Here is a 57,671-nt window from a genome sequence, read left to right as displayed (position 1 = left end):
TGAGCCGAATATTAAACTCATTCAGGCTCCTGCATGGAGACGAAGAGCTAGGTCGATTGTTCATGATGTATCTAGCTTTTCAACAGTTTTATATAACTTTGGATTTACGGATCTTGCTTGTCTATATGACTGCGTCAGCGGTTGGAAGAGAGTGCTTCAAAATTACCAGCCTCAGGTAGTTGTTTGTGAATTTGCGCCAGGGCTACAAGTCGCGGCTTATGGCTTGGGTATTGATACTGTTGCTGTTGGGAGCAGCTTTGCTGAACCTGACCCCAACCGCTATGGACTCAAAATTACAGGCGAAGCTGAAAAGCCTGAGGACATCGATCTTCATATGGCGGTGCAAGACAATATTAATCGGGTCTTATCCCGCTTAAAAATGGCGACGCTGGAGTCTCTGGATGAACTCTTCAGAGTAAAGGGAACGTTGCTAACAACCTTGCCAGAACTTGATGTTTACCAGAGAAGGGTGGATGGAGATTATCTTGGTCCTTTATCCATGACGCTTGGTGAATCTGAAATCTGCTGGACTGAGCATGATAAACCCAAAGTTCTGGCTTACGTTAAGCCAGACTCTATGTTCTTCGAAGCTTTGATGCTAATGCTGTCGCGTTCGGGATGTAACGTGATCGCTTACGTCCCTAAGTCTGATAAAAGAGTCGCCGCCTCTGAATATGTCAGTGACACTATGAAAGTCTTTTCAAGCCCAGTGGATGTAGTCTCGTTGATAGAGGGTGCGGACATAGTCGTCCATCATGGCGGGAATGGGCTTTTGTGCCAAACCTTATTAAAAGGTAAGCCTCAGCTACTTGCGCCAAATCACCAGGAACAGCATTTAAATGCGTCTAAGCTTCAGGACCTGGGAGCAGGCTTGGTTGTGGAAAATGCTGATCTTGAGGAATGTGAGGAGTCTTTTAAACGGCTTCTGGATGAGGTGTCCTATTCTGAGTGCGCACAAGGAATAGCGTCTCGTTATAGTTTTATAACTCAGGACTGGCAGCGGGAAAAAGTACGCTCAGTATTTTTTCAAAACTAAGCGCTGATAAGCGCCGTTATTTGCATCAAAAAAGCCCGCAACAGCGGGCTTCCAATTCAAGTCATTAACTTTGGACTTTGCCTTTCGGCAGTCCGATGACAATTGATATCAGCGCCATGAGTCCCAGTAGCCAGCAATATTGGATGTTGCCGATCAGTTCTACTGGAGAGACTTTGGCCAGGGACGAGGCCAGCAGGGCCTGTGCGCCGTAGGGGATAACGCCTTGGACGACGCAGGAGAAAATGTCCATCAGGCTGGCGCTGCGGCGTGGGTCGACCTGATAGCGGTCGGCGATATCTTTCGCCAGGCTGCCGGACAGAAGAATCGCGACGGTGTTATTGGCGGTGCAGACATTGGTCAGGGCGACGGTAGCGCTGATGCTCAATTCGCCCGCGCGGCTGGTGTGCTGCTTGGCGCCGCCCAGTCTGCTGATACGGTCGATGGTTTTCGCCAGCCAGTCCAGGCCGCCTTGAGACTTCATCATGGCGCCCAGGCCGCCGATCAGCAGCGATAGGATCAGAATTTCCTGCATGCCTGTGTAGCCGGCATAGATGTCCTTGGACCAGGACGCTACGCTGTAGTCAGGCTGCATGAACAAGCCAATTCCACCCGCCAGCACAATGCCGCTGAACAGCACCAGCATGACATTGACGCCCAATACCGCCAGCGCCAGCACCGCGACATAGGGCAGGATGCGGATCAATTCATAGTCCTTAGGCGCTTCCACTACGGCGTTACTGCTCTGGAAGTACAACCAGATTAAGGTCAGCACCGCCGCTGGCGCTGCGATCATGAAGTTCAGTTTGAACTTGTCGCGCATTTCGCAGCCTTGGGTGCGAGTGGCGGCGATGGTGGTGTCGGAAATAATAGACAGGTTGTCGCCGAACATAGCGCCCCCCACTACTGTGCCGATAGTCAGCAGCATGGGGAGTTCCGTTGCGTCAGCGACGCCCACCGCGATAGGGGCGATAGCGGCGATGGTGCCCATGGAGGTGCCCATGGCGGTAGCGACGAAAGCGGTGATGATGAACAGTCCTGGCAATACCAGAGAAGGCGGTATCACGCTGAGTCCGAAATTAACGGTAGCATCCACGCCGCCTACGGCTTTGGCGACGCTGGCGAAACCGCCCGCCAGCAGATAAATCAGAACCATGGTGATGATTGTGTTGTCGCCGACGCCCTTGATAAAGGTTTCTATGCGCTCATTCAAGGTTCCGCGCGCCATCATTACCGCTAATAGAATAGCGGGCAGGATCGCGACTGGCGCGGAGATTTGATAAAAGGCGTACTCAACGCCCTCTGACTGATACCAGAGGCCGCTGCCGACAAACAGCGCCAGAAACAGCGCCAGCGGAAGCAAAGCTAAGGGAGATGCTTGGGACATATTACTTCTGTATTCCACGAATGATTAAGAGCCACCCCGTTCGGTACAGATACAGGGCGCTGACTATAAAAAGGCGAAAGATTATAGGTAACGGAAAATTAATCTCTAATAATTTATCGTGATCGGGAGCTCTGTTTCGGTTATAAGCTATGCCGTTTTAAGGTCATAAAGAAATATTTGACGCAAAAACAGATCCTTATATTTCCTGTCCTGGCCAAGCGTTCAGACGTCGCCTTGAGCGCGTCATAAGTTTTTCGTAGAGTCAACGAACTGTCAGCTTTTCCGGGCGTCGGGTTTTCTGTACATCCTTGGAAGTAGGGAAGCGCTGGCTGCTCACTGCAGTACTTTATGCAACTTCAGTCAAGGAATGATTGTTATGAGATTAGCTTTGTTGTTGATGACGGTAGTAGTATTGACAGGACTTCAAGGGGCGCGCGCTTTAGCGCAAGATGTCGCTTACCGACCGCAACGATTTATTATTCACTATGCTGGCGATACCGCGACGCCTCCATCCTCTTTCTCCTTCTCTTTAATTTCTCCCGCTGCGCGCAGCGCTTTGCAAAGCATCGATTATCTACGCCCTCTCGCTGTTGGCTCTCGCCGCTTATATCAGGCAAAACGCCGGCTGACTCAGACTGAGCTGGCGCAGTTGAAACAAGATTTACTCAGTGACGCCAGCGTTCTTGATGTGGAGGAAGACATATTGCTGCATAAGACGCTTGCGCCTAATGACCCGCGTTATGTCGAGCAATGGGGATATTTTGACGAAGTCGCGGGCATCAATGCGCCCGCTGCATGGAGCGTGGCGACCGGTTCAGGCGTCGTGGCGGCGGTGCTGGATACGGGAATCGTCGCCCACTCGGATATGGACGCGAATGTCGTCACCGGATATGACTTTATCAGCGACCCAGTTGTCGCCAATGATGGCGATGGGCGTGACGCTGACGCCAGTGATCCCGGGGATTGGGTGGCGCAAAACGAATGTTACGACGGAGCGGAGGCGGAAGACTCCAGTTGGCATGGGTCGCATGTGGCTGGGACAATCGCCGCCGTCACTAACAACCAAATTGGAGTTGCAGGAGTGGCGTTTAACGCCCGTATTTTGCCAGTTCGTGTGCTGGGCAAATGCGGAGGTTATCTGTCGGATATTGCGGACGCTCTGGTCTGGGCTGCGGGCGTGCCGGTGGATGGCGCGCCTGAGAATCTGCACCCCGCCAAGGTCATTAATATGAGCCTGACAGGGGAAGGGCGTTGTGGCGGGACCATGCAGTCAGCCATCAACATGGTGCGTCAGCGCAATGTCACGGTGGTTGTCGCCGCTGGTAACGCTAATGCGGATGTTCGCCACTTTCTACCGGCCAACTGCAAAGGCGTTATAGCGGTTGCTGCAAATAACAAGGCGGGCGCACGCGCCTGGTACTCCAATTTCGGTCGCAAAGTCGACGTCTCTGCGCCGGGTGGTGAAACTGATGTGCTCGGTAACGGGGTGTTGTCTATATGGAATACCGGCCTGACCGTGCCGGGGGAGGAGTCCTATCAGTTCTATCAAGGCACCAGTATGGCGACGCCCCATGTGGCGGGGATAGCGGCTCTCCTGTATGAAGCTGACCCAGGAGCGACGCCGGGACGGATCGAAAGCGCTATAAAACTGGGAGCGAGACCCTTGCCCGGGGATTGTGATGGTGGATGCGGCGCAGGCATCGCTGACGCAGCGCGGGCGCTGGCGGCGCTGAATGGCGATCTGCCGCTGCCGGAGCGGGGCGTGTTAAGGCTGGAGAATCTGCGAGGAGGTGAGAATGAATGGGACTACTATCGCTTTGAGGTACCGCGCGGCGCTATCGAAATGGTGGTCAGGAGCTTTGGTGGGACGGGGGATGTGGACCTCTATGTCGCCGACGATGTGCGTCCCACGCCGAATAAATATGACTGCCGCCCTTTTGTAGACGGCAATGAAGAGCAATGTGTGTTTCCCAATCCCGAACCCGGCGTATGGTTTATCGGGTTGCGCGGACGCCACAGTTATCGCGGCGTCAGCGTTACCGCCAGCTGGCGCAAACCCTAGCTGGCGCTATTTCCATTCAGACTGAATTGACTGATGCTGTCAAAGTGAAGGCCGTACTTGGCCAGATATTGACGTAATCGATGGGAGTCGTTTGTCTGTTTTTTGCGAAGCCGGGATGCATTGTAAATGGTGCGTCCCGCCTCTGCGCCGTCCCGGCAGTTTCTGCACACTTCGATGACGGCTTTCAGTTGCACTTTCTCAATATAATCAACGTGCTCAAGCTGTTCGAGGTCGAGATATTGGGCCAGAAAATCATCCAGAGATAAGCTGCTCGCCATCGCCGGCGATTCCGCGTGCGACCACAGATAACGTAACCGCTGTAGCTCCTCGTCCACATGATCCGTCTTAATCCGTCCTTTGTCCGCCAGGGTCGCCATGCGCACGATGCTGGCGTTGAGGTCGCGGAAATTGGCGGGCCAAAGCGCCTCGGGAGACAATGCGAACTCAAGATAGCGGGCGCGGGCTTCTTTGTTGAACGCCACTCTCTCGCCATGATTGCGCTCAAATCGATCCAGTTCGTACTCGATGTTGGGTTCGACGTCCTGTTTCCTCTCCGCCAGTCCGGGGAGGCGGTAAGTCCATAAATTGATACGCGCAAAGAGGTCCTCTCTGAAGCGACCTTCTTTCACTTCTTTGCGAAGATCTTTATTGGCGCCGGCGATCAGCTGAAAGTCGCTTTTCTCCTCCAGGTCCGCGCCCATGGGCAGAAAGCATTTGTCTTCGATGGCGCGTAACAGCATGGCCTGTTCATCCAAACCCAGCTCGCCGACTTCATCAAGAAACACCATGCCTTTATCCGCACGTTTCAGTAAGCCGTCCCGCTTATCCACTGCCCCGGTGAATGCGCCTTTTTTATGGCCGAACAAGGTGGACATAGCGTTGTCGCCCACCAGCGTGGCGCAGTTGGTCTCCACAAAATCGCCGCTCACCAGATTGCGTTTTTTCTTCAGCTCGTAGATGCGGCGTGCGATATGGGACTTGCCGGCGCCAGTCGGACCGGTGATCAACATGGGCGCGATAGAGCGCTGTGCGACCAGCTCGATTTGCTGAATCATCCGGTTGAACGCCGGGTTGCGAGTCTGAATGCCGGATTTCAGAAAGTCTTCACCTTCAAGATGATCTTTGCGAAAACGCTCTGCAATTGCGTCGTATTTGGAAAGATCCAGGTCGATGATTTGGTGGCGCGGTTCAGTCGAACCTTCCTTCGGTGGCGCTGTTTGCAACAGCTTGCCGGGAAAAAGTCGCGATTCGTGCAACAGGAAGATAACGATCTGCTGAATATGCGAGCCGGTCGTGATGTGGAAAAAATAATTAGCGCTGGGGTCAAACCTGAAGTCGGAAAGAAAGTCTCGCAACTGCAGATAGGTGATCTCCAGTTCCCACGGGGAGGTAAAGCTGACATCGTGGATGGCGACATGCGTTTCCGGGCTGACGACATTGATATCCGCAGAGACTTCTTCGGCAAGCGCCATGTCTTTACCAGCGCTGAGTAAATGCAGCTCATCCACCGGGAAGACCTCGGCGCGTTGAGTGATGGAGACGTTCGGCCGCCAGCGCTCCCAGCGCTTCTCAAACTTACCGCGACGCTTGGACACGACATCCAAAGTCGTGCCGAGAATGGATAGGACGATATTTTTGCTGTTCATCGAAATTTGGGGCGTATCCAAAGCAATATTTTGATATCAAACATGATATTTATTGCTGCGCGTATAAGCTACGTCCAATACTGTATTTTTGCTCGGTAATTCTATAAGCATTTATAAAACAATTGCTTATGATTCTATTTGGTGGGGTGAAAATAAGTTGGCACGCAGCTCGCTATAACAGTTACAGATTCTGGCTGGCAGCCATACCTTCAGAATCCGGCTCGTCTGCGAAAGAGAGCCGCTTTACGCCGCCTTAGCTTAATCGGTTAGAGTACTGGCTTCATAAGCCATAGGTTGTCGGTTCGAGTCCGACAGGCGGCACTATTAATCAGGCAGACAAATAGCTTCCTTCTATTTGTCTGCAACGACAGGGCCTGCACATGTCAGTCCCTGTCTCCCGCGGCTAGCCGCCGCGCTGGCGCATCCATGCGCCTGATGATTAACATGCCAATATTATTGCCAAGTTAATATCAAAAAAGAGGTCGTGGCAGAGCGGTAATGCATCAGTCTGCAAAACTGACGATCGCGGGTTCAAGTCCCGCCGACCTCTCCAATGCATAAATATCCACTTTCCCATTGCGCCAGTCGTCTAATGGTGAGGACGCAAGGTTTTCAACCTTGTAATGTCGGTTCGACTCCGTCCTGGCGCACCAAAACTTCCTCTTATTACTGAATAAGCCTCTTGGCGTTTTAAGTGTGCCCAATTCAGATAGCTCAACTGACATAAATCTTAAGCAGCCCTTTGCGAAAGATCTCTGCTGTTGGTAAGCCTGTTAGGGTTTGAGTCCGAGGTTGGCGGATGTGGGGTGGCGAATGTTGATTGAAGTTTGTCAGTGCTAACCAGCTTCTTGAGGTGTTTTGGATGGTTGCTATCTATGGTCGAAAGAGGAGGGGAAGGCGTCTGGGAGCAGAAACAAAAAAAGCGCCTTAGGCGCTTATTTGTCAGAGTTGAAGTTCAACTCTTTGTTGTCTTTATCCTTAAATTAAATGGTGCCGAGGAGAGGACTTGAACCTCCACGGGGTTGCCCCCACTAGCACCTGAAGCTAGCGTGTCTACCAATTTCACCACCTCGGCACTTCAGGATGGCGCGAACTTTACGCGTCACTTGGATCTTTGTCAACGCTTTTTTTGAGTTGGGTTTTAACTTTTTTTAAAACCGCGCCTAAATTGAAAAAGTTGAATAAAAAGCAAACGTTAAAGTGCTCTGAATGCTCAAATTGTTCTAAATTTATACATGGGGCGGGCGTATCTGCGAATGGTTTTTAAATGCGGGAATTATGTTAATGTGACGGAAAACCAACCATATCGGTCGCAGGTTCCGCTATGTTGATGAATTTTGTAGATTTAAGGTCCTTTTAATGGGAAAAAAGAAAAAGAGTAGTTTGGATCCTTTTGCGGAGCGCGAAGCCGCCCGTTATGAACACCCCACCGCAAGTCGCGAATTTATTCTTACCTTTCTTGAAGAGCGCGGCGCTCCCGCGACCATCGAAGAAATAGCTTCCTCTTTTAATGTAGTGCAGCCTGAGCCCTATGAAGGGTTGCGTCGTCGATTGATCGCCATGAGTCGGGATGGTCAGTTGGTGTGCAATCGTAGAGGCGCCTATGGCTTGCCGAAAAAGATGAATCTGATTCGCGGTCGGGTGCAGGGACATAAAGATGGCTACGGCTTTGTTATTCCTGAAGAGGGCGGTTCGGATTTATACCTGTCATCGCGTCAGATGAAACGGGTCTTTGATGGCGACATTGTGTTGGTGCGGGCAGAAGGCCGCGAATTTAAAGGCAAGCGTGAAGGCGTGATCGTTGAGGTGGTCGAACGGCGAACATTCGAAGCGGTTGGGCGCATATATATGGAGAGTGGAGTCGCCTTCGTTGTTCCAGACAATCCTCGTATTACCCAGGACATCCTGGTGCCAGAGCATGCTCTTAATGGCGCCAAGCACGGACAATATGTGACATTGGAGATTGTGCGTCAGCCCGATGTGCGTGTTAATCCGATGGGGTATGTCAAAGAAGTGCTGGGTGAGCACATGGCGCCGGGTATGGAAATCGATGTCGCTCTGCGCACTTACTCCATTCCATTCCGTTGGCCGGAAGAGGTTGATGCGGAGGCGGCCAAGTTCAAGTCCAAATTGAGTGCGCGTGATAAAGCGCACCGAGTCGATATTCGACATCTGCCTTTAGTGACAATCGATGGCGAGGATGCGCGGGATTTTGATGATGCGGTCTATTGTGAAGCGAAGAAGTCTGGCGGCTGGCGTTTGTATGTGGCGATCGCCGACGTTTCGCATTATGTGAAGCTGCAGACGGCTCTGGATAAAGAGGCCTTTCAGCGCGGGAACTCAGTTTACTTCCCCAATCGGGTGGTTCCCATGTTGCCCGAGGTGCTATCCAATGGACTGTGCTCGCTCAATCCGGATGTCGAGCGTTTGTGTATGGTCTGTGAAATGACCATCAGCCAGAAGGGTAAGCTGAGCGGCTATAAGTTTTATGAAGGGCTGATGCTTTCTAAGGCGCGGCTGACCTACACCAAGGTGGGCGCCTACATCGACGACCCTGAATCTGCCGAGGGTAAAGCTTTTGCGGAAAGATATGCGGATCTGGCGCCGCATATTCGCGAGCTGCATAAGTTGTATATGGCGTTGAGACAGGCTCGGGAAGAGCGCGGAGCCATTGATTTCGAAACCGTTGAAACTCGAATTCTTTTCGATTCGGACCGCAAGATCGACAAGATCGTACCGGTCGTGCGCAATGACGCCCACAAACTCATAGAAGAATGCATGTTGTGCGCTAATGTCGCGACGGCGAAGCTGCTGGAGAAGTATGAAATTCCTTCGTTGTTTCGTGTGCATGAAGGGCCTACGGCGGAGAGGTTGGAGAATCTGCGCGCGTTTCTTGGCGAGTTGAGTTTAAGTCTTGGGGGCGGCTCTAATCCGAAGCCGTCAGACTATCAGGCGCTGACGGAGAGTATCCGCGGCCGGCCGGATAGCGCCACACTGCAGACGGTCATGTTGCGTTCTTTGAGCCAGGCGGTATATCAGCCAGAGAACAAGGGGCACTTTGGTTTGGGGTATGAGGCGTATACGCATTTTACTTCGCCGATTCGCCGCTTTCCGGACTTGCTGGTTCATAGGGCAATCAGAGACCTGATTCGAAGTGAGCGGCCCTGTAAAAATGTGCAGCGGGTGGAGGGCGCGCCAGCCTTGCCAAAAAGCGCACGTTATAATTATGACATTCAAGCGTTACTTGTTCTCGGAGAGCAATGCTCAATGACTGAGCGTCGCGCTGATGAAGCCACGCGCGACGTGATGAGCTGGCTCAAATGCGAGTATCTGACTCAGCATGTGGGTGAGAAGTTTGATGGTATCGTGGCCGCTGTCACCGCGTTCGGGCTTTTTGTCGAGCTTAAAGATTTATATGTTGAAGGGCTTGTCCATGTTTCCTCCCTGAAGAGCGACTACTATCAATTCGACGCGGTGAAGCATCGTCTTGTTGGTGAGCGCACGGGCGTTACGCATCGCCTGGGCGATGAGGTGAGGGTGCAAGTGGTTCGAGTTGGGCTAGAAGATCGTAAGATCGACTTGGAAATGATTGGCGAGCCCAAACGATCGGCCCCAGGTAAAAAGAACAAGCGCAAGGAAATTCTGGCGCAATGGAATGAAGAGTGGAAAAAGGAAAAGAAAGCCGGTGGCGGACAACCTGCGAAAGGCGCCAAGGGAGGTAAGGGTTCCGAGGCGAGTGGTCCTTTGCGTAAGCCGCAAAAAAAAGGACGCCGCAAACGCTCTTAGCAGTATGAAAAAGCTGGCGTAAAGCAAACACTAAACCGGTAGAATGCCGGTTTTTTAACGTACGGAACGAGTTTAACTGTGTCTGAATCAAACATTGTGTTTGGGATGCATGCGGTAAGAGCACTGCTACAGAAGCATCCGGGTAAAATTGATCGTTTACTGCTATCGGAGCAGCGTCATGACCATCGCTTGCAGGAGATAGCTCAGCTGGCTCAAGAGCGCCGGGTGCCCTTTACTCAAGTGGGTAAGTCAGCGCTGGATAAGGCTGCTGATGGCGCGCATCAGGGGGTTGTGGCCTATCTGAAGGCGGACCGAATGAGCAATGAGACCGATTTGGAGGAGTTGCTGGAGAAGTTGGAGGAGCCAGCGCTGTTGCTCGTCCTGGATGGCGTCACTGATCCTCATAACCTTGGAGCTTGTTTGCGCTCCGCCAATGCGGCGGGCGTACACGCCGTCATCGTGCCCAAAGATAAATCCGCTCCGTTGAATGCGGCCGCCAGAAAAGTGGCGTGCGGCGCTGCGGAAGTGACGCCTCTGATTCGCGTCACGAATCTGGCTCGTACCTTAAAGCACATCCAAACTTATGGCGTTTGGCTGGTTGGCGCAGCCGGCGAGGCGGAGCAAAGTCTGTATCAGGCGGACTTCAAGGGTTCGGTCGCCATCGTGATGGGAGCTGAAGATAAAGGGATGCGCCGCCTTACTCGCGAAAACTGCGACAGTCTCGTCAATATTCCCATGCTGGGCGAGGTCAGCAGCCTGAATGTGTCCGTCGCCACAGGCGTATGCCTGTTTGAGGCGGTGCGACAGCGTCAGTTTGGTTAGTTTGTGTTCGTTTACGGGCTTGCAAGTCTTGCTGAACAGGCATAGAATGCTGCCCTCTTAAAACCACCATCAACTCCTTGCCTTACGAAAACGCAACGTAAGGCTGTTAAACCGAAGGGAGCTACAATGCGTCACTACGAAATCGTGATCATGGTTCATCCTGATCAAAGCGAGCAGGTGCCTGCAATGGTTGAGCGTTACACCTCCAGCGTAAACGCTGGCGGCGGTAAAGTTCACCGTCTGGAAGACTGGGGTCGCCGTCACATGGCTTATCCCATCAACAAAATTCACAAAGCGCACTATGTGTTGATGAATATTGAGTGTTCTCAAGAAGTCATCGACGAACTGATGCACAACTTCCGTTTTAACGACGCCATCCTCCGTGACTTGGTTATTCGTCGTAAGGATGCTGTGACCGAAGTGTCGCCCATCAAAGCAGCTGAGTCCCGCGAACAGCGCGCTCCTCGTGGCGAAGATCGTCCCGCCCGCGTCGTTGCTGACGACGTTGACGACTCTGACGACGATACTGACGACGAAGACAGCAACGAAGAATAAGGTATAGGAGGCTATCATGGCTCGTTTCTTTCGCAGAAGAAAGTTCTGCCGTTTTACTGCCGAAGGCGTAAAAGAGATTGATTACAAAGATGTAGAAGTATTGAAAGGCTACATCACTGAAACTGGCAAAATCGTGCCAAGCCGCATCACCGGCACCAAGGCGCGTTACCAGCGTCAGCTCGCCACTGCTATCAAGCGTGCGCGTTACCTGGCTCTGCTGCCTTACACTGATCGCCACGACGACTAAGCGCCTGAAAAATTTCCGCTATTTCCTCATTGTTAGTGAAGTGGCGTAGAACAATCAGGTTCTTAAAGGTTTGCCAATCGGAAGCTAAGAGGCTTCCGATTGTTACAAGATTTGAGGTAAACAAGATGGAAGTTATTCTTCTCGAAAAAGTAGCCAACCTCGGAAACCTTGGCGATAAAGTTAAGGTTCGCGCTGGTTATGGCCGTAACTTTCTGGTGCCTTACGGCAAAGCTGTTCCTGCAACTAAAGCGAATGTAGAGCAGTTCGAAGCTCGTCGCGCAGAGCTTGAAAAAGCGGCTGCCGAGAAGCTGTCCGAAGCTCAGGCTCGTGCAGAAGCTATCAACGGTAAAGAAGTGACCATCGTTGCTAAATCTGGCGACGAAGGTAAGTTGTTCGGCTCTGTTGGTACTAAAGACATTGCTGACGCCGTGACTGCTTTGGGCGTTGAAGTTGAGAAAAGCGAAGTTCGCTTGCCTGAAGGCGCTCTGCGCAACACAGGTGAGTACGAAGTAGACGTACAGATGCACACCGACGTTACTGCTACCGTTAAGGTAATCGTAGTCGGCGAGTAATCTCCGGTCATACAAGAAAAGGCAGTCCGCTCCATGCGCACTGCCTTTTTTTATGCTCTCAAGACTTCACGATAGTCGTGTTGTCCATGCCCGCAAATTAGCGATAATAAGCGCTACTCTTAAAAGCTCTGCAAGTCATTATGAATGAGTCAGTAATACGTAAAGATTCGGCCAAGTCTTCGGAAGGGCAGGGCCCAAGCGCCGCCCTGGTTGGTTCCTCTGTGGTAAAGGCTCCGCCCCATTCGATTGAGGCGGAGCAGTCTGTTCTGGGCGGTCTGATGCTGGATAACGCCAGCTGGGACAAGATTTCCGACATCATTACAGCAAAAGACTTTTATCGTCTGGATCACCGTCTGATATTTGGCTCAATTTCCCGATTGGCGAATCTCGGCAGTCCACTGGACGCCATCACTGTCTCGGAAGAGCTGGATAATCGCAACGAGTTGAACTCTGCGGGTGGGTTGGCCTATCTGAGTGAGCTGGCCAAAAATACTCCTAGCGCCGCCAATATTCGCGCCTATGCGGAAATCATTCGCGAGCGTTCCGTATTGCGTCAGTTGATTACAGTCGCTAATGAAATCGCCGATGAGGCCTACCAGACGGAGGGGCGCACCAGCACAGAGGTGTTGGATGACGCAGAGCGGCGAGTTTTTCAGATAGCGGAATCCCGGCCCAATCAGGGCGGGCCTGAATCGGTTAATCCGATTCTGACTAAGACCCTTAAGAAAATTGATGAGTTGTTCCACTCAGACGGGGCCATTACAGGTGTTACAACTGGATTTCGTGACCTGGATGATCGCACCTCGGGGATGCAGTCTTCAGACCTGATCATCGTTGCCGGCCGTCCTTCCATGGGTAAGACCACATTTGCGATGAACCTGGTTGAGAACGCGCTGATACTGGGGGGTAAGCCCGTCCTGGTATTCAGTATGGAGATGCCTTCCGACTCTATCGTTATGCGTATGCTGTCATCTCTGGGGCGAATTGATCAGACTAAAGTAAGAAGTGGAAAGCTGGATGAGGACGACTGGCCGCGTCTTACATCAGCCGTTAACATGTTGAAAGACAAGCCGTTATACATCGACGATACCGCGGCGTTAAGTCCGACGGAAATGCGCTCCCGGGCGAGAAGGGTGGCGCGGGATCATAATGGTGAAATTGGCTTGATCATGGTGGACTACCTTCAGTTGATGAGGGTGCCGGGAATGACCGAAGGGCGTACGGCCGAAATTTCAGAAATTTCGCGAGGCTTGAAAGCATTGGCGAAGGAGCTGAACTGTCCTGTGGTCGCCTTGTCCCAGCTTAACCGTAGTTTGGAGCAGCGACCCAATAAGCGGCCAGTTAACTCTGACTTGCGGGAATCTGGAGCGATTGAGCAGGACGCTGACTTGATCATGTTCATCTACCGGGATGAGGTCTATCACGAAGACAGCCCGGACAAAGGTATTGCGGAAATTATTATCGGTAAGCAGCGTAACGGCCCTATCGGAACGGTGCGCTTGGCGTTCATGGGTAAATTCACAAGGTTTGAAGATTTGGCTCACGATTATGGCGGGGGAGACTACGAGTAATGCGTCCATCCCGCGCTCTTATTGATCTGGACGCCTTGCGTCACAATATTCGTTTGCTGAATTCCATTGCTAAAAACGCCCGTTGTGCGGCGGTAATTAAAGCTGATGCATACGGCCATGGCGCAGTGGAAATCGCACGCGCCCTGAAAGCGGAGGCTCCCAAGCTGGCGGTGGCCTGTTACGATGAGGCGGTGAGTTTGCGTGAAGCGGGTATTACGACGCCGCTATTAGTGCTGGAAGGATTTTATAGCTCAGAGGAGTTGGCTGACTCTACCCGTTGGCGCGATATAGAGTGGGTTGTGCATGATATGGAGCAATTGGACATGCTGTCCGAAGTGGCTCCTTTGCGTAAAACAGGTCCTGGTTCCGCCCGGATGCAAACCTGGATCAAGTTGAATACAGGTATGAACCGGTTGGGTTTGCCGTTAAATAAACTGGCTGGCGTCGCTGAGATGCTGGGGCAGTTTCCCGGGCTTTCTGTTATTGGGCTGATGACTCACTTCGCATGCGCCGATGAGCTGGATAGTTTGCTGCAACAGGAGCAGTGGCGGGCGTTTCAAGCTGGTATGCAGGCGGCGGGATCGGGTGGCTGGAGTTACTCATCGGCTAATTCGGCCGCTTTGTTGCAGTATCCGGAAACTCACTTGGATTGGGTGCGCCCAGGTATTGCGATGTACGGCGCTTCTCCTATGGCGGATAAGACCGGGGCGGATTTTGGCTTGAAGCCGGTAATGACCTTTGAGTCGCGCTTGATTGCTACTCGGGAGCTGCAAGCTGGAGACTCTATTGGCTATGGCGCCGCCTGGACTGCGAACGGCCCAACAAGAATGGGAGTGGTTGCGGTAGGGTATGGCGATGGATATCCAAGACAAATGCAAAATGGTGCGCCTGTCGCCGTGTGCGGTAAGCGGACAAAGATTATCGGGCGGGTGTCCATGGATATGCTGACGGTGGATATCTCTCACATTCCAGAAGCGCGTATTGGGTCGGAGGTGGAGCTGTGGGGCGGAGCTGTTTCCGCTGATGAGGTTGCAGGATATGCGTCAACAATCTCCTATACTTTATTTACGGGCATGACCTCGCGTGTCCCCAGGGTATACCTTAATCGCTCGGAAGGGGGTTAAAGCGCAGCGTTAAGCTGGATGATGGGGATAGAGTCCGGGGTATCGGGTTTGCGAAAATCCCATCAAGCAGCCAATATTGTTAACATAATATCTTCAGACGGCCCGCATTCTGGGGGCGCTAAAGGCTACGAGACACATTTTAAGGGGGGCATGAGTGATTGTTTGTGTGACGGGAATTGATTCGCCATTAGGTAAGGCTATAGCTCAGCGTTTACAGCAGAGCGGCATAGCAGTGGAGGGCGTTCCCTACGAGCAGTTTCTGATGACCAATGATGCGATCGTGCGAGCAATGAGGGCGATGCCGTCTGCGGATTTCGTGGTTCATGCTGCGGAGATGGCTGACCTGTTCAAGGCGGAGCAGCATCCGGATTTGGCCTATCAGGTTAATGTCTCCGCTTGTGAGGCGGTAGCGGAGGTGGCGGCTTTATGGAAGGCTCCGATTATTCATCTCTCCAGTCATCTTGTTTTCGATGGCGTCAAAAAGAATCCTTATATATCCGCGAACAAAGGACGTCCTCTTTCTGTGTATGGGCGGACAAAACTGCAGAGCGAACAATGGCTTCAGGAAAACTATAGCAAGCATCTGATCTTGAGGGTGGGCTGGTTGCTGGAGGCTGGCGCCCAAGGCTGGCTGCAGACCATGCTTTCCGCGCTGTCTTCAGGGAAGCGCCTAAACGCCAGCACTGATATGCAGCTGACTCCTGTTGCGGTGGATGATGTGGCGAGAGTCGTGGACGCTGTTATCAAGCAGCTGAGTTGTAATATCTCTGTGTGGGGTGTTTACCATTATGCTGGCGCCGAAGCTGTTACCCACTATGAGCTGTTGAAAGCGATTGTGCTGCAGGCGTTTGGACAAGAAGAAATGTTGCAGGCCCTTATCGAGAAAAAGGGCGCGGATGTATTGCCTGGGGTGGCGCTTCCGGCGAATGGCGCGTTAGGGTGCATCAAGCTGCGTAACACCTTTGGCGTCAAGCAGCTTCCCTGGCGTCGTTATCTACCTGCGTTGATTGAGCAATGTCAGCAGCGTGGAGGTGTAAAGCCGGCTGAAAACTGCTTGGAAGAGACCCGTTAACGGGCGTTAAGGGCTGATTCCTTCTGGTGATCCAGGCACTTGGTGTCGTGGCGAAGAATTTTCTGCAGCTCTTCTAATTGCAATATCTGAACTTCCCTTCCTTGGACTTTAATAATGCCATTGTTCTGGAAGCGGGTAATGACCCGGCTGACAGTTTCGACGGCCAAGCCTAAATAGTTGCCTATGTCGCTTCGTGGCATAGGAAGTCTGAAGTTTGTGCCGGACAGTCGGCGACGGCTAAAGCGAGTCGACAGGGACAGTAGAAGCGAGGCAATGCGTTCTTCAGCCGAGTTTTTGCTTAATAGCATAGTGAGCTGCCTGCTCTCCTGAATCTCTTTGCTCATTAATGAGAAAAAGTGGTGTTGCAGGCTGGGGATGTCTGAGGCAAGGTCCTCAAACTTCTCCAGAGGAATTTCGCACACGCTGGTGCGTTCAAGGGCGACGGCGGAGCAGGAATATTTTTCCATGCTAACGCTGTCCAGACCGATAATCTCGCCAGGCAGATAGAAACCAGTGACCTGTTCCTCGCCTTCCTCAGATACGGTGAATGTTTTGATCGCGCCGCTACGAACTGCGAAGCACGAGCGGAATGGGGTGTGTTGCTCAAAGATATATTCGCCGCGATTGAGCATTTTGCCCTGGCGAATGATTTCTTCCAGACGATCAATATCTTCAGCCCCGACCGCGATAGGAATGCAAAGCTTGCTCAAATTACATTCGTGGCAGCCTCTGTGTAAGCTAAAAGGAGAGGAGGTTGCTATATGCTTGCTTTCCATCGGTTGCCTCGTGGCTGGATGAGTGAAACTGCTTAAAGAGGCTTCTAGGATAGCCAATAGCTATTTAAAAGCAAATCCCTACAATGGGAAATTTACAGGGAAAACCTGCGCTCGCCTTTGTTTTTACATAGTTTTCACCTTTTGTTACAACTGGGTTTGAGTGTAACGAATTGCTCTTGCTGGAAGCTCGCTGTTGTCCAGAGCTTTGTAGTAGTCGTCCAACTGTGTGGCGTTGCGCAACTGGTAATGAGGTGTGTAAGAAAATGCGCCCAGCCCAACGCCATGTAGACAGCTGACTCCCTGGCTAATCAAGCCTGTCCAAGGTAGTGCGAAAAAGTCTTGCGTGATAGGAATAAACGATGCGGACTTAATACGCCGCTTGAAATCTTTTAGCGCCGCTTCCAGGCCTGCTGTGCCGGCGGATTCCATTTTATGGCTGGAGAGTAGGATGCCTTGCGGTCTCTCTGTCAGAATTTCCTCAAGGTGCTCGGATAGTGCGGTGACGGTCGCAGGAGTCACTTTCAGGCGCAGATAAACGGCTTTGAAGTCGAATGCTCGAATGGTCTGCAGCCAATCCCTAAGACTCTCAATAGGGAAGGACTGTGCGTATTCACCAGGATCATTGATGCAGACAATGTTAAAGCCCAACCCTTTAATCAGGGCTAGCGCTTCCTCGGAGTCAGGGCGAGCGTCCAGCTCGATAACATGGCGAGCATCGGCGTCGAAGTTTAGTTTGAACTCCCTGCCCAAATAGTACATCACCTGAGTCTGCGCCGCGGGAGTGAGCTGGCGAACCAGATCGCCGAACCAATGCAGGTACTTAACCTGGCTGCCGGCGGGAAGGTTTTGCTTGAGTAGTCTCACTTCTTTCACGATATAGTCGATGTACTTCTGCAAATTAGCATTCATGGATGGGAGTCGGCGGGCGTAATTTTCCGCACTGACAAGTGTATTAAAGCAAGGCGCTTGAACGCTCAATGCGAACCCGCCCTCATAATATCGAGCCAGGGAGCTGTTGCGATAATCCGCTTCATAGGCTCCCTCGTCCAAGGCGCTCCAGTTCTCACTGGAGAACTCTTTGGGGGGGGAGTTGAGCAAATAAACCCAGCTATCATTACCCCCATTTTGTTTCGCTTGTTCGACAACCTTTCCAACTGGCATATTGGGTCTCCAACCAGGTAAGAAAACATCTGCGCGCGTTTGACTCTCATTGTCCGCGATTTAGCGCGCGCGCCTGCTGTCACACTTGTTGGCAAGTGGATCCCCCCTCTCTCCATGGTCAGTGTATCCAGCTCCCGAAAGGGAGTCTTGATATTGATCAAGGGGTGAGCGGGTGACTGTCTGAGAGGGTGTACTTTAGTCGCAATATCCCTCAAACAATGGGTTTCTGGGACGTTGAGGGATAACATTCATTGCAGCTTTGGGCGGGGAGTTGATATCCTTTGCGGGCATTGAAAAAAGGCGGGCAAAAGTGCAGGCATTTCAGCTATTTCGGTCTTTCGTTTTTTACATTGGGTATGCTTGGGGCGTCATCATCACATCTTTGGTTGGGATGCTGGTAGGTCCTTACGTCAATTTTGAAAAGCGTTACTACATCGTCTCCCGGTTTAATGTGTTCGCACTTTGGTGGGCGCGTATTGTCTGCGGTATACGTTATGAGATCGAAGGGCTGGAGAACATTCCAAAGACGAGCTGTGTGGTTGTCAGCAATCATCAGAGCGCTTGGGAGACTTATTTATTGGGCGTCATATTTCGTCCTCAGTGTACTGTACTTAAGCAAGAGTTGATGAAAGTGCCATTTTTTGGTTGGGCGCTAAAGAGATTGAAACCCATCGCCATCGACCGGAGTAAGCCGTCAGCGGCGCTTAAGCAATTGCTTAAGCAGGGAAAGGAGCGTCTGACCTCAGGGTATTGGGTTGTGATTTATCCTGAAGGGACGCGCGTTCGTCCTGGGCAGGTTGGTAAATACAACAAGGGCGGCGCTTTGTTGGCTGTCAGCGCCGGCGTCCCTTTGCTGCCTGTGGCGCACAACGCTGGAGATTGCTGGCCTGCCGGCAGTATTAGTAAGCGTCCAGGTTTGATAAAGGTGAAAGTCGGCGCGCCAATTGAAACCAGCGGCCGAGCTACTGACGAAGTTCACAGGGAAATGGAAGAGTGGATAAGGCGGACTTCAGCCGCCTTAAGCCAGGCGTAAGAACTCTCTATTTGTAGTTTGAGTACACTTTGTCCAAATAGCCTTCAGTACGCATCTTATCGAGCACTTTGTTGAGGTGCTCAATGTTTTCGTCAGGTGTGTCCTTGTTCATCGCCAGATATAAACTGGTGTCTCTTATGGTAAAGATAGGTTTGATGTCGGAAACTCCGGCCAGCTTGGCGTAGTAATAGCCTGATGCGGTGCTGGAGATCCAGAGATCAACTTGTCTTTGCTGCAGTCTCTTTGGGTTGAGGCTGTCATCTTCCAGCTCTGAAGCGTTGAAGCCGTTGTTCTTCAAAAACTGCGCTCTGGAGTCATCCTTGTAGCAGCCAATCAAATAGGGCTTGGCGTCTTCTACAGAGTTTATTTTGATTGTTGTGTCATTCCTTGCGAAGAAGACCCAGTCATTCTTGGCGAGGGGGCCGACCCACTTGAACAGTGGTTTGCGCGCGTCAGTCAATGTAGTGCCGAATACGCCACGAAATTCCTTGCGTTGTGCAAAGTTGTAAGCGTAATTCCAGTTTCTGAGCTTCATGCGGTAGTCGTAACCCGAGCGTTTGAAGAGCTCTTTTACAATGTCTACGTTGATGCCGCTGATAGCGTCAGCTTTGTGTTCGTATTTGTGGTCTTCCTCGCCCATGTTAAAAGGCGGGAAATTTTCCGTGACCAGGTTAAAGGTTTCGCCACGAGCAATGGCGGACAGAAAGAGAACAGAAACCAACAATAGCTTCTTAGCGATCATTAAATCACCTCAAACGGCTGGGCGGATAGTGTTCTGACTAACGAATAGTCTGGCTGCTTATTAAACAGCTGGAGTAGGTGACTTCCGAATAAGTAGTTTTCCGGATAAGTAAAAAGAAACGGGTGGGAAAGTCTCTGCGAAGCCCGTCAAATGGGGCTTCGCAGTCTTTGTAAGACTCTGTTGTCTATCTGTATCTGGCGGTAATTTTGTCTAATTCGCCGCTGGAGCGAATTTTTTCCAGGGCTTCGTTCAGTTTGTTAACGTACTCATCTGGCGTTTCCTTGTTAACCGCTAAGAAGAGCTGTGTCTCTTTAACTGTGAATACAGGCTTGATGTTGGTGACGCCATTCTTCGCAGCATAGTATGGGCCGGATACGGGGCCGGATATCCAGAGGTCGATTTGGCCGTTTTGCAGTCTTTTGGGGTTCAGGGCGTCGTCGTCGAGACTGGAAGTCTCAAAGCCATTGGAAAGAAGCCACTGTTCTCTAACGTCCCCTTTATACGCGCCTATCTTGTACTTCTTGGCGTCTTCAATAGAGTTGATTTTAATGGTGGAGCCTCCCTTGGCGTACAGCACCCATCCGTCTGATGCGATAGGGCCAACCCATTTGAAAAGCGGTTTGCGGGCGTCGGTGAGAGTGGTTCCAAATACTCCTCGGAACTCTTTGCGCTGAGCGTAGTTGTATGCGTAGCTCCAATTACGCAGCTTCATGGTGTAACCGATTTTCGCCTTAGTAAAAATCTGTTTAACAACATCAGTAATCAGACCGGTGATATCCTCGGGTCTGTGTTCATACTCAGCATCATTTACGCTCATGTTGTAGGGAGGGAAGTTCTCGGTAACCAGATTGAAAGTTACCTCTTCCGCATTTGCTGATAAGCAGAGAGTGGCGCATAACGCCAAAAGAAGGGAGCGAAAATAATACATGTCTTAACCTCGAATGTAGCTACCCCATTAAGGATAGTCCGTCTATCCGAAAAATCCACGGTATGCCGAGAATTTTTTTTGTTATTTTGTTGATTTTATTAACAAAAGTACACACTGAAAGTGGATGTGCTTTATTTTTATGCGTTTTGGTCGTTGGGTGCGGGGTGGCGGTGCAGGAAATAGGGGGTAGAAACAAAAAAGCCCGCTTTAAAAGCGGGCTTTCGAAACTTGGTAGCAAGGGGCGGATTTGAACCGCCGACCCCAGCATTATGAGTGCTGTGCTCTAACCAACTGAGCTACCTTGCCGTCTCATTTGAGGCGCGTATTCTGTTGTTTTTTGGTGGGCTTGTCAACCCTAAAAATCATCAGTTTATACGTTAAATCTGAAATGAATTACGTCGCCGTCTTGAACGATGTAATCCTTGCCTTCCAGGCGCCATTTGCCAGCTTCTTTGGCTCCTTGTTCTCCATTGAAGGAGGTGAAGTCGTCATAGCTGACGATTTCCGCCCGAATGAATCCGCGCTCGAAATCGGAGTGGATGACGCCTGCTGCCTGAGGAGCCGTTGCGCCGATCTTAACGGTCCATGCGCGGACTTCTTTTACGCCAGCGGTAAAATAAGTCTGCAGGCCCAGCAGTTTGTAGCCGGCCCGAATGACGCGATCGAGCCCGGGTTCTTCCATGCCCAGGTCGGCCAGGAATTCGGTTTTCTCTTCGTCTTCCAGTTCTGCGATTTCGGATTCCAGCTTGTTGCAGATGGGAACGACGATAGCGCCTTCTTTTTCGGCGATGGCTCGCACCACGTCAAGGTGAGGGTTGTTCTCGAAGCCGTCTTCGGCAACGTTGGCTATGTACATGGTTGGCTTTACGGTAAGCAGGCAAAGCTCTCTGATCGCCAGCATTTCATCCGCGCTGAGATTCAAGGCGCGTACAGGCTTGGCTTCGTTTAGGTGTGGCAGTAATTTTTCCATCACCTCAATTTGCTGTTTGGCGAATTTGTCTCCGCCTTTGGCGATGCGCGAGATCCGCTTGATGCCTTTTTCTACTGTGTCCAGGTCGGCGAGAGCCAGCTCTGTATTGATGACGTCAATATCGGCGGCTGGATCGACTTTATTCGCCACGTGAACCACATTTTCATCAGCAAAGCAGCGCACTACGTGTGCAATAGCGTCAGTCTGTCTGATGTTCGCCAGGAACTGGTTGCCCAAGCCTTCGCCCTTGGAGGCTCCGGCCACTAAGCCTGCGATATCGACAAATTCCATGGTGGTGGGGATGACTTTCTGCGGCTTGACGATTTCCGCCAGCTTTTGCAAACGAGGGTCGGGCATGGCGACGATGCCTGAGTTGGGCTCAATGGTGCAAAAAGGGAAGTTTTCGGCGTCGATGCCCGCTTGGGTGAGTGCGTTGAATAGAGTTGATTTGCCTACGTTAGGGAGTCCGACTATGCCGCAATTAAATCCCATGATATGTCCTCAAAGCTCGGAAATTTAAGTAATTAGGTCTCTATAAAGTCTCGGCGGCCCAGCCTGGGCAGACAATGCAACAAATTTGCTGTCTGGTGTGGAGGGCGGAAAACTAAACCGCAGGCTCAAATTTTGAGGGCTGCGGGTGGTAATCTTGAAACCGGTGCGCTTTAGGCGCGTTAGTGGGCGCAAATTATACGCATTCGGAGAGGCGTGAGCCAGTTGGCAGGGAAGGAAATGCGTCAGGCGCGAAAGCTGTGCAGGCGGTTCATCGCAGTGTCCCACTGGCCGGAAACGATTGCCTCCAGGTGGGAGTCTAGTTGATAAAACGCAGATTCCAGCTTGTCCATATCTTCTTTGTTGATTCTGCCAAGGACATGGCCTGTCACTTTGCTTTTATCTCCGGGATGGCCGATACCCAGTCGCATACGGGGGAATTCTTTATTCCCTCCAAAACAGCGAATGATATCGCGCAGACCGTTGTGTCCCCCGTGTCCGCCGCCAAATTTGAGGCGAAGCGTTCCGGCGTCAATGTCCAGTTCATCGTGCGCCACCAGTATATTTTCCAGTTCGATTTTGTAGAACTGGCTGAGGCTCAGAACGGATTGACCGCTGCGGTTCATGAACGTGGTGGGAAAAAGCAGGTGGATGTCTTCGCCAGCGATGGATATTTTGCAATAGTCGCCGTGAAGTTTTTTGTCCGGTCTTAAGAATTGGCCTTTCTTTCTGGCTAGATGCTCTAACCAGAGAGCCCCGGCGTTATGCCGGGTCTGGGCATAGTCGGGGCCGGGATTTCCCAGCCCGACAATGGCGCGAACAGGCTTCGACATGGAGCCTTATTCAGCCTCAGCTTCGCCTTCAGCTTCGTCAGCCTTGGCGCCTTTCGGCTTGTGTACTGAAACAACAGGCAGGTCGTGGTCTGCGCCTTTTACCAGCTCAGCCAGCTCAACGCCTTCAGGCAGTTTCAGGTCGGAAAGGTGCAGGATTTGCTCAACCTGTACGGAAGTCATGTCAACTTCGATGAACTCAGGCAGGTTGGCAGGCAAACATACTACTTCGACTTCTGTTTGCTGGTGAGAAATGCTGCCGCCGCCTTGACGTACGCCTTCGCACTTGTCTTCGTTGATGAAGTGCAGAGGAACATTTACGTGCAGTTTCTGATCTTTTTGTACGCGCAGGAAGTCAGCGTGCATGATGATCGGCTTGTATGGGTGGCGCTGCAGATCTTTCAGGATGACGGACTCACTAGTTCCTTCAACGTCCAGGGTCAGAATGTGAGAGTAGAACGCTTCATTCTGCAGGGCGTGGCTCAGCTGGTTGTGGCTGACGGAAATAGCTACAGGAGCGGTTTCGCCGCCGTAGATGATTCCAGGAACTTTGCCGTCAATGCGACGTAGGCGGCGGCTCGCACCTTTCCCCTGAACGTCACGCTTTTCAGCGTTTAAGCTAAATTCATTACTCATGATTATTTCCTCAGTTTTAAACCCGGCAGGTCCGCGACCAGACCTGAAAGGCATTGTGGTTACCGGTTGAAATTGCCGGTGTCTTAAACAAACAAAGCTTCCATGAAGGAAGCTTTGTCGCTTTATCCCGATATATGGCGGGACAATTATCCGAACATGGCGCTGATCGACTCTTCGTTGCAAACGCGACGAATCGATTCGGCCAATAGGCCCGCCAAAGAAAGCTGGCGGATTTTATCACATTTCTGGGCTTTGTCACTCAATGGAATTGTGTCGGTGACCACAAGCTCGTCCAGTACGGAGTTTTCGATGTTTTCGATAGCCGGACCGGAGAGTACAGGGTGAGTGATGTAAGCGATAACTTTGCTGGCGCCGTGCTCTTTTAGAGCGTTGGCGGCTTTGCAAAGGGTTCCTGCTGTGTCCACGATGTCGTCGACCAGGATGCAAACTTTATCTTGCACTTCGCCGATAATGTGCATGACCTGAGCTTCGTTGGCGCGTGGGCGACGTTTGTCTATGATCGCCAGATCTGCGTCGTCCAGTCGCTTGGCGAATGCGCGGGCGCGCACAACGCCGCCAACATCTGGGGAAACGACAACGAAGTTTTCAAAATTGCGACGCTCGATATCGTCAAGCATGACCGGAGTGGCGTAGGCGTTGTCCACTGGAATGTGGAAGAAGCCCTGGATCTGGTCTGCGTGAAGATCCACAGTCAGTACGCGATTGATGCCGACGCCGGTAAGTATGTCCGCAACGACTTTTGCGCTGATAGGGACACGGGAAGATCGGGGTCTGCGATCCTGACGAGCATAACCGTAATAAGGAATTACTGCGGTGATTCTACCTGCCGAAGCTCTTCTGAGCGCATCAGCCATAACCACCAGCTCCATCAAATTATCATTGGTGGGCGCACAAGTAGGCTGAATAATGAAAACGTCCCGACCGCGCACGTTTTCATTGATCTCCACCGATACTTCGCCATCGCTGAAGCGGGTGACGGCTGCGGCGCCCATAGGGATATGGAGCGTATCAACGACGTTCTTGGCTAGTTCGGGGTTTGCTTGGCCGGTAAAAACCATTAACTTGGACACGGGACGTACCTTCATAATAGCGTCTAGGCAAATAATGAATTTTTAAAGGAGTGGGTTTGGAAGTTGGCTGGGGTGGTAGGATTCGAACCTACGCATGACGGGATCAAAACCCGCTGCCTTACCGCTTGGCTACACCCCAGTGGAGTCGCATTTCTGCTATCAGTTTTAATGATGACGCCATTTTTTGAGTTCTGACTGAACTGGCGACTCATTAATGCTCTTGGCGACAAAGCCGTGATATTTTGTCGGCATTTGGGAGAGAACATATTCCGCTCGCTTTTTTTCGGAGAAGCTTGCAAAGATGCAGGCCCCTGTTCCGGTTAATCTAGCTGGCGAAAATTGATCTAGCCAATTTATCGCCTCGCGAATCTCTGGGTACATCCTGCAAACTACTGTTTCACAGTCGTTTCGGAGGTTTTCGAGATCTCCCTCAAGAGCGGGCGCTATTGTGCTTTTTGGTGTGTCTCTTGTCAACCACTTATCTGAAAAAATTTTAGCGGTAGAGATATGGAGGTTTGGGTGGATGACTAAATACCATTTTTCCTGAGTGTCGACGGGGTGGAGAATGTCTCCCACACCTTCGGCGAAAGCTGTCGCGCCACGAACGAATACGGGTACGTCCGCCCCGAGTTTTAATCCCAGTTCGGCCAGAGTTTCAGTATCGAGATCTGTATTCCACAATTTATTTAGCGCTAACAATGTCGTCGCAGCGTTGGAGCTGCCGCCGCCGATGCCGCCGCCCATTGGCAGCTTCTTGTCTATATAGATGGAGACTCCGCTAATTTGCTTAACCTTATTTGGGCTTGCGGCCGCCACATGCTCTTTTAGTAGATGGGCGGCTTTGATGATGAGGTTGTCTGCTTCCGGCACGCCGGGGAGATTTGGCTCCAGCGTTATGCTTTGATCATCTCTGGGAGTGAAGCTCAGGCTGTCGCCGTAATCCAGTAATTGAAACAGAGTCTGCAGTTCGTGGTAGCCATCAGGGCGTCTGCCTGTGATGTGTAGAAAAAGATTCAGTTTCGCTGGAGAGCTTAGTGTCAGTGTTTCGTTGTGCATAGGAAGTGTGAGCAGGTTAGAACGGGTGGTTACTGAGTTGGGGTGGTGGCGCTCAGGGGCGCCACTCTGTTATGGCCATTTTGACGCGGGCGTCTTCGCTGGTAAGCGTGATTTTCTCCGGTAGCGAGAGGTCGCCGACCTGGGTGAAGCGGCCATATTCAATCAGCCAGCCATTCTGCTCAATGCTGACCAGTTCGCCATCAACGCTGAATGTCAGTTTGTTGGCCTCGTTCGCGTCAGGCACGCCGCGCACCCAGTAGGGGAGTGATTCAATTGGAATTGACCATCCAAGGGCGCGCTCCAGTAGTTGTTGTGGACGTTCGGAGAATAATGGCTCGTTATCGGGCTGTGAAAGGCGAATGCCTTTGGGGGAGCCTTCTATTTGTGTTGCGCCTAACCCTAATAAAGAAGAAGAAACGTGAATGGCGAAGTGATCGCCCTGTTGGTTCCATTCGTTGATGAGGGCGCTATCCAGGCGGTCTCCTCTACGCACGCTCAGTTTGCCTTGTAGTCGCCAGTGGTCGAACGCCAGCAGGGCGCTTTTGCGTTGTGACCAGTCGCCTGGCGCATTCAGGGTGGTTTCTTTGGGGGGCGTCAGCTGGCATCCGCTTAAAGCGACCAGTGTTGTAAGCAGTGCGGCGAAAAGGCGTCCGCCAGAAAATGTTTTTGACATCTATCGCGTCCGTTTATATGGATGGCTTGTCTGAATTGATTTTCGGGCGGGATTGATGCTCCCGCCCGAAAATGAGTTATGAGGGAGTTAAAGGTCTACGTTCAGACGTTTCAGGGTTTCATTCAGAAGCCGGTGATCGGGTTTTGTGTTCAGCGCTTCACGCCAAATATTTTTGGCATCGTCCTGTTTGCCGAGAGACCAGAGTACTTCGCCTAAATGAGAGGCGACCTCGGGGTCGGGAAACTTGGAGTAGGCTTCCTGGAGGAAGCCGACAGCTTCGCCAGATTTACCTAAACGGAACAGCACCCAACCCATGCTATCAAGTATGGCGGGATTGCCTGGGTCCAACTCCAGCGCCTTGTTGATCAGATTGTACGCCTCTTGGGTGCGGTCAGTGCGGTCGGCAAGGGTATAGCCCAGAGCGTTCAGTGCGACGGCGTTATCGGGATCAAGCGCAATGATGTGGCGCAGATCGTCTTCCATACCTTCCAGCAATCCCATGCGGTCTTTCAGCATGGCTCTGGCGTAAAGCAGCTGCAGGTCTTCAGGGTATTCTTCTACGGCCTGGTCTGAAAGTTTCAACGCGGCGTCGAGGTCGTCCAACTCCAGCATAAGGTTGATTTGCAGTTCCCATAGCTGGCTGGCCTGGGAGGGCAAATTTTCCCGGGCTTCGGTGAATGCGGCTTCCGCTTCGCTTTGGCGGCCTGATCGGATCAGGAGATAGGCGGAGCGCGCAAGGGCGTTGAAGTAATGGCCGCCACGGGTCACATTCTGGTAATGCTGGATAGCGTCTTCGACTCTGTCTTCCTGGTCGGCGATGCGCGCCAGATAAAAATGAGCTTCATTGAGATGCTGCCCTTGCTTGACCAGATCTTCTAAATGCTTGCGGGCTTCCTGTGTATGTTGGTTTTCAAGGGAGACCAGCGCATAAGAGAGCTTGAGGTGCGGCGTATTCGGGAAGCGATTCATCAGCTCCTTATATATAGACTGAGCGGCGTCGAAATTGTGCGCTTCAATTTGTGTGCGAGCGTACAGGGCGCCTACTTGAACTTCATCGGGATGCTTGGCGTACTGCTTTTTCAAATAGGTGAGGGAGACATCAACGCCTTTGACGCTTTTCAGCAGGCGAGCGCGTAAGGCAATCACCGCAGGGTTGTCTGGTGAGGTCTTCAGCAGCGGATCTGTGCTGGCGAGAGCGGCTTCTTCCATGCCATTGATTTCCTGCAGCACGGCGTAGCCATACATTAGTTCGCCGTTCTCCGGGTGACGCTCCAGGATCTTTTTGTACAGATTGAGCAGCTCTTTCTTCTCTTCGTCGGTCAGGTTTTTGGCGTGGACAGCGAGGCGGTCGAACGTTGTCGGTCCTTCAAGCTCCAGCACCTGCTCCATGTGAGACAGCGCTTCTGGATACTGCTTTTGCTTAATGAGCTGGAAGGCGGCCAATTGGTGAGCGTCTACGTTCTCCGGCTCCACTTCGGTCCACAGCAGCGTCATTTCGGTCATGGCCGCGTCATCCTTTATATACTGCGCGGCATTGAGCGCCCGGCGTATAACGCCGATGTCGCGAGTCTCGCGGGCGACTTTCAAATAGTTCTGCAACAACATGTCAACTTGGCCGCGCTGCCCCGCGACTTCGGCGGTAAGCAAGTCCAACAGTGTGGAGCGGCTGAATTGTTGCGGATAGGGAGATTGTTCATCCGGGGCGGGGGCAAGCTCGGAGTCATCGTAGGCTTGGAGCACCGGGATGGGGCGTTGTGTGACGGGGTCCGTCACTTCTTGTGTTTTTTGCAGGCCGGCGATCTGACTGCAACCGGGGAAAACAACACAAACCACCGCGCTGAGCAGCGCTCGATGCAAATATTTCATTGATACTATCTTATTACCGGTCTTATGACGTTTTATCGAGAGGTTTGCTGACAAGCTAGCATATACCTCCTACTTAGCATAGCTCTATTCATTAAAGCTTGTTAACCGCTCGAAGCCTTTATTGGTGAGAGGTAAACCCTTCTCTTTGCAGTTTATTTTGCAATGGTTTTCAACGGGGCTAAGGAAGAGTGGCGGAAGCGGAAAATTCAGGATTGGCCGCCTATAATTTGTTTTAGATTAAAACTTCGTCGCCGTGATTTCGGTATATTTTTTAAGATAAGTCATTGTGCGCAGCGGTCAGCGCGTTAAAATGGTCGCCGGCTTGGGAGATGTCCTGGTTGTTATGGCGCTTTTTGTTATAAGTATTAATCATAAAACCGCCCCGGTTGCGATCCGGGAGAAGGTGGCGTTCGGCCCGGAAAAGATGGCTGATGCATTGGCGCACCTGCGCTGCCGCCCTGATATCGACGAAGTCACTATCCTTTCTACGTGCAATCGCACGGAGTTGTACTGCTCCACGCCGGGAGAGCCGGATGAGATAAGCCTGATAGAGTGGCTTGGGCAGTACCATCAAGTCAGCCTCACCGAACTGAAAGCCTGCTGCAATATATATAATGATGAAGATGCTGCGCAGCATATGATGCGCGTCGCCAGCGGCATTGATTCTATGGTGTTGGGCGAGCCTCAGATTCTTGGGCAAATGAAGGAGGCGCATGCTTCCGGCAGGGCCGCTGGTTCGTTGGGCGGCCCTTTGGATCGCCTGTTTCAGCATGCTTTCGCTGTGGCGAAGCGGGTGCGGACTGAAACCGCGATCGGCGAAAACCCTGTCTCCGTTGCCTATGCTGCGGTGAGTATGGCGTCGCATATTTTTTCTAATATGGGGCAAAATACCGCTCTGTTGATTGGCGCAGGCGAGACAATCGAGCTGGTGGCGCGTCATTTGTATCGCGCTGGGGTGCGTTCACTGATTGTCGCCAATCGTACGCTCTCCCGGGCCAGAGATCTGGCCGCCGAATTTCACGGCAGCGCTATAGGTCTCTCCGACATCCCGGAATATCTGCACCGTGCGGATATCGTTATTGCTTCCACCGCCAGTCCGCTGCCTATTCTTGGCAAGGGAGCGGTGGAGAAGGCGCTCAAGCGGCGCAAGCATAAACCCATGTTTATGGTGGATATCGCGGTTCCCAGAGATATAGAAGAAGAAGTCAGCGAACTCGCCGATGTATACCTCTATACCGTCGACGATCTGCGTCAAGTCATCGAAGACAACATGAAGTCGCGAGAAGGCGCCGCTGAAGAAGCCGAGCGTTTGATTGCGGCAGGCGCTGCGGATTTCATGTATCATCTGCGCGCTCTTGATTCGGTGTCGGTTTTGCGGCGCTTTCGCGATCAGGCGGAAGGCGTCCGCGACGGAGAGCTGCAGAAAGCCATCAGACTGCTTAACCGGGGGGACGACCCCGAATCCGTCCTGCGCATGCTGGCTCATGGACTCACCAATAAGCTGATACACCATCCTACCGTTCAGGTTCGTCGCGCTTCTGCGGAAGGGCGTCAGGAAGTGACTGGCTGGTTGCGGGATCTGTTTCAGCTTCCGGATGAAAAAGTTAAGAACGATTAGCGTCCGTTGAGGCCGGAATCCGGCCAACCTCTATCCCCGTTTCGGTCGACTGCGTAATTTCACTATGGTTATTGGTTTATGAAAGAATCGATTAAGTTAAAGCTCGATCTTTTAAAAGATCGTTATGAGGAAGTAGGGGCGTTGCTCTCCGACCCGGACATCATCAGCGTCCAGGAAAAGTTTAAAGAATTGTCGAAAGAGTACGCGGAGCTGGAGCCGGTGGTGCAGTGCTATCAGGAATACCAGAACGCGTTAAACGCCATTGAAGAGTCCAAGCTGTTGCTTAACGACAGCGATGCGGACATGCGGGAAATGGCGAAAGAAGAACTGGCTGCGGCGGAAGAGTCCAGCGAGCAGTTAGAGAAAGATCTGCAGATTCTGTTGTTGCCCCGCGACCCGCGTGATGGCTCCAACGTGTTTCTTGAAATTCGCGCAGGCACCGGCGGCGATGAGGCGGCTATTTTCGCAGGCGATCTGTTCCGTATGTATTCCCGCTACGCCGAACTGAAAAAGTGGAAAGTGGAGATCGTCAGCGAAAGTCCTGGCGAACATGGCGGCTATAAAGAAGTGATCAGTCGCGTTGCCGGCGATAATGTCTTCAGCTTGCTGAAGTTCGAATCCGGCGCTCATCGCGTGCAGCGAGTTCCAGAGACTGAATCCCAAGGCCGCATTCACACCTCGGCCTGTACGGTGGCGATTCTTCCAGAAGTTGAAGAAGTGGGCGACGTCGACATTAATCCCGCAGATTTGCGTGTAGATACTTACCGCGCCTCCGGGGCGGGTGGTCAGCACGTTAACAAAACCGACTCCGCCATTCGTATCACTCACTTGCCGTCGGGCATTGTTGTGGAATGTCAGGACGAGCGTTCTCAGCACAAAAACCGCGCTAAAGCCATGTCGCTGCTGAAAGCCAAGCTGCTTTCCTCTGCGCAGGAAAAACAAGCGAAGGAACAGGCGCAGACGCGTAAATCTCTGGTGGGCAGCGGCGACCGCTCCGAACGTATCCGCACCTATAATTATCCGCAAGGGCGTATCACAGATCACCGCATCAACCTGACTTTGTACAAACTGGAGGAAGTGGTGCAGGGCGATCTTGATCCGGTAATCCAGCCTCTGCTGCAAGAGTATCAGGCGGAGATGCTGGCCAGCATCAGCGAATAAGCGATAAACCGGGACCGGACTTATGCGCATAGATGAAGCCCTGGCCTGGGCGAAAAGCCGGCTTGAGACAGACAGTCCCAAGCTGGACGCGGAGGTGCTGCTTGCTCATGTATTGGGGAAAGGTCGAACATATCTGATCAGTCATAACGACAGTCTGTTGGATGAACCTGCCTTGCAGGCATATCAGCGGCTTATCGCCGAGCGTGAAACAGGCCGACCGGTGGCTCACCTGATTGGGACGCGGGAGTTTTGGTCGCTGGAGTTTCAAGTCAGTCCCGCCACGTTGATCCCACGACCAGAAACCGAACTGCTGGTTGAGCTAGTCCTCGAAGAAGCCTTGCCCGACGGAGCCAAGCTGTTGGATTTGGGAACTGGGACCGGCGCTATTGCTTGCGCGCTGGCTCATGAACGTCCTGACTGGCGTTTGACCGCGGTGGATTTGAGTCAGGATGCGGTTGAATTGGCGACGGCCAATGTTCAGTCGCTTGGGCTGGCGAACGTACAATGCCTGCGTTCCAATTGGTACGAGGCAATAGAGGACGAGCAGTTCCATGCCATTGTCAGTAACCCTCCCTACATTGATGTTCTGGATGTCCACCTGAAGCAAGGGGATGTGCGCTTTGAACCTGCCTCCGCGCTGGTGGCTGCAGATCATGGATTGGCGGATATACGCGTGATCGCCGCTGGCGGCGAGCGACACTTGCTGGCGGGCGGTTTGCTGGCGGTGGAGCATGGCTACGATCAAGGCGTTGCGGTGCGCGAAATTTTTTCCGATGCCGGTTACGTTGGCGTGCGAACTCACCAAGACTTGGCGGGACATGACCGAATCACCCTGGGGCGCTTGCCTGTATAGCGCTGGCGGGCCAAGGTATGGAGGATGCAATGCGGGATGAAATGAACGATACGCTGCTGATGCGCTACAACCGGCAAATCATGATGCCGGATTTCGATATCGCGGGTCAGGAAGCGTTGCGAAACAGCTCCGCGCTGGTTATCGGGTTGGGCGGCCTTGGATGTCCCGCCGCGATGTATCTGGGCGCAGCCGGTTGCGGACGCATGGTGCTTGCGGATTTCGATGCGGTGGATCTGTCCAACTTGCAGCGCCAGATCGCTCATAGAGAGCAGGACGTTGGCGTCAACAAGGCTGAGTCCGTGCGACGCGCGCTTGCTGATATCAATCCGGATGTCAGAGTAGAGACCATTACTCAGCCTCTGCAGGATGAGTCATTGTCCGCAGCGATTGCGGATGTGGATGTCGTGCTGGATTGTACTGATAACTTCACTACCCGGTCAGCGGTTAACGAGGCTTGCGTACGCCACGGCAAGCCTCTGGTGTCAGGAGCGGCGATTCGTTCCGAAGGACAACTGGCGGTGTTTGATCCACGCAGAGACGATGCTCCCTGTTATCACTGTCTTTACGGCATGTTGTCCGAGCAGCAGCTGACTTGCTCCGAGGCGGGAGTCATTGCGCCTTTGGTGGGCGTCATAGGTAGTCTGCAGGCGCTGGAAGCAGTAAAAATCCTTAGCGGATTTGGCGACGTCTGCGCCGGCAGACTGTTGTTGTTCGACGGAAAAACCATGCAGTGGCGCGAATTTAAGGTGCGTAAAGACCCATCATGCGCTGTGTGCGGGTGAGGCCGAGTCTTTAAGCTCCCGAAACGCCTGCAGCGCCCGTTCGCGGCTAGCTTTCAAATCCACAATCGGAGCAGGGTAACCCAACCGGCTCCTGGCGTCCGCCGGGGGCTGGTGGATGAGTTTGGTCGAAAGCTCGGCCAGCTCGGGCACATAGTGACGAATAAAGTCTCCGTTTGGATCGAACCTTTCACTTTGCGCTACCGGATTGAACATGCGGAAGTAGGGCGCAGCGTCGACGCCGGTGGAGGCGCTCCATTGCCAGCCTCCGTTATTAGCTGCGAGGTGCCCGTCTATCAATTTGCGCATAAAATAGCGCTCGCCCTGGCGCCAATCCAGCAGCAGGTTTTTGCTTAGAAACATGGCGCAGATCATGCGCAGCCGATTGTGCATCCAGCCCGTTTGATTCAACTGCCGCATGGCGGCGTCGACGATGGGGATTCCCGTTTTCCCTTCGCACCATGCCAGAAAGTCTTTTTCAGAATGTCGCCATTGCAGGTTTTCCGTTTCCTCTTTGAACGCTTTCGTCATGCTGATGCGGGGAAAGTCATACAGAATATGAATGTAGAAATCCCGCCAGATCAACTCATTTATCCAGGTGTCTACGCCTTCGCCTGCATTTGGCGATGCATGGCGATGCCGCTGCGCGGCGTGAAAGCATTGCCGACCGGAGAGCACCCCCAGGGCGAGGTAGGGTGACAGCTGGCTGACGCCGTCAATGGCGGGAAAGTCCCGTCGCTCATGATAACGGTCAACCTTTTGCTCCAGAAAGTCGTCCAGCTTCTGCAGGGCTGCGTCTTCACCAGCGGCGTAAGCTTTTGAGGAAACTTTGTCAAAGCCTAAGACGGATTCAGGTATGTCGTCTTTGGTTGAGAGCGTTGACGATGGCTGCTTCTCTGGCGTCGGCCACAGTTCAATATGCTCCGGGCATTGTGAAAACCAGGCGCGTTTATAGGGGGTGAAAACGGCGTAGGGAGTTCCCTGGCCGGTGCGGATGGAGCCTGCGGGAAGAATGCTTTGATCACGAAACTTGAGGGCTTCCAATCCTTCCGCGTTCAATGCCGACTTGACGGCTTTGTCTCTGCGCCTCTCATTGACGCCGAACTCTTCATTAAAGGTTAATGCGCCGCATTGATGCTGTTGCATAAAGGAAATAAGTTTGTCCGGCGCCTCATCAAAGCGGGAAGCGTCTAGAATAAACAGAGGAATGCTCAAGTCGGACAGCTCAGCTTGCAGCGCTTTGAGGTTGCGTAGCATGAAGTCCAGTTTGATATCCGCCATGTCATGGTCGCGCCATTGTTCAGGGCTCATCATGAAGCAGGCGATCAGCTCAGAGTTTTGTTCTTTGGCGCGTTGTGCGGCGGCGTATAATGCCGGGTTGTCGCGGGTGCGCAGGTCGTTGCGGAACCAGTGCAGGGTTCGCGGCATGTGGTCTCCTTCAGGGATTATTTGTTTGCGATTTGCGTATCTCGGGTTATTTTATTTACGCATAAAGTTTATGAATGGACGCCTCGAAAGAAAAATTCCTGGCGCGTAATAATAGTGGAGTGGCTGTGAAGCATGTTGAGTGGATGTGAGAATGACTGAAGGCGCAGTGAACAAGCTTGAAGAGGCGGTGAAAAACGCTCCTCAGAGCAAGCAGGAGCAGTTGGTGGTCGGCTGGCGGGAGTGGTTGGCGCTGCCGGAGTTGGGCATCTCAAGAATCAAGGCGAAGGTGGATACCGGAGCGAGAACTTCCGCGTTGCATGCGTTTGAATTGGAGTCTTATGAATCGCCGACGGGAACCCGTGTACGCTTCGCTATTCACCCGGTTCAGGGGGATAGTGAGAAAGTGATTGAGTGCGACGCAGCGGTCATTGATCAGCGAATGGTGTCGGATTCCGGCGGCCATCGGGAAATGCGTTTTGTGATCAGCACTCTGCTTCAGGTGGGCAGCCATGCCTGGCCCGTGGAGATGACGCTTACCAATCGCGACAGCATGCGCTTTCGTATGTTGCTCGGACGCACCGCTATGGCGGGCCGGATACAAGTGAATCCGGCCGCCTCCTATCTGATGGGCAAAATCAAGAGGTCATAAGTTGGCTTCCGCAAACTCCGCCAGAGCGGATCTGGGCACGCCGCGCAGATGAACATGCGCGCCGTGCTTAAAGCCGCGGAAGCGTTCGGTCATATACGTCAAACCTGAGCTGGGCGCATTCAAGTAAGGGGTGTCGATCTGCGCAAGGTTGCCAAGGCAGACCACCTTACTGCCGTTGCCGGCTCGGGTGATGATGGTTTTTACTTGATGCGGCGTGAGGTTCTGGCACTCGTCGATAACGATCAGACTGTGCTGGAAGCTGCGGCCGCGGATGTAGTTCAGTGATTTGAACTGTATCGGCACTTTCTGCAGGATATACTCCACGCTGGCGGACATGTTTTCATCATCGTGATGCAGCGCCTCCAGGTTATCCGTAATGGCGCCCAGCCAGGGCTCCATTTTTTCCGCCTCGGTGCCGGGCAGAAAGCCGATATCCTCGTCGAGCCCCTGGGTGCTGCGGGTGACGATAATGCGTTTGTAGCGCTTGCTCGCTACCGTCATTTCGATTGCTGCGGCCAGTGCCAGAATGGTCTTGCCCGAGCCGGCGGCGCCGGTCAGATTGACCAGATGAATATCCGGGTCCAGCAACAGTTGCAGCGCTACCGCCTGATAGATATCGCGAGGCGTTAATCCCCAGGCTTCCTGCTGCAGCAGTTTATCGCGAGACAGGTCGCGCACCACCATGTGATCGTCGCGGAACTCGGAAACGCGTCCCACGAACCCTTGCTCGTCAATGATGAAATCATTGCGATTCAGATCCTTCAACTCCGGCAGGCGCGGAATAACGTGCTCGGTGAGTCCGTCTTTCTGTAGCGTCTCTACTTTGTTGATGTTATCCCAGAAGCTGTGGTTGAACTCCTGGTAGCCTTTGGGCAGCAGATCAATATCGTCGATCAACTGGTCGGTGTGATAGTCCTCCGCCTCCACGCCGCAGGCTCTCGCCTTCAGGCGCATGTTGATGTCTTTGCTCACCAGAATGGTGGGGCGGGATTTATGCTTGCTCTGGAGCGTCACCAGGGCGTTGATAATCTTGTTGTCGTTCAGCGTTTCAGGCAACTGCACCTGGTGAGTGCCTTCCAGGTCCATCAGGATGGAAATGGTTCCCAGAGGCTGGCCTTTGGCTACGCGTACGATAGGGACGCCTTTCTCTATTTCCTTAGGCGTGGCGTCCCCCAGTAATTTATCGATCAGGCGAATCGCCTGGCGGCAGTCAGCGGCAATGGATGATTTGCCGGTCTTCAGACGGTCTAACTCCTCCAGCACAGTAATGGGAATAACGACTTGGTGTTCTTCGAAGTTGAGAATGGCGTTTGGATCGTGGATAAGGACGTTGGTGTCAAGCACATAGGTCTTCAATTGCGAACGGGATCGCGCCATGCTTTATTTCCTTTGCCGGTTGATGAGCAGCAACGTGTCTGGGAGTGGTTGGCGCAGGTCGCGCCTGATGGTCGAATGCGAGGATGTGTGAGGAATATGTAGGTTTGAATCAACAACCCACTCCCTGCCATTGATGTCTGGTTATTGTTCGACGTTAAAGGACTTGGTTTCTCTGCGGTAACCGAGCAGTCATTTAACGTCCCTCACTTGCATAATAACCTACGCATGTAATTTTGGAAGTATTTGGAATAATAAAAAACGGATTAGGCTGGTTGCAGGACTCCGCGCCATAGCAAGGTCATGGATTCTCTCAACGCGGGCTCAAATGCTGGAACCAGTGCGTCCAGGTTGCGTTGCGTTAAGACTTCTTTCACCTGAGCGGGAACGCTTTGCATCTGCCACAGTCCCAACAGCAATGCATTGGTGTGAAGCAGCAGGTTGAGACACTGGGTTTCGGTAAGTTGGGGTAAATGACGCCGTAAGCCGACGGCCAGTATTTGGATGCGTCCCATCAATTCCGCTTTAAAGTCGGCGACGCGCTCTGCTTCCACATTGCGTTCTAGAATGGAGCTGGTCATGGAGGCCAGCGGCATAAAATGAGGGTGCTCCTGAACAAACTGGGTCGTTTGATCGATCAGTCCGCCGATCAGGTCTTCGTTAGATTTCTCTCTGTCCTCAGCGACCTCCGCCAGTTCTTGCAGTAGCTGCTGGTATAACGCGCCAAGCAGATCGAGAAAGATTTCTTCTTTGGTTTTGAAGTAAAGGTACACGGTTCCTTTGGCCAGGCCAGCCTGCTGGGCGATGCTGATTACTGACGGCAGCTGTGTGGGCTGCAGTAAGTAAAGCGCGCGAGCGGCTTCCAGTATGCTGAGTCGGCGCGCGGCCTTTTCTTGCTCATCAATAGCGCGGCTGCGCCGGGTTGGGTGTTTCACTGAGACGTTTACCTGCTTAGTACTACATCGTTAAACGATAGACGTCGTTATTCTAGCATTGAAGCACTCTTCAAGTGTTGTGAACTAGGCATGGCTATGGGGGAAGAGTAGAATGTTTCGCGCAACGATAATAATTCCGCCGACCTGAAGAGGATTTTGGACGATGACTCTGGTCGCAAGCGACATCATGACGCCCCACATTAAATCCGTACCCGCCAGCTGGACGATGCAAAAGTTCGGCGCGTTTCTGGCCCAGAATGGCATTTCCGGCAGTCCTGTGGTGAATGACCGCAATGAAGTGGTCGGCATCGCCACGTTGTCCGACATCGCGGATTTCCATCTCAACCATGTCGACACTAATTACGACGCTCAAATGACGCCGGAGGAGCAAAAAGAAGCTCGCCGTCTGCGTCAGTTCATTTTTGAGGAAATGGTGAAAGTGCCGGTGGAGGTGGGCGACATCATGTCTCCCATCCTGCTGTATGTCACTGAAAGCACGCCCTTGTCGGAAGTGGCGGAGCTGATGATGAAAGAGCACCTGCACCGGATTTTCGTCATGCGCGATAAAAAGGTGGTGGGAATCATCACCACCTACGACATGCTGAAAGTGTTGAAAGAAAGCCTGAACGAATAAGGTTATTGCTCGGCTTTGGTTTCCACGGCGACGACATTCCCTGCGTCATCGTAGCGCACGCGGGCATTGCGATAGGGATCGCTATTGGCCAGCTTCTCCAGCGCGCGCATGGACTTGTAGGGGATATCGACAATCAGCGAGTTCACCAGCCAACTGGGGATGGCTCCAGCGGGTTCGGTATGCTGCAGCCAGGTCATGCGCGTCTGCGATTCCCCCTGTGGTTGAAACAGGTAGTGCGTCTCTTGTTGATGCACGCGCACATACTTATCTTTTTCCGGCACTTTACCGTCTACGGCGTACATATCCATGGTCACTGCCTGAGTGGCGGGATCGCGCTGAGTGCTGATTTCCAGCACATAGTCCCGATCCCGCACTGGCCAGGGCAAGTCATTCACGGAATAGGCGTAACGCCTGGTGAAGTTGTCGCGCTCCACTTCCTCTGAGGCGATGCAGCCATGCACCCATTTCATACAGGATGTAGGGTCAGCCATAACCGCGAGAATAGAGCGCAACGGCGTATTCAGCACCGTTTCTGCTTTGAACGCTTTGAAATCGGACCCGGGAAAATCCATGGTGAAGATTTTTACCCCGTCTTTATCGAACTCAAGTCGCCACCGCTCAGAATCCATTGGGATCTCTGCTTGAGTGGAAATCGATGTGAACAATAAAAAGATGCTGAACAGAAAGCCGACGAATATATGTTTTTGGGAAGTGTGTGTCAGGTGTGAGCGCCGCATTGTTATAGTTGTTTCTCCATAAGAAGCCTGAGCGGTGGTGGCCGTTTTCGGGCTGTTATGTTAGCACTTGCGACAGCGTCAAAATGATAAGAAACGCCCATTTACAGGTGGCGACTGAATCGAGTTCAGGGCGCCGGGTGAGGTGCGGGATATGGAAACGATATATATGGAAATGATATATAAAGGAAATAAGCGTATAAACGAAAGGTAAGATGCAAGCCCGCGCGTCAAGCCGAGTGATGCGCGGGCTGAGAACTCATTCGGGGAGGGTGATGTTCAGCTCCAGTACGGCGCAGTCATCATTGCGGTCAATCTGCACCTGGATATCTTCCCGGTTGATTTTGACGTACTTACCGATCACTTCCAGGATTTCCTGTTGCAGTTGCGGCAGGTAATCCGGTTGATTGCGCTGGGATCGTTCGTGGGCAACGATGATCTGCAGACGCTCTTTCGCTACGGAAGCGGTCGCCTGTTTGTTGCTGCGGAAATAATCCCAGAAGCTCATGCCTTACCTCCAAACACGCGCTGGAAGAAGCCTTTTTTCTGTACGTCCAGAAAACGGTGCTCGCGATCTTCACCCAAAAGACGGGCGACAGCGTCCGCATAGGCTTGGCCTGCGTCGCTTTGTTGGTCGTGAATGACGGGAACGCCCTGGTTGGAGGCGGTCAGAACGGATTTGGACTCTGGAATAACGCCCAGCAACGGCACCGCCAGAATTTCTTCTACGTCCTGTACGCTCAGCATTTCACCGTTCTGCACGCGCTCAGGATTGTAGCGAGTCAGCAACAGGTGCTCTTTCACCGGATCTAGGCCCATTTCCGCGCGCCGGGATTTGCTGTGCAGGATGCCCAGAATACGGTCGGAGTCACGCACCGAGGATACTTCCGGGTTGGTGACGACAACGGCTTCGTCGGCGTAATACAACGCCATCATGGCGCCGTGCTCAATGCCCGCCGGGGAGTCGCAGATAATGTATTCAAAGGTTTCGGACAGCTCGTTCAGCACCCGTTCCACCCCTTCCTTCGAGAGGGCTTCTTTATCGCGGGTCTGCGACGCTGGCAGAATGCTCATGTTCTCTGTGTATTTATCTTTGATAAGCGCCTGATTAAGGCTGGCTTCATTGTTGATGACGTTGACGAAGTCATAAACAACACGGCGCTCGCAGTTGAGAATCAGATCGAGGTTGCGCAGGCCTACATCAAAATCAATGACTACCGTTTTATGGCCCAGCTTCGACAAACCTGAAGCAATCGACGCGCTGGTGGTTGTTTTGCCTACACCGCCTTTACCTGAGGTAATTACGATAATTTTGCTCAATTTGGTAACCCTTTCCACTCAATCTCTGTAAGTTGAAAATTATAAAGCTCTTTCCCAAAGCAACCCGTCGATCCTGTTTTGCAGCCGCTACATGGCCTTTATTGTCAGCTTTTCCCCGTCCAGGCATATTTGCGCCGCTTGTTTCCAATGCTCGCCCTGTAAGTCTTCACTGATTTTATACTGCCCCGCTACTGATACAAGCTCAGCCTCCAGGCTCTGGCAGAATATGCGGGCGCTGGCGTTCCCTTGCACTCCAGCCAGCGCGCGTCCACGTAATGGAGCGTAGACGTGAATATTGCCGTCGGCCAGAATTTCTGCGCCGGCGCTGACCGGCGCCAACACGATCAGATCGCCGCCGGGGGCGTACACCTGTTGCCCTGAGCGGACGGGCGTGGTGATGACGCGATTGGCTACACGCTGAGGCTGCGCTTCATCTCGCCCGGTCTCAGTGGCGGCGCTGGGCGCTGGCTCCTGTACAGGCGTTTCCGCCTCTGCGTTTCGGGTTCCTCGGGACGGTTGAAACACCGCCAGCCCGGCAGTCTGTGCGGCGGAAGTCTGTTCCGGCGCATCTGTCCTCACCCCGATCAGGCGAATGCCTTCTTGTTCGCAAAGCGTTTGAATCAAGGAGAAATCGAGAGGAGAGTGGGCTTCAGCCAGTTTTTCGAGTCCAACGACGATAGGCAGGTTATGAAACAGGTTGGGAGCTTGCTTCACCTTTTCCCGTAATTCTTCGGAGAATTTATCCGGTTCGAAATACAACAGCTCCAGGGTGGTTAGGGGAACCATGCTACCCTTGAACTGCAAGCAAGGTGACGAAAATAGGTCGGCAGTCGCCTGCGGCATAATAAAAGTTAATCCCTATCGTTTTTTTGTCGTTGCCGGGATTGTACTTTAATCGTTCGCTCAGGGTCCATGGTATAAACGCGTGCGGAAGCCGATTCCAGCGCGTTCCCGTAGGAGAGATGGTTAATTATTTGTCATATGCCCTCTAGGCTTGTTTTTGTACAGTCTGTTCTCTAGCTCTATAGGCCTATATGGACAAGGCTGTGGCCCCAATGGAAAAGCCGATGGCGGCGCCAACCAGCACGTCGCTGGGATAATGCAGGCCAAGCACTACTCGAGATAATGCGACACAAAGCGTAAAAGGCAGCACGCACAACGCCAGAACGGGACTGATTTCCGCAGTCAGCAGAGTGAAGCATACCGCGTGCAGAGTGTGGCCGCTGGGGAAGCTGTATTTGTCCAGCACTTTGGCGTCGCAAGTAATGTCGTTATGGGTGATGAAGGGACGTTCACGTACGAGCCAAAGCTTGAGTAGCTTATAGATCGCGGTGCAGATGAGGGCGGTGACAATCATGAAGCGCCCGGTTTCCCAGCCTTCAATCATGCATACGACGCCGATCAGGGCGTACCAGAACACTCCGTCGCCGAGGCGACTTACTGTACGGAAAAACGGCGCGAGCCGACGGCGTCTGGCCCAGGCGATGGCGGTGCGGCAGATGCTTTGCTCAAGCTCGTCAGCTCGGCGAAACAGCTCTGAGGCTCTTGGCTGATTCATGTTGTTGCTCCCCTTTGGCTTCTCCGGACAAAAGAATGTGTGCGAAACGATCGACAATCTGACTCCAATCCAACGGTAGTGCGCGACCGCGCGCCGCGGCGCGAAGGCGCTTGAGATGGCTCGGACGCAGCGCCAACGTCAGGGCGTGACGGCAGAACGCGTCGCAGTCCTGTTGTGGCGCCAACATGCCGCTGACTTCGTGCTCCAGGTGTTCACGGGCGGCGGCGTCGTCGAAACTGACGATTCCCAGGCCGCTGGCCATCGCCTCCAGGACGACATTGCCGAAGGTGTCGGTGAGGCTGGGAAACAGAAAAATGTCTGCGCTGGCGTAGTGGCGCGCCAGATCGTCGCCGCGTTTCACGCCCGCCAGAATGATGTCCGGATGTTTGGCGGCGATGCGTTCCCGCAAAGGGCCGCCGCCCACCATCACCATGCGCGCCTTGCTGACCTGTTGTTGGGCGCGTCGGAAGGCGGCGATCGCGAGATGAATATTTTTCTCGCTGGCGAGGCGCCCCACATAAATGAATACAGGGCTTTCCTCGCGCACTCCCCATTCCTCACGCAGATGCTGACAGCGAAGCGAGGGATTGAACTGACTGCAATCCACGCCCCGGCTCCAGACCCGGGTGTTGCGCACTCCCATCTCGGAAACGGCCTCGGCGGTTTGCCGGGTCGGCGTCAGCGTCAGCAGCGTGCGGTGATGAAACCAGGTCAGGTAGCGGGTGATGAGTTTGGTTAACCAGCCGAATCCGTAAAAGGCGCTGTAACTGTGGAAGTTGGTGTGAAAGCCGCTGACCACCGGCACGCCCAACTCGGTAGCCGCGCTCACCGCGCTCCAGCCCAAAGGACCCTGAGTCGCTACATAAACGGCGCTTGGCGTGTCCTGGCGCCAGGCTTTCAATAAGCGCCGGCGGCAGGGCAGGCCGAACTTCAGCTCACCGTATCCAGGAATCGGACGGCCGCGCACCAGAATATGCTCCATGGCGTCAATCAGCTCGCGCCTCTCTCCGAGAGGCTGATTGGGGCGCACCACCTGCACCCGGTATTGGCGGGATAATCCTTCGCTGACGTAGCGCAGCGTATTGGCGACGCCATTGATTTCGGGGAAGAAAGTTTCGGTCACAATGGCTATTTTGGGGCGCGGACGTTCCCGTTCCGCTTCAGCGGCTCGTCCCTGAATGTCCTGCAAGCTGTGCTTTAAAATCATGCATCTCACAAATATGGCTTGGCTAGGACTACCTTCCTCCCGCAAAGTTACAGAAAAACTAATCGGAGATTGCAGATTTGTGACGATTGCCATTTTTGTAGTCGACCGTTATGGTTTGCGGTCAACCGCCATATTTTGCAGGCTGCGGGCCTGTTCGCCGCTAATGTGATTACTCAGAAGGGGATGCCATGCAATACCGTCAGTTAGGAAAAACGGACCTGAACGTCAGCGCCATTTGTCTGGGCACGATGACCTGGGGGCAACAGAATACGGAAGCGGAAGCGCACGAGCAGCTGAATTACTCCGTAGATCAGGGTATTAACTTCATTGATACGGCGGAGATGTATCCGGTGCCGCCTCAGGCGGATACGCAAGGACGCACGGAGGCCTATCTTGGTTCCTGGCTGAAAAAACGCAGTGACCGCAACAAATTGATTATCGCCACGAAGGTTACCGGTCCCGCCGCCTCATTCAGTTATCTGCGCGGCGGGCCGCGATTGACCGTCGCCCATATAAGCGAAGCCATCGACGCCAGCCTTCAACGTTTGCAAACCGACTACGTGGACCTGTATCAGGTGCATTGGCCGGACCGCAACACGAACTTCTTTGGCAAGCTGGGTTATGAGCACAAAGAAGAAGAGGACGCCGTCCCCATTCTTGAAACCCTTGAAGCGCTGGCGGAGCTGGTGAAAAGCGGCAAGGTTCGGCACATCGGACTCTCCAACGAGACGCCCTGGGGGGCGATGAAGTATCTCAGCTATGCTGAATCACTTGGATTGCCCAGAGCGGTGAGCATTCAAAACCCCTACAATTTATTGAATCGCACCTTTGAAGTCGGACTGGCGGAAGTGGCGCACCGCGAGAGCATCGGGCTGTTGGCGTACTCACCGCTGGCCTTTGGCATTCTCAGTGGTAAATATCTGGGCGGTCAGCGTCCCGCCAATGCGCGTATTACGTTATTCAGCCGTTTCAGTCGCTACTTGGGAGCGCAAGCCGAACTGGCGACGCAAACTTACGTGGAAGTAGCGGAAAAGCATGGGCTGGATCCGGCGCAAATGGCGCTGGCGTTCGTGACTTCTCGACCCTTCGTCACCAGCAACATTATTGGCGCCACCAGCATGGATCAGCTGCGTTCTAATATCGACAGCGCTAATCTGACGCTCAGTAACGAGGTGTTGCAGGATCTGGAAGAGGCGCATCAGCGTTACACTTTCCCATGCCCTTAACAGGTATGCTGCGCTCATTCAGGTTGGCGTAACCGCCTGAATGAGCGGGTGAAAATACAATAACAACAGCACAGAGCACTAAAATATGGTCGCGGATGTAAAGGCGGAAGCCCCAGCCTGGTCGGAAAAACTAATGTGGGGCGCTCTTAACGCCCTTGAGCGCTATCTGTTTTCCGAGAACTTCTTCATTGCGAATCTGAGTCCGTATGAGGAGATCTACCGCGACGGCATTATGTCGGTGCGTCACTATCTCCCGCTGGAAGAGGACGAAATTCAGGTCGGCGATGAAACTATCCCTGTCGAAAGAGTGAAGCAACACACGCCGTTGGTGCTGGTTCCGCCCTTGGCGGCGACGTCGATGATTTTCGATATTTTGCCGCAACGCAGCATTGTCCGTTACTTTTTGGCCAAAGGCTTTGACGTTTATCTGATCGATTGGGGTGAAGTGACCGAAGATCATTCTCACCTGTCTCTGGAAACCTATGTAACGCAGTGGATGCCCGATGCGTTGCGGCAAATCCGTCTGCATAGCGGCCGCGAAGACGTCTCCTTTTTCTCCTACTGCATGGGCGGGCTGCTGACGCTTATGTACGCAGCGGCGAGCCAAGATCCTAATATTCGCAATCTGGTGACCGTGGCGAGCCCGGTGGACATGCATCAAAGCGGTATGGCGGGCAGGGKGCTGTCATTGGTCTATCGGCCCGCCAATATTATTTCCCGGGTATTAAATTTCTCTCTGATGGATTTACCTGCGCGTTTTCTGCATATCCCCGGATGGGTGAACTCCTTGGCGTTCAAGCTCACCAACCCAATGGGCAGCCTGATCAGTTCATTGGAGCTGCTGGTGAACCTGTGGGATCGGGAGTTCGTCAAGAATCACACCACCATGAGCCAGTGGTTCAACGATATGGTGGACTACCCAGGGCAGACCATCAAAGAGATGCTGGTGAAGATGGGTCTGCAGAACCAGATGGCGAAGGGGCGCATGAAGATGGGGGCGACGTCTGCGGAGTTCTCCGCTATCAAATGCTCGATTCTGGCGTTTGCAGGCGACGCGGATAAATTGGTCAGCATCAAGGCCGCTCATAAGGTGCTGGACATTGTTTCCACGGAAGACAAGGAGTTCTGTGTCGCTCCCGGCGGCCATGCCGGCGTGTTTGCCGGTGGGAAAGCGCCTCAAAACGTATGGGCGATCAGCGCCGACTGGCTGGCGCAAAGGTCCGGCGAAAAAGCGTCACAGGCGTAAAAAACGTGACAAAGACTACTTTTTGTCATAATTATGGCTAAAATCAGACGAGAGTATGACTTTTGATAACTTAGTCACGCCGCGGGTAAATTTTATACAGTAGTATTAGAACCATAGAAACGAACCCGTAAGTTGTAAGTAGTTTTCCGGAGACCAGCGCCATGATGTTAAGACTATTCGCCCTCCTTCTGGTTCTGAATGTTGCCGGTCAGGTCTCCCGAGTAGATGCTGCAGAGCCCGCTCAAGCAGTATGGCCAGCGGATCAAAACTACACCGCTCAGGGCGCAGTCAGTGAAGGCGGAGCTGGCGATTGCGTACGCCGGGCGCTGGTGATACTGGCGAACCAGTTTCTGAAAGGCGCTGTAGACGTCGAGCCTCAAGGCCATCGCCCTCAAACTTTCGGCCAAGTGCTTTCCCACCCTCAATATAATTTTGACGCCATCGAAGAAGGCGTAAGCGTGTCTGTTTCCTGGAATTTCTGAGTAACTTCTTGCGAGTGGGCGCTCCTGGCTTTGTCAGGGCGCGAATCCGGCGCTAAATCCCTCCGTTAATCCTTGTCATCGCGGACTTCTCAGTAAACTCTCTTTCCTTCCTTATCTGTTTTTTGACCTTTTACAATTTTTTCCTTCGCCTGCGCCTTGTTTGTCCTGCGTAAAATGGCGAATTACACAGCATGGTATAGACTTATTCATTAAGTACGTGCGGAAAACTTTCCCAACATATATCAGGCCGTTATCTGAGATAGCTTGGAATAACCCTGAAACATCTTTCCGCACGCTCCAATTTCTGTCATGTGATCCGGTTTGAGGCTGTGTGATGAATTTATCAAGTATCAGTGTCCGTTTGCCGTTGCTGTTTCTAAGTCTGGCGACGCTTATGTTGATCGGTTTCGGATACTTCGATTACTCGACGACGAAAAGCGAAGTACAGGCGAGACTTGAAAAAAGTGCGAACAACATACTTGGACGGTTGTCGCTGAGCCTGCCGGCTCCGATATGGAACTACGAAACGGAATTCCTGAACCGCAACATCGAATCAGAAATGCAGGACGCCATTGTGGCCGGCATCGTCGTTAGTAACGAAGAAAACAGGTTGGCCGCCCAATATAAGGAAAGTGGCGAAGGCGAAATCCAGAAAGTTGAAGAAGGGGCGGATCTGCCTGACCTGAGTCAGGATATGGTGCTGACCCGTGACCTGATTTACGTGGAAAGCGGCGCAGAGAACAAAGTCGGCAAGGTGGAGCTTTATATCGATCAGACGCCGGTGAAAGTCGCGTTGGACCGGGTCTTTATGAAAACCGTGGTGCAGATTATTGTGCTCGACGCTATTTTGGCGGCGGTCATGATTTTACTGCTGAAAACCACGGTGCTGACGCCTTTGAGCAATGTCACCCACGCTATCAGTGATATCGCGCAGGGTGACGGAGATTTGACGCAACGTCTGAAGTTCAAGCGTAAAGACGAGTTTGCAGCGTTGGGCGAGCAGTTCAACATATTTATAGAAAAGCTACAGGGCATTATCGGGCAGGTGGTGGAGACATCGGATCAACTGCTGCACAGCTTTACCGAGTCCAGCGACAAGGTGGAGGAAATCTCCAGGGAGATGAGTAACCAGCAGCAGCAAATAGATATGGTGGCCACAGCCAGTACGGAAATGTCATCCGCGATCGATGGCGTCGCCAAGAGTGCGGCGCAGGCTTCAGAGGCTACGCAGAAGGCGGATGAAACGGCGCAGCAGGGCGAGAAAGTTGTGCAGCAGGCCATCACGGTTATTCAAAGCCTGGCCAAAGAAGTGGATCATGCGACGGACGTGACCGAGAAACTGGCGATAGAAGGCCAGAATATAGGTACGGTCCTGGACGTTATCAAAAGCGTTTCCGAGCAGACAAACCTGCTGGCGCTTAACGCTGCGATTGAGGCGGCGCGGGCTGGCGAACAGGGAAGGGGCTTCGCTGTAGTGGCGGACGAAGTGCGCACCCTGGCGCAACGTACTCATGAGTCCACCGACGAGATTCAGCAGATCATCGCGCGATTGCAGCACTCCACAGAGGAGGTCAAAGCTGGCATGGGACTGGTGAAAGACCAGGCGCAACATGGCGTCACCCAGGTTCAGGAGGCGGGCAAGTCAATTGAGATCATCGCCGGGGCGGTGGACAAAATTACGGAGATGAGTACGTTCATTGCAGAAGCCGCCCACGAACAGAGTCTGGTGGTATCAGAGATCAACGAAAACGTGGTCAATATCGCCAAAGTGGCGGATGACTCCGTTGTCCGGGCGGGCGAAACCGTCGAAGCGAACAAGAAGTCTTCCGCAGACGCCAAACGTCTGCGCGACCTGGTGCGTCAATTCAAGATTTAATCTTCATAACCGCGCATGGATGCGACATTGCTACGCTAAGCGGCGCAACAGCGCCGCTTTTTTTATGCGCTAGGATTTATCCTATGGTCGGTTTGATTCTCTATTGACGATCGTCAAGTCATTTCCTAGTGTTCATTCACATACTGGGCGCGTGAGTCTCGGCGGCGATCCCTGACGCCATGTAGCGTTCCCAGAGTGACAGTCTTCAACGTCAAGTCTATGGCGGCTGACCGCGGGGTGGGTTGGGTTGCATGCCGCCGTACTGTGGTTGGCGAAAAATAACAAAAGGAACCAGCGATTATGAGTCAAGAACGTCCACGGACCTTCAGGAAGTTGTCCGATTGCGTCGACGCTATTATTGAAAGAGTGGGGAATAAGATCGTGCTTGGCCTGCCGCTTGGTCTGGGTAAGCCTGTTCCTCTGGTGAATGCGATCTACCAGCGGGCCAAAGATGACGCCAGTCTTAGTTTGAAAATCGTCACTGCGTTGTCTCTGGAGAAGCCTGTTGGCCGCAGTAAATTAGAGCGCAACTTCCTGGAGCCTTTCGTCGAACGACAATTCGCCGGCGTCCCGGACCTGGACTACGTGCTTGACCTTCGTAACAACAGTCTGCCTCGTAATGTAGAGGTGGCGGAGTTCTTCTTCAAAGCCGGCAGCTATTTGAACAATGCCCGGCAGCAACAGAATTACATGAGCAGCAACTACACCCATGCTGCTAGAGATCTCATTGCTAACGGCGTTAATGTGGTGCTGCAGATGTTGGCTTATCGCGAAATCGATGGTAAGCCCTACTACAGCTTCAGTTGTAATCCGGATCTGTCCATCGATCTGGAGCCTATGCTGCACGAACTCGCCGCCCAGGGGGCGCCGATCGCCATTGTAGGTATGGTCAATCGTCGTCTGCCTTTCATGCACAATCATGCGGTGCTGGAACCGGAGCGAGTTGATTTCGTAGTGGACAGCCGGGATTTCGATCATCCCTTGTTTGCGACGCCTAACATGGCTATATCCCCCGCCGATCATTTTATTGGTTTCAACGCCAGTACGCTGATTCGTGACGGCGGCACGCTGCAGGTGGGGATCGGATCATTGGGAAGCGCGCTGGTTTACAGCACGATCCTGCGCAGGGAGCAGAATCAGGTATATCGCGAGCTGATGCGAGACCTGGACTTGCGCAACAAGTTCCCTGTCGTTGACGCTATTGGCGGCGATGATCCTTTGTCCCAAGGACTGTATGGATGCAGTGAGATGATGGTCGATGGTTTTATGTATCTCTACAAGGCTGGCATTCTCACTCGTGAAGTCTTTGATGATCTGGTTTTGCAAAAGCTGCTGAATCAGGGGGATATCTCCACCAAGGTGGATTTGCACATCCTTGACGCGCTGGTCGAAGCGGATGTCATTCACGCCAAATTGCGCGCCCGGGATGTGCAGTATTTGATTAAGTACGGCATTTTCAAACCTCAGGTCGAGTTCAAAGGCGGCGCGCTGGTATGGCAAGGAGAACCGATCGAACCGGATTTAAGCTCTCAGGAAGCGCGTACGAAAATCGAAGCGGTCTGCCTGGGCGAGAGTTTGAAAGGCGGGGTCGTCATGCATGGCGGCTTTTTCCTTGGCCCTCAGCGCTTTTATGACATGCTGCATGGACTCAGTGACGAAGAGCATCAAAAGTTTTGCATGACCAGCGTCAACTTCATTAATCATCTCTATGACCATAAGTTTGGCGTACAAGCATTGAAGGTAGCGCAGCGCGCCGAGTCCCGTTTTATCAACTCGGCGATGATGGTGACGCTGAACGGCGCGGTGATCTCGGATGGGCTATGCAACGGGAAAGTGGTGAGCGGCGTTGGCGGGCAATATAACTTTGTCGCCATGGCGCATGAGATCCCGCAGGCGCGCTCCATCATCAAGCTGAAATCCACGCGTAACTCCGGCGGACGCAGTTTCTCCAATATTATTTTCAACTACGGGCATATGACGATCCCCCGTCACTTGCGGGATATCTTCGTGACGGAATACGGCGTCGCCGATGTGCGCGGCAAACCGGATAAAGATGTGTACATCGAGCTGATCAAAGTTGCGGATTCACGCTTTCAGGACGAGTTGCTACAGCAGGCGAAGCGTGCGGGTAAAGTGCCGGCGGACTACATTCTGCCGGAGGCCTATCGCAGCAATACGCCGGAAAAACTCCGCGCATTGCATCAAAAGTATAGCGCCAAGGGCTTGTTTCCCGCTTTTCCGTTCGGGTGTGAGTTTACCGAGGAAGAATTGAAGATAGGCAAAGCGCTGAAAGCATTGAAAGCGAAAACCTCAACCAAATTAGGTTTGGCGCAGGCGCTGTGGCGGGCCATCCATGTGCGGGAGACGCCATTGGAGCTTGCGCCGATACTCAAGCGTATGAAGCTGGATCAGCCTCAGGAAATCAGAGAGCGCATGGAGCAAAAGCTGTTGATTGCGGAAATGGCTGGCTGAAGCGGGAGTTGCGTCTAAACCAGCGCCTCGCCATTAATTAGCGGCTTCACGTAAAACAGGCGAGGCGCTTCGTGATAGAATCCCGCCTTTTTGCGGAACAGAATTATGCGACCGAAAGTTTTTACCGTGGATTACAACCTGAAAAACGCCGAAGGAGAGGTGGTGGACACCTCATTCGGCGGTGAGCCTCTGGTGTTTATGCAAGGCGCGGGGCAGGTGACCCCAGGGTTTGAACAAGGGCTGGCGGAGCATACCGCAGGCGATGTTGTGTCGCTGACGATCCCCCCTGAGCTGGCTTATGGCGTTCTGAAGGAAGAGCTGGTGCAATTAGTGCCGGTCAATCAGTTTGAAGGCGTTGATGAGTTAAAGCCGGGCATGCTGTTTCAAACTGAGTCTGGAGCTGAGCGTAAAGTAATCAAGGTGGTCAGCATCCACGGAGACAAAGTGCTTGTGGACGCCAACCATCCTCTGGCGGGACTAACCCTGTACTTCGAAGTTCACGTCAGATCGGTGCGGGAAGCGACCGATGAGGAAATCAAATCAGGCTACGCCGTCGGCTAACGCCCAGTCAGGTTTGGGGTCGTTGCTCCAGTACATTTGCTGCAACGATGTCTCCACCTGCTGTTGAGCTGTCCTGGCGACGCTTTCCGCAGGCGTATCCATTGCGACTTCCATGACCGGGTGAATCGCCACGTAGACATCTGTCGGCGTGGCTTTCATCAGTCTTACCAAATGCGACACGAATTCGTCGTCACCGATAAAAGGCGCGTAAGCATCTGGCACATTGTCCCGTCTGTAATGCAGGGTAATGGGCTGTATCGGAACTTGCGCCCGAATGGCGGCATTCAATAGGCGGCCATGGAATTTTTTTACCCGCTGGCCATCTGTCGTTGTGCCTTCTGGGAAAATCAGGGTTGTGGCTCCGTCACGCATGCTGGACTCCAGCTCCGTCATCACTTGCCGCGCTTTGCCGCCGCCCCGGGTAATGAATAGGGTGCCGGCCTGCGCCGCCAGCCAGCCAATGAAAGGCCAGCTTCTGACCTCCGCTTTAGACAGAAAGTGTAATGGCTTGATAGCGCCGAGGACCGGAATATCCAGCCAGGAAATATGGTTACTGATCACCATCACCGGCCCGTCATGGAGCTCACCTGAAGCGTGAATGCGCAGGTTCAGCACCCGACATAAACCCGCCAGCCAGAAGCGAGCGATTGGCGCGCGCCGCAACCTGCCGGGCTTGATGGCGTCTATAACCGCCACAATCGCGGCGAGCACCGCGCCCCACATCAGATAAGGGATCAGAATCGAGGCTCTCAGAAACAGGCGAACTGAATTCATGGGGTCCTTCCTCCGGGCGTCAGGCGCAGTGATCAGGCTTGTGGTTCTTTCATGAAATGCTTCGCGTAGCGCGCCGCCAGTGCATCGATGTGCAACAGGATGAACAAATCAGCGCACTGGAAGTCAGGGTCCCAGCATGGATCACCGCCGATCTGGGCGCCCAGGCGCATGTAAGCGCGGATCAACGGGGGAACTGCTGACTTGTTGGGAACCGGGCCGACAGGCTGGGGTAAGGTCCGCTTGGGAATGACCCTGGCGTTTTCCGCTGTGAGGCAGCGCTCCTGTAACTGGCGCGTGATAGACCAGGCTTCCGCCGTGCCCTCTATGACGCTGATGGAGCCGCATCCCAGTAGATAGTCGAATTCATTGTCAATGACGTACTTGGCGATGCCGGACCATAACAGCGCCAGGGTGGCGCCGTTGCGGAAGGCGGGGTGCACGCAGGTGCGGCCGATTTCCAGTTTTCGCCCCGGTAGCTGACAAATAGCGCTAAGGTCGAACTCGCTTTCAGAATAGAAACTGCCCGCCAGTTTTGCCTTGTCATCGGCAAGCAAACGAGTGGTGGCGACCACTTGTCCGCTGATGTTGTCTTTCACCAACAGGTGGTCGCAAAAAGGATCGAAACTATCGCAGTCCAGTCCTGGAACCGGGCTGTGGAGATTGGCGCCGAACTCTTCCGTAAATATCCGGTAGCGCAGTTGCTGCGCCATGATCACCTCTTCACTACGCTGCGCCACGCGAACGAAGAGCTCCGCTTTCTTTGATTCCGCCTTGGCTAAGACGACTCGCTGACCTGATGTGTGCATAGTAATTCTCTTTATAGTGTTTTGGCGGATACTATGGCGATTACGTGACAGGGGGGTGACGTTGCAGTTACTGGTTTATGACAATTGTTTTTAAGTAAGCGTTGGTGTACTTGCTAAGTCACTTGACTGAGAAAGGGGTAATTTTTGTAAGACTGGTTATACTTATGTGGATAAAAGTGCTATTTTTCTATAAGTCACGAATAATTCTAAATTTTATTGGGGGCCATTCAGGAAAGGATGGCGACAGGGGCAGGGACGGGACTCAAAATCTATAATGTGAGAGATACGGATACCGTGGATACTAATGAAGCTTGGCGCATATTGATCGTTGAAGATGATGAACGTTTGGCCGATCTTACCAAAGAGTATCTTGAATCGAATGGCTTGATGGTCTCCGTTGAGCCCAATGGCAGTAAGGCTGTTGAGCGAATTCAGAATGAGCAACCCGATCTGGTCGTATTAGACTTGATGCTGCCGGGCGAAGACGGTCTTTCCATTTGCCGCAAAGTACGGCCGAGTTATAACGGCCCCATTCTGATGCTGACCGCGCGTACAGATGACCTGGACCAGGTGTTGGGCCTGGAAATGGGTGCGGATGATTATATGTGTAAGCCGGTGCGCCCGCGGGTGTTGCTGGCGAGAATCCGCGCGTTGCTGCGCAGGGTGAAGGAGCAGGGCGAAGCGGCCGCAGAATCGCCGGTCGCCGAACAGTCTGGAGACGGTCCGGTGCGTCTGGTGTTCAACAACCTGGTGATCGATCGCTCTATGCGCGAAGCCTGGTTGGAAGACCAAAGTATCGACTTGACCAGTGCGGAATTCGATTTGTTGTGGTTGCTGGCCAGCAGCGCCGGCAGAGTGCTCAGCCGGGAAGAGATTTTTACCGCACTGCGCGGTATTGAATATGATGGACAGGATCGCTCCATCGACGTCAGAGTTTCCCGCATCCGACCCAAGATTGGGGACGATCCGGTGCATCCCAGACGAATCAAAACGGTGCGTAGCAAAGGATATCTCTTCGTCAAAGAAGCCTAACCGGGACAACAGGGCTCACTGTGAATAACGTCTTTCTGCGCGTTTACAGCGGCGTAGCTTTATCGTTGCTTGTATATGCAGTTATAGCATTGGGCCTTTTTCACTCCATAAACGCCGTGCGCTACCTGCAGTACCGAGAGCAACGCGTGGCGCCGCTATTCAACTGGGTCATAGAACAGCCGGAAGAGCGGCTGGAATTCCTCAAATCCATCACCACCGCTGATCTGACATTTGATTTGCTCGCTCCGGCGGAGTTTGAGTTCAGTCGGTTGGAGCGGGAGCGCCTGGCCTACGGGCAAACCATCGTTCTTTCCAATAACGCCGGCATACATGCTTTCGCCCAGGCTGGTCCAGATAAAATGCTGGGCGCCTATTTCGCCGACCTGCCATTGGAAAGCGCTCTGTGGGCAGCGCGTTTGATCTCGCTGCAAACCCGCGCCGTGGCTAAAGAGTCCCGTGAAGATACTCTGCTGGAATTGGGCAAGACCTTTAACCTGTCAGCGAGCCTGGTTCCGCTTAGCGTGATTGCGGAGTGGCCCGCCAATATTCAGGGACGTTTTCTGAAGGAAGGGTGGACTTCGTTGCCGTCTCAGGGTCGTAAAGGCGATGCGCTGGCGGTGTCGTTCGACAAACAATTCATTTTGCAGATTGACCCGGTGCCGACGTTCAATCCCTGGGCCTGGCCGGTGTTGACGACGCTGATTGTCGCCGGGCTGGTATGTATCGGCGCCACACTTTATCTGTTGCTTGAAAAACTGGAGCGCCGCTTGCGTAAGCTGGAAACCGTGGCCAGTCGTATTGCGCGCGGAGAGTTGGACGCCAGGGTGGATGACAACCGCTTTGACGCCGTCGGACGCCTGGGGACGGTATTTAATCGAATGGCGGAGCATATTCAGCGGCTGGTCGCGGTGCAGCGGGAAATGATTCACGCGGTGTCGCACGAATTGCGTACGCCGGTCGCCCGTATTCGTTTTGGCGTGCAGATGATTGAGGACAGCACGGAAGACCAATTCCTGCACAAACAGTTGTCAGGGATTGATTCGGACATACAGGAACTCAACGAGCTAATCGATGAAATCCTCACCTACGCTCGCTTGGAGCAAGGTGGGCCTATCCTGGACTTCCAGGAAGCGAACGTTAAAGACATCGTCAATCAGGTGGTGGGAGAGCAGAGTTCTGTTAAACCAAACCTGGAAATCAGCGCGGACTTCGTACGAGGTTCGGATCGCTGGAAAGTGTCTGAAGTCGAGCCCCGCTACATCCATCGCTCAGTGCAGAATTTGGTGGGCAATGCAACGCGCTATGCTAAATCGAAAGTGGTTGTGCATTGTAACTTCGGCCAGGAAACCTGCCGTATTGATGTTGAAGATGATGGGCCAGGTATTCCTGAGGCGGATTGGGAGCGCGTATTTACGGCCTTCGCAAGGCTCGATGATAGTCGCACCCGTAGCTCCGGCGGATACGGTCTGGGGCTTTCCATTGTTCGACGAATTCTATATTGGCACGGCGGACAAGCCTTTGTCGGCCGCAGCGAAAACCTTGGCGGCGCCAAGTTCAGTCTGGTCTGGCCCCGTAAACAGGGGGCATAAAAAAGCGCAGCTTGAGCTGCGCTTTTAACGTCTATCTCGCTTCCCTTACTTGCTGATCACTTTCAGGTTGTCGATGTACATGCTGGTGGAAGGCTGTGCGCCAATCACATGCAGACGCAGCTGAGAGATGGTCCCGTTCGGAGACAGGTTCAACTCACCGCTGATATTCTGCCATTGTGAGGTGGCGATATCCTGGCCGCCCAGCTTCTTCCAATGACCACCGGAGTTATCAACGTAGTAGACCCACAGTTCTGCCTTATCGGATGAGCGACGGCTGCTGGTCAGATAAACGTCAGCGCTGACCTGATAGGACTTACCGGCTTCCAACAGGCCGTGTGCGTTGAATCCAGGGCCGGAGTACCAGCGGTAGCGATAGTTGCTGAGCAGGCTGTACTTACCGGAAGCGGCTGTGTCGCTCAGGTAAAGTTTGGTTCCGAAGTAGTTGCTCCAGCCGCGAGTCCCATTTTCAAAGCCTTCATTGATGATTTCTTTGCCGCCGGGATTGCTGGTGTCGCCGCCGTTGTCATCGCCATCGTCTCCGTCGCGGTTGAGAGGAGCAATCTTCACTTCGTCAACCAGCATGTCTACGCCAGCGCTAGCGCCGTAAATCAACATGCCTACCTCACGGATGGAGCCTTTGGCGTCCAGCGTAAAGGTGCGTTCATACTTGGACATTTCGCTGTTGGTGAAAGAGGCGCGGGAGAGGTATTGATAGTGCGTGCCGCTGTCGTCGGAAACTTTGAATACGACGCGCATATTCTCGCGACTGCCATTTTCACCCAGGCCGAGTTTGGCGGTTAGTTTATATTCAACGCCAGCCTTCAGTTTGCCGGTCAGCTTCTGGTAAGCGCCAGCGTAGTAGGCTGAGCGATTGGTGATTTCCAGAATATAATCACGGCCGCAGTCTTTCTTGAAGTAAGCCTGTCCCAAGTCGCCAGCGTTGCTGTAGCTGGTCCAGCTGGACAGCTCATTGAAGTCGCCGTCTTCCACCAGGTTGTCGTTCAACTCTGGCTTGCTGCATACGGTGGTGTCGTCGCCGTTATCTCCATTGTCGCCGCCGTCATCTCCACCATTGTCATCGCCGCCGTTGTCGTCTCCGTTATCGTCGCCATCTCCACCGTCATCAATCTTCGTGGGGAAGAAGGCTGCGATCTGATCGCCAATCTTACGCAGGTTTTGCGCCGCATCGGCGCCGTTGCTCTGTCCCGCGCTGACGCCACAAGCCTGGCCTTCACATTTGTTGAGGTCCGGGTTGGACATCATTTGCAGCTGGTTACGAGTGTTGTAGGCCTGTGGATAGGCCATGATGGTGCTGAATGAGCCGTACACGCCGTGGCCGCGGGCCCAGGACCAGATGCCGCCTTGCGAGTTTTGAACGGCAGAGTGGCCAAGACTCATGTTATGGCCGAGTTCGTGGGTGAAAGTGCTGTATCCGCAATCTACGCCGACCAGGCTGAAACCGGCTGAAGCGGCGTTGCTGTAAAGCTGACCTGAGCTGGAGTTACCCGGTGGAACATAACCGATACCGCACACATAGCCGCCATTCATAGGCTCGCGCAGGTTGATCAGGGTTACAAGATCAGCGCCGTACTTCTGGCGCAGTGAGGCGACAGTGTTGTTGCGGCTGAAGGAATCCAGGTTGGAGCTGTTTACATAAACATAGTTTGAATTGATCTTTTCCGCGCCTACAAGGCGCAGACGCATATCAACATTACTGTTCTCGTAGGCCTGGTTGCTGTACTCGATATAGGACGCAATACGGGCGTCGATATCGCGACCATTGGAGGTCTGTGTCGCTTGGTCAATGTACAGAACCAGTACGTCTACGGTGTTCTTCGCATGCGCGGAGCCGGCTCCGACGCTGGCGGCGAACATAAGGGCGGCGGCTTTACTAAAGTTCATTATAGTTTTCCTTTTTTCATTTATATTTTATGAGTTGCTTTGAGGCTGCTCGGGCGTTGGCAGATCCAGAGGTGGAATCGGCACGCCGTCGTCAGTTGGGGTGATCCGGCTGTTTATTTCGCCTTCGTCGGTGAGGGTGACCTGTCCGGTGTCGTTATTAATAACAGCGGAATAAGTGCCGGTGCGGGTGGCGATGACCACATGCGTGTCCATCTCTCCGCGGGTGATGATGACGTTATCTGTCGGGGCTCCGCCGACCAGCGGGCCTTTCCAGACTTCTATGGTGTCTAGCTGATTGTGTGTGGAAGTGATTTCCGCAAGCAGCGACTCATTTCTTTGCGGGATAGGCAGTTCCAACTGCCGTCCCACGCGCAGCTTATCCAGTGCTTCCATATTGGCATGCATCCTTTTGGCGGGGATGCCGTTCACAACAACATCTTCAGCGTCTCCTGGAGCGCTCCACATGGACATGACTTCGTTGGAGTCGTTAGCGTCCAGCTCATCATTTACCGGTTCAGGTGGAGGTCCGTCGGCGGAAAAATCCGCATCAGCCTGCGTCGCCGTGCTGGCGGGCGGCTGTGACGTGGTGGTCTGAGATTGGGCGTCAAGCGGCGCCGGAGAGCTGAGTGCGGCAGCGGGGGCCGCGCCTCCAGGTTGTGCTTCATTGGAAGCGGCTGGCGTGTCGGGGCTTGGCTTGGGACCGTCGGAATAACGAAGTATTCCCACGACCGACGCCAAGGCGACCAGACCGGCTGCGCCCAGGATCAGTGGCTTCTTCATTTGCGTTCCTTTCTGACTGTGTTTGGAATAGAACAGTTAACATTCCGCTCACATTCATCCATAAACGAGCGATCTTACCGGGCGGTCCGAAAATTTAGCCAAATGGCGCCGACGCCTCAATCGTGCAAATGGGCGTTGGACTAATGGCTTACTTTGGCTTGTCTACTTGGTCAGGATTTTTGAGGGCGTAAAAATTTGGGTTTTAGAGTGGGCGGATTTAGGTGATGTAAAAATAAGGAGTTAGGCCTTTTTGCTTACCATTTGTTACATAAGGCGACACTTCTCTAACAGACACGAAGGCGGGAGAAATTCATAATTCGTCTCGTAAGGGATGACTCTTTGAGGTTGTAGTTCTATCGAACTTTCCTTGTTTCATTGTGGGGCTATTTTAGCCCCTCTTTTTTTGCCCCCCTTTCAGACTTCAGACTTCAGACTTCAGACTTCAGACTTCAGACTTCAGACTTCAGACTTCAGACTTCAGACTTCAGACTTCAGACTTCAGACTTCAGACTTCAGACTTCAGACTTCAGACCTTCAGACTTCAGAC

51 protein-coding genes and 6 tRNA genes (1 of these 57 running past the window's edge) are annotated in these 57,671 nt (G+C 53.1%); 28 read left to right on the top strand and 29 right to left on the bottom strand.

Features of this window, described 5'->3' with window-relative positions; genetic code table 11:
- Positions 1–1,036: the 3' portion of a glycosyltransferase gene (locus KP814_RS26585; RefSeq protein ID WP_216739619.1), read on the top strand. The gene continues 158 nt to the left of window position 1, outside the view; the window shows 1,036 of its 1,194 coding nt (coding positions 159–1,194); its start codon lies off the left edge, out of view; it ends in the stop codon at positions 1,034–1,036.
- 64 nt (positions 1,037–1,100) lie between these two features.
- On the opposite strand, the gene KP814_RS26580 is transcribed toward KP814_RS26585, so the two are convergent.
- Complete coding sequence (locus tag KP814_RS26580) at positions 1,101–2,420, bottom strand: Na+/H+ antiporter NhaC family protein (protein ID WP_216739618.1); 1,320 nt, start codon at positions 2,418–2,420, stop codon at positions 1,101–1,103.
- A gap of 376 nt (positions 2,421–2,796) precedes the next feature.
- Between KP814_RS26580 and KP814_RS26575 the strand changes: the two genes are divergently transcribed.
- Entirely contained in the window at positions 2,797–4,482 is a 1,686-nt protein-coding gene (locus tag KP814_RS26575) for a S8 family peptidase (RefSeq protein WP_216739617.1), read from the top strand.
- Here the strand turns inward: KP814_RS26575 and rtcR are convergent.
- Positions 4,479–6,128 carry an RNA repair transcriptional activator RtcR gene (rtcR, locus tag KP814_RS26570; RefSeq protein ID WP_253938652.1) on the bottom strand — a complete coding sequence of 550 codons (1,650 nt, stop codon included), beginning with the start codon at positions 6,126–6,128 and terminating at the stop codon, positions 4,479–4,481. The genes KP814_RS26575 and rtcR overlap by 4 nt on opposite strands.
- Before the next feature lie 247 nt (positions 6,129–6,375).
- Between rtcR and KP814_RS26565 the strand changes: the two genes are divergently transcribed.
- From KP814_RS26565 to KP814_RS26555, 3 genes are all read left to right on the top strand, one after another.
- Positions 6,376–6,449 (top strand) — tRNA-Met (locus KP814_RS26565).
- A 157-nt stretch (positions 6,450–6,606) separates the two neighbouring features.
- Positions 6,607–6,681: transfer RNA gene (locus tag KP814_RS26560), tRNA-Cys, on the top strand.
- 25 nt (positions 6,682–6,706) lie between these two features.
- Positions 6,707–6,781: transfer RNA gene (locus KP814_RS26555), tRNA-Glu, on the top strand.
- A 335-nt stretch (positions 6,782–7,116) separates the two neighbouring features.
- Here KP814_RS26555 and KP814_RS26550 read toward each other — a convergent pair.
- A tRNA-Leu gene (locus KP814_RS26550) sits at positions 7,117–7,203 on the bottom strand.
- 284 nt (positions 7,204–7,487) lie between these two features.
- On the opposite strand from KP814_RS26550, the gene rnr reads away from it, so the two are divergent.
- The 8 genes from rnr to KP814_RS26510 all read left to right on the top strand — a co-directional run bounded on the left by rnr (position 7,488) and on the right by KP814_RS26510 (position 15,877).
- Entirely contained in the window at positions 7,488–9,914 is a 2,427-nt protein-coding gene (gene rnr, locus KP814_RS26545; protein WP_216739616.1) for a ribonuclease R, read from the top strand.
- 105 nt (positions 9,915–10,019) lie between these two features.
- Complete coding sequence (gene rlmB / locus KP814_RS26540; protein ID WP_253938656.1) at positions 10,020–10,736, top strand: 23S rRNA (guanosine(2251)-2'-O)-methyltransferase RlmB; 717 nt, start codon at positions 10,020–10,022, stop codon at positions 10,734–10,736.
- Positions 10,737–10,862: 126 nt separating this feature from the next.
- Entirely contained in the window at positions 10,863–11,291 is a 429-nt protein-coding gene (gene rpsF / locus KP814_RS26535; RefSeq protein WP_216739614.1) for a 30S ribosomal protein S6, read from the top strand.
- A 16-nt stretch (positions 11,292–11,307) separates the two neighbouring features.
- The gene (gene rpsR, locus KP814_RS26530) at positions 11,308–11,538 is read left to right on the top strand and encodes a 30S ribosomal protein S18 (protein WP_011395632.1); all 231 of its coding nucleotides are present in this window, start codon (positions 11,308–11,310) and stop codon (positions 11,536–11,538) included.
- A 125-nt stretch (positions 11,539–11,663) separates the two neighbouring features.
- Positions 11,664–12,110 (top strand): 50S ribosomal protein L9, encoded by a 447-nt coding sequence (gene rplI, locus KP814_RS26525; RefSeq protein WP_127972820.1) that lies wholly within the window; start codon positions 11,664–11,666, stop codon positions 12,108–12,110.
- A 140-nt stretch (positions 12,111–12,250) separates the two neighbouring features.
- Entirely contained in the window at positions 12,251–13,681 is a 1,431-nt protein-coding gene (gene dnaB / locus KP814_RS26520; protein ID WP_253938651.1) for a replicative DNA helicase, read from the top strand.
- Positions 13,681–14,805 carry an alanine racemase gene (gene alr, locus KP814_RS26515; protein WP_216739613.1) on the top strand — a complete coding sequence of 375 codons (1,125 nt, stop codon included), beginning with the start codon at positions 13,681–13,683 and terminating at the stop codon, positions 14,803–14,805. The genes dnaB and alr overlap by 1 nt, the downstream gene beginning before the upstream one ends.
- 166 nt (positions 14,806–14,971) lie before the next feature.
- The gene (locus KP814_RS26510; protein ID WP_371824096.1) at positions 14,972–15,877 is read left to right on the top strand and encodes an NAD(P)-dependent oxidoreductase; all 906 of its coding nucleotides are present in this window, start codon (positions 14,972–14,974) and stop codon (positions 15,875–15,877) included.
- On the opposite strand, the gene fnr is transcribed toward KP814_RS26510, so the two are convergent.
- Together fnr and KP814_RS26500 are read right to left on the bottom strand one after the other, a co-directional pair.
- On the bottom strand, positions 15,874–16,653 hold the full coding sequence (fnr, locus tag KP814_RS26505) for a fumarate/nitrate reduction transcriptional regulator Fnr (RefSeq protein WP_216739611.1): 780 nt from the start codon (positions 16,651–16,653) through the stop codon (positions 15,874–15,876). The genes KP814_RS26510 and fnr overlap by 4 nt on opposite strands.
- Before the next feature lie 144 nt (positions 16,654–16,797).
- Positions 16,798–17,814, bottom strand: a complete 1,017-nt coding sequence (locus KP814_RS26500) for a hypothetical protein (RefSeq protein ID WP_216739610.1) — start codon at positions 17,812–17,814, stop codon at positions 16,798–16,800.
- 310 nt (positions 17,815–18,124) lie between these two features.
- On the opposite strand from KP814_RS26500, the gene KP814_RS26495 reads away from it, so the two are divergent.
- Positions 18,125–18,847: a lysophospholipid acyltransferase family protein gene (locus KP814_RS26495; protein ID WP_371824095.1), complete on the top strand. Its 723-nt coding sequence runs from the start codon at positions 18,125–18,127 to the stop codon at positions 18,845–18,847.
- Positions 18,848–18,854: 7 nt separating this feature from the next.
- Here KP814_RS26495 and KP814_RS26490 read toward each other — a convergent pair whose 3' ends face one another.
- From KP814_RS26490 to KP814_RS26440, 11 genes are all read right to left on the bottom strand, one after another.
- Positions 18,855–19,589: an ABC transporter substrate-binding protein gene (locus KP814_RS26490; RefSeq protein WP_127972815.1), complete on the bottom strand. Its 735-nt coding sequence runs from the start codon at positions 19,587–19,589 to the stop codon at positions 18,855–18,857.
- 184 nt (positions 19,590–19,773) lie between these two features.
- On the bottom strand, positions 19,774–20,517 hold the full coding sequence (locus KP814_RS26485; protein ID WP_216739609.1) for an ABC transporter substrate-binding protein: 744 nt from the start codon (positions 20,515–20,517) through the stop codon (positions 19,774–19,776).
- A gap of 229 nt (positions 20,518–20,746) precedes the next feature.
- A tRNA-Met gene (locus KP814_RS26480) sits at positions 20,747–20,823 on the bottom strand.
- Positions 20,824–20,887: 64 nt separating this feature from the next.
- Positions 20,888–21,979 (bottom strand): redox-regulated ATPase YchF, encoded by a 1,092-nt coding sequence (gene ychF, locus KP814_RS26475; RefSeq protein ID WP_216739608.1) that lies wholly within the window; start codon positions 21,977–21,979, stop codon positions 20,888–20,890.
- A 242-nt stretch (positions 21,980–22,221) separates the two neighbouring features.
- A complete protein-coding gene (pth, locus tag KP814_RS26470; protein ID WP_216739607.1) occupies positions 22,222–22,809 on the bottom strand; it encodes an aminoacyl-tRNA hydrolase in 588 nt (195 codons plus the stop codon).
- Positions 22,810–22,815: 6 nt separating this feature from the next.
- Entirely contained in the window at positions 22,816–23,442 is a 627-nt protein-coding gene (locus KP814_RS26465) for a 50S ribosomal protein L25/general stress protein Ctc (RefSeq protein WP_216739606.1), read from the bottom strand.
- 146 nt (positions 23,443–23,588) lie between these two features.
- Positions 23,589–24,533 (bottom strand): ribose-phosphate diphosphokinase, encoded by a 945-nt coding sequence (locus KP814_RS26460; RefSeq protein WP_011395645.1) that lies wholly within the window; start codon positions 24,531–24,533, stop codon positions 23,589–23,591.
- Positions 24,534–24,597: 64 nt separating this feature from the next.
- Positions 24,598–24,672 (bottom strand) — tRNA-Gln (locus KP814_RS26455).
- A 26-nt stretch (positions 24,673–24,698) separates the two neighbouring features.
- Positions 24,699–25,589: a 4-(cytidine 5'-diphospho)-2-C-methyl-D-erythritol kinase gene (gene ispE, locus KP814_RS26450; RefSeq protein ID WP_216739605.1), complete on the bottom strand. Its 891-nt coding sequence runs from the start codon at positions 25,587–25,589 to the stop codon at positions 24,699–24,701.
- Positions 25,590–25,641: 52 nt separating this feature from the next.
- Positions 25,642–26,262, bottom strand: a complete 621-nt coding sequence (gene lolB / locus KP814_RS26445) for a lipoprotein insertase outer membrane protein LolB (protein WP_216739604.1) — start codon at positions 26,260–26,262, stop codon at positions 25,642–25,644.
- A gap of 87 nt (positions 26,263–26,349) precedes the next feature.
- Entirely contained in the window at positions 26,350–28,128 is a 1,779-nt protein-coding gene (locus KP814_RS26440; protein ID WP_216739603.1) for a tetratricopeptide repeat protein, read from the bottom strand.
- Between the two features lie 343 nt (positions 28,129–28,471).
- On the opposite strand from KP814_RS26440, the gene hemA reads away from it, so the two are divergent.
- The 4 genes from hemA (at position 28,472) to KP814_RS26420 (ending at position 32,542) form a co-directional block, all read left to right on the top strand.
- A complete protein-coding gene (gene hemA, locus KP814_RS26435) occupies positions 28,472–29,746 on the top strand; it encodes a glutamyl-tRNA reductase (protein WP_216739602.1) in 1,275 nt (424 codons plus the stop codon).
- Positions 29,747–29,824: 78 nt separating this feature from the next.
- Positions 29,825–30,907 carry a peptide chain release factor 1 gene (prfA, locus tag KP814_RS26430; RefSeq protein ID WP_216739601.1) on the top strand — a complete coding sequence of 361 codons (1,083 nt, stop codon included), beginning with the start codon at positions 29,825–29,827 and terminating at the stop codon, positions 30,905–30,907.
- Between the two features lie 22 nt (positions 30,908–30,929).
- Positions 30,930–31,760 carry a peptide chain release factor N(5)-glutamine methyltransferase gene (prmC, locus tag KP814_RS26425; RefSeq protein WP_216739600.1) on the top strand — a complete coding sequence of 277 codons (831 nt, stop codon included), beginning with the start codon at positions 30,930–30,932 and terminating at the stop codon, positions 31,758–31,760.
- 29 nt (positions 31,761–31,789) lie between these two features.
- On the top strand, positions 31,790–32,542 hold the full coding sequence (locus tag KP814_RS26420; RefSeq protein WP_216739599.1) for a molybdopterin-synthase adenylyltransferase MoeB: 753 nt from the start codon (positions 31,790–31,792) through the stop codon (positions 32,540–32,542).
- On the opposite strand, the gene phrB is transcribed toward KP814_RS26420, so the two are convergent.
- Positions 32,522–33,967 carry a deoxyribodipyrimidine photo-lyase gene (gene phrB / locus KP814_RS26415; protein ID WP_216739598.1) on the bottom strand — a complete coding sequence of 482 codons (1,446 nt, stop codon included), beginning with the start codon at positions 33,965–33,967 and terminating at the stop codon, positions 32,522–32,524. The two genes, KP814_RS26420 and phrB, sit on opposite strands and share 21 nt — an antisense overlap.
- A gap of 151 nt (positions 33,968–34,118) precedes the next feature.
- Between phrB and KP814_RS26410 the strand changes: the two genes are divergently transcribed.
- A complete protein-coding gene (locus tag KP814_RS26410; RefSeq protein WP_216739597.1) occupies positions 34,119–34,616 on the top strand; it encodes a RimK/LysX family protein in 498 nt (165 codons plus the stop codon).
- Here the strand turns inward: KP814_RS26410 and KP814_RS26405 are convergent.
- Both KP814_RS26405 and KP814_RS26400 read right to left on the bottom strand, forming a co-directional pair.
- Positions 34,611–35,993 carry a PhoH family protein gene (locus KP814_RS26405; RefSeq protein WP_216739596.1) on the bottom strand — a complete coding sequence of 461 codons (1,383 nt, stop codon included), beginning with the start codon at positions 35,991–35,993 and terminating at the stop codon, positions 34,611–34,613. The two genes, KP814_RS26410 and KP814_RS26405, sit on opposite strands and share 6 nt — an antisense overlap.
- Positions 35,994–36,256: 263 nt before the next feature.
- Entirely contained in the window at positions 36,257–36,925 is a 669-nt protein-coding gene (locus tag KP814_RS26400) for a TetR family transcriptional regulator (RefSeq protein WP_216739595.1), read from the bottom strand.
- Between the two features lie 163 nt (positions 36,926–37,088).
- Between KP814_RS26400 and KP814_RS26395 the strand changes: the two genes are divergently transcribed.
- Positions 37,089–37,559: an HPP family protein gene (locus tag KP814_RS26395; RefSeq protein ID WP_216739594.1), complete on the top strand. Its 471-nt coding sequence runs from the start codon at positions 37,089–37,091 to the stop codon at positions 37,557–37,559.
- Positions 37,560–37,561: 2 nt separating this feature from the next.
- Here KP814_RS26395 and KP814_RS26390 read toward each other — a convergent pair whose 3' ends face one another.
- From KP814_RS26390 to KP814_RS26365, 6 genes are all read right to left on the bottom strand, one after another.
- The gene (locus tag KP814_RS26390; RefSeq protein WP_216739593.1) at positions 37,562–38,188 is read right to left on the bottom strand and encodes an START domain-containing protein; all 627 of its coding nucleotides are present in this window, start codon (positions 38,186–38,188) and stop codon (positions 37,562–37,564) included.
- 364 nt (positions 38,189–38,552) lie between these two features.
- Positions 38,553–38,801, bottom strand: coding sequence for a cell division topological specificity factor MinE (gene minE, locus KP814_RS26385; RefSeq protein WP_011395660.1), 249 nt, complete (start codon positions 38,799–38,801; stop codon positions 38,553–38,555).
- Positions 38,798–39,613, bottom strand: a complete 816-nt coding sequence (gene minD, locus KP814_RS26380; RefSeq protein ID WP_127972798.1) for a septum site-determining protein MinD — start codon at positions 39,611–39,613, stop codon at positions 38,798–38,800. Before minD ends, minE begins: the two co-directional genes overlap by 4 nt.
- Positions 39,614–39,700: 87 nt before the next feature.
- The gene (minC, locus tag KP814_RS26375) at positions 39,701–40,456 is read right to left on the bottom strand and encodes a septum site-determining protein MinC (protein ID WP_216739592.1); all 756 of its coding nucleotides are present in this window, start codon (positions 40,454–40,456) and stop codon (positions 39,701–39,703) included.
- 187 nt (positions 40,457–40,643) lie between these two features.
- On the bottom strand, positions 40,644–41,171 hold the full coding sequence (locus KP814_RS26370; protein ID WP_216739591.1) for a phosphatase PAP2 family protein: 528 nt from the start codon (positions 41,169–41,171) through the stop codon (positions 40,644–40,646).
- On the bottom strand, positions 41,131–42,378 hold the full coding sequence (locus KP814_RS26365; RefSeq protein ID WP_216739590.1) for a glycosyltransferase family 1 protein: 1,248 nt from the start codon (positions 42,376–42,378) through the stop codon (positions 41,131–41,133). The genes KP814_RS26370 and KP814_RS26365 overlap by 41 nt, the downstream gene beginning before the upstream one ends.
- 188 nt (positions 42,379–42,566) lie before the next feature.
- Here KP814_RS26365 and KP814_RS26360 point away from each other — a divergent pair, with 188 nt between their 5' ends.
- The 6 genes from KP814_RS26360 to KP814_RS26335 all read left to right on the top strand — a co-directional run bounded on the left by KP814_RS26360 (position 42,567) and on the right by KP814_RS26335 (position 50,241).
- On the top strand, positions 42,567–43,604 hold the full coding sequence (locus KP814_RS26360) for an NADP(H)-dependent aldo-keto reductase (protein ID WP_216739589.1): 1,038 nt from the start codon (positions 42,567–42,569) through the stop codon (positions 43,602–43,604).
- An 85-nt stretch (positions 43,605–43,689) separates the two neighbouring features.
- Positions 43,690–44,850, top strand: coding sequence for an alpha/beta fold hydrolase (locus KP814_RS26355; protein ID WP_216739588.1), 1,161 nt, complete (start codon positions 43,690–43,692; stop codon positions 44,848–44,850).
- Positions 44,851–45,011: 161 nt separating this feature from the next.
- Positions 45,012–45,332: a hypothetical protein gene (locus KP814_RS26350; RefSeq protein WP_216739587.1), complete on the top strand. Its 321-nt coding sequence runs from the start codon at positions 45,012–45,014 to the stop codon at positions 45,330–45,332.
- Between the two features lie 334 nt (positions 45,333–45,666).
- On the top strand, positions 45,667–47,208 hold the full coding sequence (locus KP814_RS26345) for a methyl-accepting chemotaxis protein (protein WP_216739586.1): 1,542 nt from the start codon (positions 45,667–45,669) through the stop codon (positions 47,206–47,208).
- A 300-nt stretch (positions 47,209–47,508) separates the two neighbouring features.
- Positions 47,509–49,680, top strand: a complete 2,172-nt coding sequence (locus tag KP814_RS26340; protein WP_216739585.1) for an acetyl-CoA hydrolase/transferase C-terminal domain-containing protein — start codon at positions 47,509–47,511, stop codon at positions 49,678–49,680.
- A gap of 105 nt (positions 49,681–49,785) precedes the next feature.
- Entirely contained in the window at positions 49,786–50,241 is a 456-nt protein-coding gene (locus tag KP814_RS26335) for a peptidylprolyl isomerase (RefSeq protein ID WP_216739584.1), read from the top strand.
- Here the strand turns inward: KP814_RS26335 and KP814_RS26330 are convergent.
- Positions 50,221–51,015 carry a 1-acyl-sn-glycerol-3-phosphate acyltransferase gene (locus KP814_RS26330; RefSeq protein ID WP_216739583.1) on the bottom strand — a complete coding sequence of 265 codons (795 nt, stop codon included), beginning with the start codon at positions 51,013–51,015 and terminating at the stop codon, positions 50,221–50,223. The genes KP814_RS26335 and KP814_RS26330 overlap by 21 nt on opposite strands.
- Before the next feature lie 32 nt (positions 51,016–51,047).
- Complete coding sequence (locus tag KP814_RS26325; RefSeq protein ID WP_216739582.1) at positions 51,048–51,821, bottom strand: GNAT family N-acetyltransferase; 774 nt, start codon at positions 51,819–51,821, stop codon at positions 51,048–51,050.
- A gap of 294 nt (positions 51,822–52,115) precedes the next feature.
- On the opposite strand from KP814_RS26325, the gene KP814_RS26320 reads away from it, so the two are divergent.
- Entirely contained in the window at positions 52,116–52,853 is a 738-nt protein-coding gene (locus tag KP814_RS26320) for a response regulator (RefSeq protein WP_127972786.1), read from the top strand.
- A gap of 20 nt (positions 52,854–52,873) precedes the next feature.
- Complete coding sequence (locus KP814_RS26315; protein ID WP_216739581.1) at positions 52,874–54,442, top strand: ATP-binding protein; 1,569 nt, start codon at positions 52,874–52,876, stop codon at positions 54,440–54,442.
- 45 nt (positions 54,443–54,487) lie between these two features.
- Here the strand turns inward: KP814_RS26315 and KP814_RS26310 are convergent, their stop codons facing one another.
- Both KP814_RS26310 and KP814_RS26305 read right to left on the bottom strand, forming a co-directional pair.
- Entirely contained in the window at positions 54,488–56,344 is a 1,857-nt protein-coding gene (locus KP814_RS26310; RefSeq protein WP_216739580.1) for a carbohydrate binding domain-containing protein, read from the bottom strand.
- Positions 56,345–56,371: 27 nt separating this feature from the next.
- Positions 56,372–57,124 carry a hypothetical protein gene (locus KP814_RS26305; RefSeq protein WP_216739579.1) on the bottom strand — a complete coding sequence of 251 codons (753 nt, stop codon included), beginning with the start codon at positions 57,122–57,124 and terminating at the stop codon, positions 56,372–56,374.
- Between the last annotated feature and the right edge of the window lie 547 nt (positions 57,125–57,671).

It is taken from the genome of Hahella sp. HN01 (genome assembly GCF_018986435.1).
In the GTDB taxonomy this organism is placed as follows: Bacteria; Pseudomonadota; Gammaproteobacteria; order Pseudomonadales; family Oleiphilaceae; genus Hahella.
The sequence above is the reverse complement of the archived record's forward strand: the minus strand, read 5'-3'. Positions and strand labels throughout refer to the sequence as shown.

Coding starts and splice junctions, on each gene's coding strand:
- KP814_RS26440 (WP_216739603.1), bottom strand. CDS start 28,128: ATGAAATATTTGCATCGAGCGCTGCTCAGCGCGGTGGTTTGTGTTGTT.
- rpsF (WP_216739614.1), top strand. CDS start 10,863: ATGCGTCACTACGAAATCGTGATCATGGTTCATCCTGATCAAAGCGAG.
- KP814_RS26360 (WP_216739589.1), top strand. CDS start 42,567: ATGCAATACCGTCAGTTAGGAAAAACGGACCTGAACGTCAGCGCCATT.
- KP814_RS26310 (WP_216739580.1), bottom strand. CDS start 56,344: ATGAACTTTAGTAAAGCCGCCGCCCTTATGTTCGCCGCCAGCGTCGGA.
- KP814_RS26325 (WP_216739582.1), bottom strand. CDS start 51,821: ATGCACACATCAGGTCAGCGAGTCGTCTTAGCCAAGGCGGAATCAAAG.
- KP814_RS26420 (WP_216739599.1), top strand. CDS start 31,790: ATGCGGGATGAAATGAACGATACGCTGCTGATGCGCTACAACCGGCAA.
- KP814_RS26330 (WP_216739583.1), bottom strand. CDS start 51,015: ATGAATTCAGTTCGCCTGTTTCTGAGAGCCTCGATTCTGATCCCTTAT.
- KP814_RS26575 (WP_216739617.1), top strand. CDS start 2,797: ATGAGATTAGCTTTGTTGTTGATGACGGTAGTAGTATTGACAGGACTT.
- KP814_RS26500 (WP_216739610.1), bottom strand. CDS start 17,814: ATGCCAGTTGGAAAGGTTGTCGAACAAGCGAAACAAAATGGGGGTAAT.
- alr (WP_216739613.1), top strand. CDS start 13,681: ATGCGTCCATCCCGCGCTCTTATTGATCTGGACGCCTTGCGTCACAAT.
- rlmB (WP_253938656.1), top strand. CDS start 10,020: ATGCATGCGGTAAGAGCACTGCTACAGAAGCATCCGGGTAAAATTGAT.
- phrB (WP_216739598.1), bottom strand. CDS start 33,967: ATGCCGCGAACCCTGCACTGGTTCCGCAACGACCTGCGCACCCGCGAC.
- ychF (WP_216739608.1), bottom strand. CDS start 21,979: ATGGGATTTAATTGCGGCATAGTCGGACTCCCTAACGTAGGCAAATCA.
- ispE (WP_216739605.1), bottom strand. CDS start 25,589: ATGCACAACGAAACACTGACACTAAGCTCTCCAGCGAAACTGAATCTT.
- KP814_RS26390 (WP_216739593.1), bottom strand. CDS start 38,188: ATGGATTCTGAGCGGTGGCGACTTGAGTTCGATAAAGACGGGGTAAAA.
- KP814_RS26410 (WP_216739597.1), top strand. CDS start 34,119: ATGACTGAAGGCGCAGTGAACAAGCTTGAAGAGGCGGTGAAAAACGCT.
- rnr (WP_216739616.1), top strand. CDS start 7,488: ATGGGAAAAAAGAAAAAGAGTAGTTTGGATCCTTTTGCGGAGCGCGAA.
- minE (WP_011395660.1), bottom strand. CDS start 38,801: ATGAGCTTCTGGGATTATTTCCGCAGCAACAAACAGGCGACCGCTTCC.
- minC (WP_216739592.1), bottom strand. CDS start 40,456: ATGCCGCAGGCGACTGCCGACCTATTTTCGTCACCTTGCTTGCAGTTC.
- lolB (WP_216739604.1), bottom strand. CDS start 26,262: ATGTCAAAAACATTTTCTGGCGGACGCCTTTTCGCCGCACTGCTTACA.
- KP814_RS26350 (WP_216739587.1), top strand. CDS start 45,012: ATGATGTTAAGACTATTCGCCCTCCTTCTGGTTCTGAATGTTGCCGGT.
- dnaB (WP_253938651.1), top strand. CDS start 12,251: ATGAATGAGTCAGTAATACGTAAAGATTCGGCCAAGTCTTCGGAAGGG.
- KP814_RS26370 (WP_216739591.1), bottom strand. CDS start 41,171: ATGAATCAGCCAAGAGCCTCAGAGCTGTTTCGCCGAGCTGACGAGCTT.
- rpsR (WP_011395632.1), top strand. CDS start 11,308: ATGGCTCGTTTCTTTCGCAGAAGAAAGTTCTGCCGTTTTACTGCCGAA.
- KP814_RS26465 (WP_216739606.1), bottom strand. CDS start 23,442: ATGAGTAATGAATTTAGCTTAAACGCTGAAAAGCGTGACGTTCAGGGG.
- hemA (WP_216739602.1), top strand. CDS start 28,472: ATGGCGCTTTTTGTTATAAGTATTAATCATAAAACCGCCCCGGTTGCG.
- KP814_RS26305 (WP_216739579.1), bottom strand. CDS start 57,124: ATGAAGAAGCCACTGATCCTGGGCGCAGCCGGTCTGGTCGCCTTGGCG.
- KP814_RS26490 (WP_127972815.1), bottom strand. CDS start 19,589: ATGATCGCTAAGAAGCTATTGTTGGTTTCTGTTCTCTTTCTGTCCGCC.
- prfA (WP_216739601.1), top strand. CDS start 29,825: ATGAAAGAATCGATTAAGTTAAAGCTCGATCTTTTAAAAGATCGTTAT.
- KP814_RS26485 (WP_216739609.1), bottom strand. CDS start 20,517: ATGTATTATTTTCGCTCCCTTCTTTTGGCGTTATGCGCCACTCTCTGC.
- KP814_RS26580 (WP_216739618.1), bottom strand. CDS start 2,420: ATGTCCCAAGCATCTCCCTTAGCTTTGCTTCCGCTGGCGCTGTTTCTG.
- KP814_RS26335 (WP_216739584.1), top strand. CDS start 49,786: ATGCGACCGAAAGTTTTTACCGTGGATTACAACCTGAAAAACGCCGAA.
- prmC (WP_216739600.1), top strand. CDS start 30,930: ATGCGCATAGATGAAGCCCTGGCCTGGGCGAAAAGCCGGCTTGAGACA.
- pth (WP_216739607.1), bottom strand. CDS start 22,809: ATGTCGAAGCCTGTTCGCGCCATTGTCGGGCTGGGAAATCCCGGCCCC.
- rtcR (WP_253938652.1), bottom strand. CDS start 6,128: ATGAACAGCAAAAATATCGTCCTATCCATTCTCGGCACGACTTTGGAT.
- KP814_RS26395 (WP_216739594.1), top strand. CDS start 37,089: ATGACTCTGGTCGCAAGCGACATCATGACGCCCCACATTAAATCCGTA.
- KP814_RS26365 (WP_216739590.1), bottom strand. CDS start 42,378: ATGATTTTAAAGCACAGCTTGCAGGACATTCAGGGACGAGCCGCTGAA.
- rplI (WP_127972820.1), top strand. CDS start 11,664: ATGGAAGTTATTCTTCTCGAAAAAGTAGCCAACCTCGGAAACCTTGGC.
- KP814_RS26345 (WP_216739586.1), top strand. CDS start 45,667: ATGAATTTATCAAGTATCAGTGTCCGTTTGCCGTTGCTGTTTCTAAGT.
- fnr (WP_216739611.1), bottom strand. CDS start 16,653: ATGGAAAGCAAGCATATAGCAACCTCCTCTCCTTTTAGCTTACACAGA.
- KP814_RS26340 (WP_216739585.1), top strand. CDS start 47,509: ATGAGTCAAGAACGTCCACGGACCTTCAGGAAGTTGTCCGATTGCGTC.
- KP814_RS26405 (WP_216739596.1), bottom strand. CDS start 35,993: ATGGCGCGATCCCGTTCGCAATTGAAGACCTATGTGCTTGACACCAAC.